Genomic DNA, 55,333 nt, shown 5'->3' with positions numbered 1-55,333 from the left:
CCCAGCCACTTCTGCGAAATCGCCGACAGGGAACCGTCGCGCTTGGCGGCAGCCAGGATGTCGTTGACCTTGGCGCGCAGCTTGGGCTCGTCCTTGTTCAGGCCGATGTAGCACGGCGAATTCTTGATCAGGAATTTGGTCTCGGGTTTCTTGGCCGGATTGCGCGCCAGGATGGCGGCGGCGACCACATTGCCCGTGGCGATCATCGGCACCTGGCCAGACAGGAAGGCGGTTATGGTGCCGTTGTTGTCTTCATAGCGCTTGAGCGTGGCGGATTCGGGGGCGATCTTCGACAGCTCGATGTCTTCCACCGCACCGCGCGTCACGCCAATCGTCTTGCCCGCCAGGTCCGCCGCCGACGCCACCTTCAGGTCGGCCGGGCCGAACACGCCGTTGAAGAACGGCGCGTAGGCGTCCGAGAAATCGATGGCCTTTTCGCGTTCCGCGTTCTTGCCCAGGCTGGAGATCACCAGGTCCACCTTGCGCGTCTGCAGATACGGCACGCGGTTGGCGCTGGTGACCGGCACCAGTTCCAGCTTCACGCCCAACTGCTTGGCGATGAGCTGCGCGGTGTCGATGTCATAGCCCAGGGGCTTCATGTCGGCGCCCACCGAACCGAAGGGCGGGAAATCCTGCGGCACGGCGATCTTGATGGTGCCTGCGCGGACGATATCGTCCAGCGTGTCGGCGTGCGTCAGCGGCGCGGCCAGCAGGCTGGCGGCGGTGCAAAGGGACAACAACAGGGTTCTACGGTTCATGAGGAACTCTCCAGGGCGCGCACCACCCGGAGCGGGTCGGATGCGTTGCACACCAATTCGGTATACAAACCAGGAAAAGCAAGTTCCGTGCCATTTCGCGGCCGCTACACGGCGCTCGACGGGGACGCATCGACCGCCCTGCTTTGGTGCGGAGGATGCCCCGAGTACGGGCATGCCGGGCACCGGATTGGACCGCGTGCCGGGTTGCCCTTCGCTTGCCCTTCAGCCGTCCAGATGGGGTTGCATCAAGGCCGCGAACCAGTCGTGGAAAACGCCCAGGCGGCGCGAGCGCTGGCGCCGGTGCGGATACAGCAGCGATACCGGCATGGCGGCCGCGCGGAAGGCCGGCATGACCTCGACCAGCTTGCCGGCATCCAGCAGGTGCTGGACGTCGAAGCGCGGAATCTGGATGAGCCCCAGCCCCGCCAGGCAGCAGGCGATGTAGCTTTCGGCATTGTTCACGATCACCCGGGCCGGCACCTGGGCGACTTGTGCGGCCCCGTCTTCCGCAAGGTATTCCCAGGGCAGTTCCCGGCCCGTCTTGGGCGACGCATAGCCCACGGTCCAGTGTCCGGACGCCAGGTCGTCGGGCCGGTGCGGCTCGCCTTGTTCGCGCAGGTAATCGGGGCTGGCGCAGTTGATCAGGGCGATATGGCCCAGCGGCCGCACGACCAGGCTGCTGTCTTCCAGCATGCCGATGCGCACCGCGCAGTCCACCCCTTCCTGCACCAGGTCGATCGCGCGGTCGGTGGAACTGAGCAGGAGTTCCAGCCGGGGATGGCGGCGCAGCAGGCTGGGCAGCGCCGGCGCGATCAGCCGCCGCGCAATGCGGCTGGGCGCATCGATGCTGAGCCGGCCCGACACCTGGCGCTGGCCGGCGTGGAACAACTGGTCGATGTCTTCCACTTCCGCCAGCAGCGGCCGCACGCGCTGCAGCAACTGTTCGCCGTCGGCCGTCAGGCGCACCTGCCGGGTCGTGCGATGCAGCAGGCGCACGCCCAGCTGGGTCTCCAATTGCTGGATGGCTGCCGACACCGAGGCGCGCGGCACCTGCAGCGCGTTGGCCGCCTTGATGAAGCTGCCCATGTCGGCGACCTGGGCGAACACGCGGTACTGGTCGAATCGGTCCATGCGTCTGGCGTCCCCTGCCGTCCACGGGCGGATCGCCCTGTGGATAACGGCAGGTGACAGATTACTTCGTCGTATAGCCGCCGTTGATCAGGATCGTCTGGCCCGTGATCCACCAGCCGTCGCTGACCAGGTGGCGGATGAACGGCACGACGTCTTCGATATCGGTCAGGCCCGTCTTGCTGAAGGGCGACAGCGCGGCCGCGGTCTTGTGGTACGCCACCGCGTCGGCGCCTTCGGCCGGGTAGAAGAAAGGTGTGTCCATCGGGCCCGGGCCGACGGCGGTCACCGAAATGCCGCGCGCGCCGAATTCCTTGGACGCGGCGCGCGTGTAGTGCTCGACCGGCGCCTTGGTGCCGGCGTAGGCGGCGTAGAACGGCGTGAACGCGCCCAGCAAGGACGTCACCAGCGTGCAGACCTTGCCGTTGTCGTTCACATGGCGGCCCGCTTCGCGCAGGAAGAAGAAGGCGGTCTTGGAGTTCACCGCCGTCATCTCGTCGTACTCGGCTTCGCTGATCTCGGTGAAGGGCTTCTTCAATACTTTGCCGACGGTGTTGATGGCGATGTCGGGCCGGCCCACGGCAGCGACGGCGTCAGTGAACAGCTTCTCGACGGCGGCGGCGGTGGTCAGGTCTGCCTGCAGCGCGACGGCGCGGGCGCCTGCCGCTTCGATCGCGGCAACGGTCGCGTCCGCTTCCGCTTTGGACGCGGCGCTGTTGTAGTGGATCGCCACCGCGCGGGCGCCCTGTTGCGCCAGATCACGCGCGATCAGGCCGCCCAGGTTCTTGGCGCCGCCGGCGATCAGTACGACTTTGCCCTTGATGGAATGGTCTGCCATGGAAAACCCCTTCATGAATCGATGGAGCTTCGAGCTTAGGCAAGCGCGTCCCCGCGATAAACCACCCGGGGCTGGATGGATCATCCAGAAAAAACGCCCAATCGCCATGAAAAAAGCCGTCCCCTTTTGCGGGGGACGGCTTTGTGCGGATCGCGCGAGGCGGGGGGCGGGCTTAATCCACCTGGGCGCCGGACTGCTTGACGGCGCGGCCCCACTTGTCGACTTCGCTGGCGATGAACGTGCCCGTCGCCTCGGGCGTCAACGGCATGGGTTCCGCACCGCGGTCACGCAGGAATTTCTGCATTTCCGGCGTGGTCAGCGCATGGCCGATCTGCTTGCTGAGGTAGTCGGTGATGGCCGGCGGCGTGTCGCGCGGGGCCAGCACGGCGGCCCAGCCGATGGCCTCGAAGCCGGGGTAACCGGATTCGGCCACGGTGGGCACGTCCGGCAATTGCGGCAGGCGCTTGGCGGTCGTCACAGCCAGCGCCACGGCCTTCTTGCTTTGCACGTGCGGCAGGCCGGCGGTGACGGAGTCCACCATCAAGGGCACCTGGTGCCCCAGGAAATCGGCCTGGGCCGGGCCGCTGCCCTTGTACGGGATGTGGCGGATGTCGATATCGGCCGCGGCCTTGAACATTTCCGCGGACAGATGCTGCGTGCCGCCGATGCCGGCGCTGGCGTAGGCCAGTTCACCCGGATTGGCGCGCGCTTGCGTCACCAATTGCTTAAGCGAGGTGATGCCCGAGGCCGGCGTGGCCAGGAACATCAACGGCACCGAGAAGACGCCCGACACCGGCGCGAAATCCTTGGTCAGGCTGTAGTTGATGGTCTTGTACAGCGTCTGGTTGACCGCGGCGGCACTGCCCGCGATGACCAGCGTGTAGCCGTCGGGCGTGGCGCGCGCGGCCTGCTCCATGCCGATGTTGCTGCCGGCGCCCGCGCGGTTCTCCACCACTATGGGCTGCTTGACGGCGGCGCCCAGCTTTTCCGCCAGGGCGCGGGCGAAGATGTCGGTGGCCTGCCCGGGCGGGAACGGCACGATCAGGCGGATGGGGCGCTCGGGGTATTCGGCATGCGCCGGGGCGCCGGCCGCCGCCAGCGCCAGGCCGGCGGCAAGACTGGAAAGGATACGTTTCATGATTGGTCAGTAAAAAGCGACGACGGGCGGCGCGCGGGGGCGCGCCACTTGCATAAAATAGAGCGCCCGAGCGGTCGGCCCTTTTGAGGCGGCCCGGGGCGGATCGGCGGGGGTGCGTCACGATAGCATCCCTCTGTCGGTGCTACATTTGCCTTTTCGCGCTTCCCACCCCGAAGTTTCTCCTTCACCCCTGTCCTTTCACCCCGCAGGAACCGCCATGGAATTCAGCCAGTTCAACGTCAACACCCTCATGGAGATCACCTCCCGCCCGGACCTCGTGTTCGTGAGCGGCAAGGGATCCTGGCTGGAGGATCACGCGGGCAAGCGATATCTGGACTTCGTGCAAGGCTGGGCGGTGAACACGCTGGGCCACTCCGCGCCGGAAATGCAGCGCGCGCTGGTGGAACAGTCGCAAAAGCTGATGAACCCGTCGCCGGCGTTCTACAACATCCCCTCGATCGAGCTGGCCCAGCGCCTGACCGGCGCGTCCTGCTTTGACCGCGTCTTCTTCGCCAATAGCGGCGGCGAAGCCAACGAAGGCGCCATCAAGCTGGCGCGCAAGTGGGGCCAGGTCAAGAAGAACGGCGCCTACAAGATCATCACGATGAACCACGGCTTCCACGGCCGCACGCTGGCTACCATGTCCGCGTCCGGCAAGCCGGGCTGGGACAAGATGTTCGCCCCGCAAGTGGAAGGCTTTCCCAAGGCCGAACTGAACGACCTGGAATCGGTGAAGAAGCTGATCGACGACCAGACCGTCGCCATCATGCTGGAACCGGTGCAAGGCGAAGGCGGCGTGATCCCGGCCACCAAGGAATTCATGCAAGGCCTGCGCAAGTTGGCCGACGAGAACCAGCTGCTGCTGATTGTCGACGAAGTGCAGACCGGCATGGGCCGCACCGGCAAGATGTTCGCCTACCAGCATTCCGACGTCATCCCCGACATCATGACGCTGGCCAAGGGCATCGGCGGCGGCGTGCCGCTGGCCGCCCTGCTGGCGCGCCAGGACGTCTGCGTGTTCTCGCACGGCGACCAGGGCGGCACGTACAACGGCAACCCGCTGACCACCGCCGTCGGCGTGGCGGTGTTCGACGCGCTGGCCGCCCCGGGCTTCATGGACGCCGTCAACGCGCGTTCCAAGCAGCTGTCGGAAGGCCTCTTGGCGCTGTCGGCCAAGTACGGCATGAAGGGCGAGCGCGGTTTGGGCCTGCTGCGTGCGCTGGTGATGGATCGCGACGATGGTCCGGCGATTGTGGAAGCCGCCCGCAAGCTGGAACCGCAAGGCCTGCTGCTGAACGCGCCGCGTCCGAATTTGCTGCGCTTCATGCCGGCGCTGAACGTGACGGCTGAAGAAATCGACCTGATGCTGAGCGAACTGGACAAGCTGATCGCGCAGGCGCGCAAGGCGTGATCTGAGTCTTCAGGCAGTAGTTGGCAACAAAGGCCGCATGGATATGCGGCCTTTGTGCTTTCTGGGCGACGGGCCGCAATCCCGAGCCCCTGGACAAGGCCTAAAACGTGTACTTCGCCGTCAACAGAAACGCCCGCGGCGCGCCGAAGTGATTGTTGTCCTGGGTGCTGCCGATCGCCTGGTAGTAATACTTGTCGAACAGGTTATAGACGTTCAGGCGCAGATCCAGATTTTGTGAGGCCCGATACGCCACCACGGCATCCCACACGCTATAGCCGGGCTGGCGCACGCTATACGCTGGCAAACTGATGGCGCTTTGCACGCGGACCGCCCCGCCCACCCGCCAGGCATTCAGCGAGCCAGGCAAGGTGTACATAGTCGAGAGCTTGAACAGATGGCGCGGCGTCTGCGTGTCGTAAGGGGCGCCTGCGGAGATTGCGCCCGAATCCTCCAGATACTTGGACCGGTTGAAGGTATAGCCGGCCGACACTTGCCACGCTGGCGTGAGCGCGCCCGCCACTTCCAATTCAAAGCCCCGGCTTTCCACCTTGCCGGACGGCGCATAGCATTCGATCACGCCCGGGCTGCACGCGGACGTGGCCAGGGCTACCGGACGATTGCGCTGGCGGATCTGGAATACCGCCGCGCTGGCGTTGAGCCGGCCGTCGAAATACTCGCCCTTGACCCCCGCCTCAAGATTGGTGCCGATGACCGGATCCAGTGGCGTGCCGCTGGCGGACTGGCTGCCCTGCGGCTGGAACACGCTGGTCCAGCTGGTGTAGACGGAATGCTGGCGGTCCAGGTCGTAGATCAGGCCCGCGTAGGGGGTCAGTTCGTGATTGACCTTGTATCCGGCGGGCGGGCTGACGTAGTCGCCGGACTTCAGGTTCATGTCGTATTCGTACCAATCCAGCCGCGCGCCCAGCATCAGCGTCAGTGGGTCGGCGAGGCTCAGGCGGGTGGTGGCGTAGCCGCTCATCTGGCGCTGGTATCCCTTGCGCGACCACGGGTAGACGAACGCGGGCTTCTCCACGGCGCTGGAGTCCCAGTGTTCCGGGTCGACCGTCATGTTGTAGTCCAAGGGCCAGCCGCCAGGGCCGTCGTCGTCTTTGTTCTTCAGGAAGCTGCCGCCCAGCACCAGTTCGTGCGTACGCCCCAGCAGCGTGAACGGGCCGCTCAGGTAGCCGTCGACGCTGTATTGGGTCTTGTCGTAGTCATACTGGCCCAGGCCCTGCCCGAAGAACGTAGAGTCTTCCAGGGGGTAGAGGTAGCTGCCCAGCATATTCATTTTGGCGCGCAGCGTTCGGGCGGTCAGTTTGCCGGACCAGCCGTTCTCGAATCGGTGATCGAGTTCGGCGAAAAAGCTGGTGTTTTCCTTGTTCCAATAGGCCCAGTCCGGCGACAAACGGATCGAGCGATTGAAGTCGTAGAAGCTGCCGTCCCGGTGCGTCGGCAGGCCATTCCAATCCGCACCCGGGTTGTCTTCGCGGTTGTAATAACCGCCGATGCTCAGCGTCGTGTTTGCGGTGATGTCGGCTTCGATGGTGCCGTAGAAGAGCTGGCGCTGATGCTCGTAGGCCTTCTTGAAGGTGTTCGAATCTTGATAGGCCACGACCCCACGGGCGCGCAGGGTGCCGGCCTCGTTCAACGGGCCCGAGCCGTCGACTTCGCCCCGGTAGTTGTCCCAGCTGCCGGCGCTGGTGGTCACCGAGAATTGCGGCACTGCCGTGGCGCGCTTGCGCACCAGGTTGATGGTGCCCGAGGGATTGCCGGCGCCGGTCATCATGCCGGCCGCGCCGCGCAGCACTTCGATGTGATCGTACATGGCCAGTGTGGCCACGCCCTGGGTGTCGTAGTCGTAGGCCAGCGGCACGCCGTCGGCCAGGAACGCGTTGATCTCAAAGCCGCGCGAGAAGAACTGCGTGCGTTCGCCGCCGCCGATCTGGCGCGTGGTCAGGCCGGTCGTGTCGCGCGCCACATCGTCCAGCGACTGAAACCCCCGGTCCTCGATCTGCTGGCGCGTCACCACGCTGACCGACTGCGGCGTCTCGCGCGGAGACAGCGCGAATTTGGTGGCCGTGGACATGATCGGCGTGGTGTAGGAATGAGTGCCTTCGGTCACGCCCGGCGTCGTCGCCTCGACCGTCACCGGCGCCAGCGTGGTCGTGCTGGACGGCGCCACGGTCAGGCTGCCGTCCGCCGTGCGCCGAAGTTCCAGCCCGCTTCCGGTCAGCGCGCGCGCGGTGGCTTCCTCGAGGGTCAATTGGCCCGAAACGGCCGGCGCGGATTTACCCGCCACCAGCTCGGCCCGAAACGAGATGACTGCGCCCGCAATGCGCGCGATCCGGGTCAGCGAGACATCCAGCTGGCCCGCGGGCAAATCATACTGACGCAGCGCCTGGGCATGGGCGGTGCTGGCGGCGGCTGCGATGACGCAGGCAGCCGGAAACCTGAGGGAAAGCATGGAACACTCCGTGGATGCGTGAGCACGCGTTCCATGTATGTGCATCGGCGCCGCTGAAAAAACACCCGGCGCGTAAAAAAATCAGGCCAGATCGATCATCACGTACCAACGGCCCAACCGCTGCAACCGGATCGGCAGCGTATTCCTGAGCGCCTCCAGCGCCCGGTCGCCATCGTCCAGCGGAAACAGCCCCGTCACGCGCAACCGCGCCGCCTGAGGCGACATCCGCAGCCAGCCCGGCCGGTACCGGCCCAGCGCCTCCACCACGGTTTGCAGCGGCTCATCGTGGACTTCCAGCTCGCCGTTCTGCCAAGCGGCGGCGTGCTCCTGGCCGTTCTGCACCGCATTCACCTGCCGCGCATCGAACCAAACGCCTTGCCCCGGCGCCAGGGTCTGGCGCGCGCCCGCCAGCGTCATCACCTCGGCGGCCCCGCTCAAGGCCAGGCAGAAGCTGCGCTCGGCCTCGCAGCGCACCATGGCCCGCCCCTGGCCGAGCCTGACCTCGCCTTGTGGCAGGCGCACTTGCAACCCCTGGCTGCCCCCCACCTCAAAAATCGCCGCGCCCGCCGACACCCACAGCGTGTGCGGCCCCTCCCACGACGCCGCGCTGCGCGCATCCAGCTCCATGGTGTTGCCGTCCGGCAAGGCCACCCGCCGGCGCTCGCCGGTGCGGGTCACATAGTCCGCCGCCAGAGATTGCAAGGGCACATAGCGGTCCGCCACGCCCGCGCCCAGCAGCAACGCCCCGCCCGCCAGCGCCAGCTTCCCCAGCCGCCGGCGCTGCGCCAACTGCGGCCCCACCAGCGAACGCCGCAGCGCATCGCCATCGGCCAGCAGCCCCGGCCGCAACGCGTGCAGCGTGCCATTGAGCGCCGCGTTCAACCGTTGCCACGCCGCGCCATGGCTCGGGCTCTCCGCCAGCCACCGGTCAAACGCCGCGCGGTCCGCATCGCTGGCCTGCCCGCTGGACAAACAGACCTGCCACTCGATCGCCGCCTCGCGGGTGCGCGCATCCATGGCCGTCATACCCCAAACACCTCGCAGCAACGGCGCAAGGCCTGCACGATGTACTTGCGCACCATGGTCGGCGACACCTTTAGCCGCGCCGCAATCTCCACATGCGTCATCCCATCGAGCTGGCTATACAGAAACGCCATCCGGGCCTTGGCAGACAGCCCGTCCAGCGCCGTATCGAGTCTCTGCAAGGATTGCAGCGCCTGCACCCGCTCCTCGGCCGACGGCTCCAGCGCCTCGGGCTGCAAGCGCAGCACCTCCAGCCACGCCTGCTCCAGCTCGCGCCGCCGCCACAGCCGCCACGTAATGCGCCGGGCGATAGTGATCAGCATTGCCCGCGGCTCGTTCAATTGGTCCAGCGCGGGGAGGCACAGCAACTGCGTAAACGTCTCGCCCGCCACATCCTCCGCGTCCTCGCGGTTGCGCAACCCATTGCGCAGCCGCCGTTCCAACCACGGATGGTCGTTCTTATAAATGGTGGAAAACCGGCTATCGCGTGTCGAGTCCACGGCCTACGCTATCAATGAATGGGAATCGTTATCAATTATTGCATAGTGCGCGCCGCCGGTTCTAGCCCACTCCCTGTTTCTGCGAAAGCTTCCCGCCGTGCTCCGACTCGACAATCTCAGCAAACGCTACGACGACTACCTCGTCCTCCAGGGCCTGACCCACTGTTTCACGCCCGGGTGCGTGGCGCTATGCGAAGAAGGCTGCACCGGTAAATCCACCCTGCTGAACCTCATCGCCGGAGTCATCACGCCGGATAGCGGCGATGTGTGGATAGACGGCCATTCCCTGACCCACGCGCCCAACAAGCTAAGGCCCGTCTGGCCTACGTGCCCAACAACTGCCTCGCGTTTCCCACGCAGACGGGGCGCGGGCTGCTGGAACAGGTCGCGGCGGAAAAGAACGTGACGCTCGATGAGGCCACGCTGGAGGCGGCCTATGACCTGGGGCTGGAGCCGCATCTGGACAAACGTTTTGAACAGATGTCGACCGGCACGCGGCGCAAGGTGTTCGTGACGGCTGTGGCTTTGGGCGATCCGGTTGCTCCAAAAGGTGTTTGGCTAGACCCAAAAGCGGTTTACCCAAACATGCGCCTCGTTGTACTGTATGAACATACAGATGTTAAGAATGTTTCATTTGTGTAACATCAGATGCTCTACTGAATAAACGGGCAATGCGATGGATCCGCAGCGGCAGAAGGAGGAATTCAACTATGCGTATATCTGCGCCCTTGCCGCGCGCGCAGGGGTGAACCGAGGCGAATTCCGAGTGGATAACGACAGCATCGACGTGACCTTTCAGGCCCGAGGAAATTTCGGCCCAGGACGGCGGCGCAGCCCGATTATTCAGTTGCAATTGAAATGCACGAGTCGGGATCTGATCGTTGACGACAGTATTAGATTTCCGCTGCCAGTGAAGAACTACAACGACCTACGTGGCGACGATTTCGTGGCACCGCGCTACCTTGCAGTCATGGTGGTGCCCGACAACGTCGAAGAATGGATTGCTCACAATCCGACTCATATAGCGCTTCACCACGTATGCTATTGGGCATCGCTGCGATACGCAGAGGCAAGAGAGAACGAAAAGACCGTTACCGTGCCTGTACCACTAGCGCAGCGTCTGACCCATGAAACCCTGCTGCAAATGATGGAGCGCGCGAGCGCAGGAGAATCATTGTGATCTCGGACAACAGCGTGGATAACCGCGTCGTCCGCGTCACGGCCGAACAACTGCGGTCGTACCTAGAGCTGAAGGACTGGTTCGAGGACGGCAAGATAAAAAGTGTGGCTACTATTTGGCATCGGCACGACGATATGGATGCCGAAGTCGTACTTCCGTTTCCCACCGCGAAGGATCACGAGCAACGGCTCAAAGAAGCGATTGCCGCCATCGCGACCGCTGAAAACAGATTCACCCAACAGGTGGAAGATGACGTAGGACGCCTCTTCGCAAATGTAGTGAGCGTGCGCGTGATTCATCCAGACACTCGTGACGGCACTATTCCGATCAAAGACGGCGTTCTCCTAATTGAAAACGCAAAGGAACTGCTTCTTTCCGCCGCGCAGTCCCTTCATGCAAAGCGAAAGCAGTTCACCGGTAAGGTAGCCGCAGACGCTAAATCGTACATTGATACTCTGCTTCTTGGGCAGACAGAGATTGGCAGCTATATAGTCAACGTGATTGCGCCGATCAATGAAAATCCAGAGCCCGATAACCAGACTGCGGAGTCCGTACCACATGCACAAGCTGTCACGCAGAGTTTGGTCGCGGGGCTCGATGCGCTTGAAAAAGCTAGTTCGGAGTTTGAAGGAAATCAGAATCTCCGCGCGTTCGACAATGCAATTCTCAGCGGAGCAAGCGCCAACATGTGTGATGCGCTTTTGGGGCTGAGTGGAATACATAGGAACCGCAGCTTCGAGATTAGGATTGAGTTCCAAGTAGGACGTCTCTTCGAGACCGAGCCTCGGATCTTCGCATTTGACGCAAATCAGCTAGAGACTTTGAGCAAGGCCTCGGCCTATTACAAGGAAGACTACGTTCTTGAGAGCCGAAAAATTACGGGTTTCGTCAAGAATCTCAGCAGGCCTCAGGGCGAAAATCTCGGCACAGCAACCATCCAATGCAAGGTCGACGATATCGATAGATTGGTTAAAGTCGACCTTGAGGGCGACGACTACCACAATGCCGTTCGAGCTCATGACCAACAGTTATACGTGCGCGTAAATGGCGATGTTCATATCATGAGCCGCAGTGCTCGACTATTGCGTCCCCACGATTTCACGGTATTGGATCAACCCAACCTCCTCTAAGCCCCATAAGTAACATTAAGATCGGCTCGTTTTCTGTTTTGTGGTGGAAGTTAATCAAATAGTCACGGATGTGAACTCCAGACCCCTTTCAAGCGAAAAAATTGGTCTGCGGTTGAGAAGGAATTGATTGCGACCGGGAACCTGATCCAAGCGTCGCGACGCAGGTTCGGGCGCGTTAATGGGAATGACCCCTCCCGGCCTGGCGTCACAGACACCTTTACCTTGAATGCGTCCATCCCAAGATTCTTCAGCTGAAAGCTCTGGTCCAGTGCCCTCGTAATCCGCTTCCAACCCTAAGCAGTCAGTCCAGTGGAAGGGTTCGGGGTGCTCACCGCTTGCTTGCAATTAATTCGGCGATTTCCTTCGCAATTTCTTCAACCGTGTGCGTCGCGGTGCTCCGTGCCACCTTATCTGCTAGGGACGGGCTATACGAAACGACTTCCTGCTTTGAGATGTTGTGCCAGATGGGCAGTAGGACTTGCTCGCCCGACACCGAGCGAGTAACGATTCCATCAAGTTCGTAGTTGGTCCAGCCCTTTGCGATAAAGGAGTGGGAAAGAACTACCAAGCCAACTCGGCTATTGGCCAGACCTTGATCAATCTTCCTTCGCAAACTATCGCCGATGCGAAGTTCAAATTCGTCATACCAAACATTGAGGCCTTCCGCGACCAGCGCCGCCGCCAAGGGCCTAACGACGGCGTCCTTGTCGTCAGAAGCATGAGATATGAAAACGTCATGTTCACGCCTCACGGAATCAACCCCGGGTGGGTCATCTCGCTGCACCAAACTTGGCACATTCGCCAACGGAATCGATCTCGCCGTAGGTAACGAGCCTGGCAACACCCGAGCGGCAGAGCGAACCGTTCCTCGAAGGCCATTCATATCAACAGTAACGTGCCACCGCCCGGAACTTGGAATTCGCACACGGTACGGAGACTGCTTGACTAAGCCTCCGACGTAGCGGTGTTGCCTCCCTGCCTTGAAGTTGCTGAAGTTGGACGAGTCCATCAATTTCACATTTGCGGCGCTTCCCGACAGTGTGACTTCGACGATCTGTCCCGAACTTAGTTGACCGAGATCGTAGTGAGTAAAGTTCATTCATAGGCTCCAAGGCTTCTTGTGACTTTTAACGTATTACTGATCGATTGTCGCTTATAGCACCAACGTTTGCATACGCAAATGCTCACCGGTTGCGCCTGGATGTCCTACGTCAAGACTAACCCCTTGAAGCCGGCAGGTGGCCGGGCCGGGGTTGTGCGCTTTTTTTGCATACGTAACGTGGGCATTCGGTGTCTTCTTGAAAGTCGCGCTGATAAATGGTGCGTTCATCATTTGTGCACAAAATCCACCGTCGCCCCAATCCGGACCTCAAGCCTTGTCTCACCTCTAGGTCCTTCTTGAGATGTTGGCCGAACATCCAAAGATGTGGGCCAGCTGGTATTCGGGGCCCCAGTGCGGCCCAGCGATTGGTGTGCGTCCTCCGGTGAGCATCCGGATGCTGCCCACCGTCAGTACTCCGGGACTCATCGATATACCTTCCCCGAAAGTCAGTGTTTGAACCCGGTGCTGCAGGCTCCTATTGACCGTGAAGGTCAATCGCCCAGACAATATGCTACTAGAAGATTTTACAACTAGTATTCCCCGGCAATATTGATAGCTTCTCGTTACCTGGGAAGAAACCATGGGTACGCGATTATGGGTTACCGGAATAAAACATACGTCATTTTTGACGGTGACAAGGACATGTGGGCGTACGGTTTCATGCTCGGCTGGAACAAGAACGAGCACATGGAATTCAGCTTCTATAATGCGCACGACCTGAGGCCGATGGAAGGTACAGCTAGCGAAGGGTACGTCAAAAGCGTCCTCAGGCAACGCCTTCAAAACACCAAGCAGGCCATCGTCATAGTTGGAAACAGCACCAGATATCTGTACAGGTTCGTGCGATGGGAGATTGAGACGTGCATCGCGATGGGCATCCCAATTGTGGTCGTGAACCTGAATGGCTCGAAGACAATGGACACAAATTTGTGCCCTCCAATCCTACGCGGCACATGCACAATTCATGTGCCGTTCAGGGCAAAGGCCATCCAGTTTGCGCTGGACGACTTCTGCGATGGATTTGCCAACTACAAGACGCAGGGCCTTATCGACTTGTATCTGAAGCCCCACGTCTACACCTCGCTTGGTCTATGAAAGAGAACGATTTTCCCCCGCTGTATCAAGCGGCTGACGACGCCTCGAAGAAGGCGCAGAAGAAGTTTCTCTTGGCGTTGGGTGGAAATCTGACGCTACTTGTGATCGCCGCCGCAATGTCTGTGGCAAACGTCCAAACAAGTTATTTCGCGCTTCTCCAAATGGGTCCGCTTGTCGGAACGCTATTGCTGATCTTGTACCTTGCCGTCATGCGACCGCAGCGCATTTGGTATGGCACGCGTGCCTTAGCGGAATCGGTGAAGACAGTCTCTTGGAGGTACATGATGCGCGCTGAGCCATTCAACCGGGATGAGGCTTCTGACCGCGACCACTTCAAGGACTCGCTCACCGACATCTTCACTACGAACACCAACATCTCGGCTCACGCAGTAACAATGGCATCCGGCTCGCAAATTACGCAAGAGATGATTCGCGTTCGAAATCTGCCGCTTCTGCAGCGCATCGACTTGTACGAGGCGGAAAGGGTTGAAGATCAGCAAGGCTGGTACAGCCGTAAAGCGAGACTCAATCAACGCTCATCTACGCTATGGTTTGGCGGTTTGATCCTGATGAACCTGCTGGCACTGGGGTTCGCTGCAGCAAAGATCGCTCACCCAACCGTCAACTATTGGCCGACTGACATTCTCGTGGCGTTCTCGGCTTCCGGCATGGCCTGGATACAGACGAAACGCTATCAGGAACTGGCTGCCTCATACACGCTTACGGCACACGAAATCGGGCTACTGCGGATAGCCTTGCCGAATCCACCGACGGCTGACAAGTTCTCGAAATATGTAGGCGATGCTGAGAATGCCTTTTCACGAGAGCATACCCAGTGGCAGGCGCGACGGGATGTTGACTAGCGGTGCGCCTTGCGGCCCGTCAGCAGCTCCGACCTATTGCGAGGAAGTAATTTCCGGCGTCTCTGACTTGTGACATCTGAGAAAATCATCGGCTAAAAAATCGACAGAGGCAAGGAGATCGGTTTGTTTAATCTATTGGTACAGTTCAGCCCTTGGGGCGCAGGGAGAGACACAGTTCCGATTAGCCGGTTGTTTGAATACACCAACGACGACGTCGCTGCATCGTTTCGCAACGGAGATCGGATCGCCCTCGACCGCCTTATCCGCCTGCCGTGCATTTTCATGCAAGAAGGAACGAACGATCAGCTGGCCCGGGTCGGGACAATTACGCATGCTCGGCTTTCCGGACGCGAAATTGCCATCGAATACACCTTCGATATGGATATCCCTCCCCTCCTGAATAGCGCAATTTTCGCGAACAGGATAGATTTCGACATGCCTCATGACTTCGAGTTCTCTCGGAGTCATTGGGCGGTAAAGGAGGTTGACCTTTACAGGGTTCTTATCCGAAATACACAGTCACGCCGGCAGCGTCCCACCGTATTCAATATCACGGAGCATGAACGGATTGAACCGACGCTGCTTTCGGCTATGATGCCGTTTGACGCGTCCTTCACCCCCGTATATGAAGCCCTTCGACAGACTGCAGAAAGCATCGGGCTTCGTTGCCGTCGCGCTGACGATATCTGGGAAAATCCCGCGATCATTCAAGATATCGTTTCGCTAATCGACCGCTCGCGCGTTGTAATCTGCGATTGCACAAACCGCAACCCGAACGTCTTCTATGAAATCGGCATAGCCCATACTTTGGGCCGCGAGGTAATTCTCATCACCCAGAACACAAACGACATACCGTTTGATCTTCGCCACCTTCGCTATGTCTCATACCTAAACAATGCAGAGGGTCGCCAGGTCTTGGGTCAAACGCTCCAGCGACGCCTTGAAGCCATCATTGGGGGCTAGTTAGTGCCCTGCGTCGTCGAACAGTTGCCCTTGCTCTGTTGGTCGTGATCTTCCAGAAAAAAGGTGAAATTGCTGCGCGCGAGGTTACAGTAAAGACGCGCCGCGTGTGGCTGGATCTGCCGAATCCGCATGAGGCCCAGCAACGCCCGGCTGCTACCTTTGGTCAATGACCACCTGCGAGGAACAACGCTCGACTGAATGTCCAAATTTCATTGCATCCGGATGACCGTTGATGGCCGGAAGCAGACATCTAGTCAGGGTATGAGCAGCATTGTCCGATGGCAAACTTGTCATTCACCCCGGGGATAGCCCCAGACCTCCTTCCGTATACTCCCCCAATACCACCACAACGGTAGCCCGGTTTGGAAGCCGGTAAATCGTCGGATTTCCCACATTGTCGGAGGAAGTCCATGCCATCCCACCCCCTCACCCAAAACCCCTGGTCCGTCGACGCCGATCCCGAGCACGGCCTGGTCCCCCTTTCCCCTCTCTACCAAATCGACCGAGCCCGCTACGCCATCGCGGCCATGGCCCGCATGGTGGGTAACAGCGCGTCCGAGCCCGACGCAACCGGCGGGCAGCCGTTGGATGCGTGGACAGTGGCGGCGTTGATGGGCGGGGTGGAGGGCTTGTGCGATCACTTGGGGACCTTGGCGGACGCCATGCTGGAGCAGGCGCGGGCTTACGGCGCGGACGCGGACCCTTGCGGCGTGTTCCACGACGCGCCGGCTTCGTTGCAGTAGGCGCCGCCCAACGACAAAGCCCCGCCCGTGCCGACGGGCATGGGGACGAACACCGGGCTTGCGCCGGTATTCGTCTGGATATAATGGGAACAATTCCCATTCCCAACATATCTCCATGCCCGCTACCCCTAGCGCCAGTCCCGACGCCGGCATCGCGACGCTGTACCGCGACCATCATTCCTGGCTGCACGGCTGGCTGCGGCTGAAGCTGGGCGATGCGCATCGCGCGGCGGATCTGGCGCAGGACACGTTTGTGCGCCTGCTGTCGGCAAACTCCACCTCTCCCTCTGACACCGCGCTGCGCGAGCCGCGTGCCTACCTGCGCACCATCGCGAACCGCTTGCTGGTGGACCATTGGCGGCGGTTGGAGATCGAGCGCAGTTATCTGGCGGTGTTGCAGACTTATCCGCAGAGCCATTGGCCGTCAGAAGAATCGCGGCTGTTGATTCTGGAGTCGCTGGAGCAGGTGGCGCAGATGCTGGGCCGGTTGAAGCCGGAGGTGCGCGAGGTGTTTCTGTTGGCGCAGATGGAGGGGCATACGTGCCCGCAGATTGCGCGGCAGGTGGGAAAGTCGGTGGCGACGGTGGAGCGTTATCTGGCGCAGGCGTTGCAGCACTGCTATCGGCTGGTCTATGGGGTTTGATCGGCCGGGCGTGTCGCCAGGGGAGCCAGGCGCCCGTACGGAGAACGGCGCGGAGGACGGCGCGGAGGGCGCGGCGGATCGGGCGGTGTTGGACGAGGCCATCCGCTGGCGCATCAAGCTGCAATACAACACGGCGGACGCGTCGGCGTGGCAGGCGTTCGATGCCTGGCTGCGGGCGCAGCCCGCGCATGCGTTGGTGTGGGAGCGTTTGCAGGCGCTGGGCGCGCGTTTGCAGCGGCCAGCGGCGGAGATGCCGGCCGAGGCTGCGGCGCGGATTCTGCGGCAGACGGAGGCGGCGCAGGTGCGGCGGTCGCGCCGCAAGGCCTTGATGTCACTGGGTGCGTTGGCGGGGGGCGGTTGGGTGGCGTGGCGGGCGGGGGATGTGCCGGTGGTTCGGCAGGCGCTGGCCGATGTGTCTACGTCGCGGGGCGAGCGGCGCCGCGTCACGCTGCCGGATGGCGGCACGCTGGTGCTGAATACGGAGACGGCGGTCGATATTGATTACGGCGGGCCGGTACGGCGCATTCGTTTGTTGGCGGGCGAGGTGTATGTGATCTCCGGGCATGACCCGTTGTCGCGGCCGCTGTTCGTGGAGACGCGCGACGGGCGGGCGCAGGCGCTGGGCACGCGGTATCGGGTGCGGCAGTGGGACGACGGCAGCGAGGTGGCGGTGGATGAAGGCGCGGTGGCGTTGCTGCCGCGCGATGGCGCGGGTGAGGCGGCGGGCGCGACGCTGCGCGCCGGTGAGTCTGCGCGGATGACGCCGCAAGGCGTGCGGGCGCTGGCGCCGGTGGGGGGGCACGTGATGGATGGCGGGGCCTGGGTTGAGGGGGCCTTGTCGGTGCGCGATATGCCGCTGGAGGCCTTCTTGCAGGAGCTGTCGCGTTATCACGGGGCGATCGAGTGCGATCCGGCGGTGGCGCGGTTACCGGTGTCGGGGGTGTTCCAGTTGGACGATACGCGCAAGGTGCTGGCGCTGCTGCGTCAGATTCTGCCGGTGGAGCCGCAGGCGGGACGCTTGTGGTGGGGCGGGCGGGTGACGCGGGTTCGGGCACGCGCACGGGCGCCGGAACGGGCACGGGGCTGAACAAACAAAAAATGCCCCCACGCTGCGCCTGCGGCTTGCTGCCCCCCGAGGGGGCGCTTTTTGTTTTGGGGCGGCCCGGCAACAAAAAAATCTGAGGGGATGGGCGAATTCGTTCGTCATACCGGTTGTAGCAGTGCGCACTGCCCAGCACCGACCGACCCTCATTGGAGTATCCCTTTCGTGAAGACCCATCGTCTCCGGGCCGCGACGCCGTCGTCCGGCGCGCGGGCTTGCTTGCGCGCTTGCCCCCATCCCTTCTTTACCGTGCTGCTGCCGTTGGCGGCGGCCTTGGCCGCCTTGTCGGCGCCGTCGCCCTCCTACGCCCAGGCCGCGCCGGCCACGGCGGCGCAGTCCGAATCTGCCCGCGTGTACGCGATTGCGCCGGGGCCGTTGAATGACGCGCTGGCCGCGTTTGCGCGGCAGGCGGGGATTTCGGTGGGGTATTCCTCGTTGCAGTTGAGCGGGGCGCGCAGCGCGGGCCTGAATGGCCAGTATGGCGTGGCGGATGGCTTGCGCGCGCTGTTGGCGGGCACGGGCTATCGCGCGGTGAATGTGGACGGCGGTATCCGTGTGGAAGCCGAGCCGCCGTCCGCCACCAGCACGCTGGCGCCGGTGCTGGTGACGGGCGCCTATCATGCGCAGACCGAGGGCACGCAGTCTTACGGGTCCAGCATGGCGACCATCGGCAAGACCGAGCAGGCGCTGAAGGACATTCCGCAGTCGGTCACGGTGGTGACGCGCAAGCGGTTGGATGACCAGAACCTGTCGACCATCAGCGAGGTCTTGGAGAACACCACGGGCGTGACGATCAGCGAGGTGGCCGACGGCGGGCGCAATTTCTATTCGCGCGGGTTCAAGATCACGAATATCCAGTACGACGGCGTGCCGCTGTCGCGCAGTTTCTATGCGGTGGGCAATAGCTTCACCGGTAGCACGGCGTATCTGGACCGGGTGGAGGTGTTCCGCGGCGCGCAGGGCCTGTTCGAAGGCGCGGGGCAGCCGGGCGGCTCGGTGAACCTGGTGCGCAAGCGCCCTACCGCCGAGACGCAGGTGTTGATGGAGGCGCGCGCGGGCTCGTGGGACCACGTGGGCGGCATGCTGGATGCGGGCGGGGCCTTGAACGCGGACGGCAGCCTGCGGGCGCGGGCGGTGCTGGATCTGGATTCCAAGGGCTCGTTCATCGACGTGGTGAAGGAGCGCAACACCAATCTGTACTTCGCGCTGGATTACGACCTGTCGCCCAGCACGACGGTGGGCGCGGGCGTGCTGGTGTCGCGCCTGCGGTCCACGCCGTTCTTCGGCGGGCTGCCGCGTTATAGCGATGGCAGTTCGCTGGGGCTGAAGCGGTCGACCTTTCTGGGCGCGGACTGGAATCAATGGGACCGGGACGAGACGCAGGTGTTTGCAGACCTGACGCATCGTTTCAACAGCGATTGGCGCGTGAACGTGGCGGCCACCTACGTGAAGGAGACGAGCCTGACTTCGGCGCTGGACGCGACGGGCGCGGTGGACCCGGTGACCTTGATGGGGCCGATGCGCAATGCCTGGAATTACGACAAGTCGGCGGAGCACATCGGTTTTGATGCGAATTTGAACGGGCGCTTCACGGTGCTGGGCATGGCGCAGGACCTGACGGTGGGCGTGAGTATGTCCCGGCTGACGTCGACGGATCGCATCGAGTACGCGTCCAACTATCTGCCGCTGGATGTGTTCCATCCCAATCCGCATGTGCCCAAGCCGGACAGCTTTCCGGATTCTCAGCGCACGTCGCGCTACGAACCCCATGTGCAGAAAGGCATTTATGCGCAGTTGCGCAGCAGCCTGACGGAAGACCTGACGCTGGTGTCGGGCGGGCGTTTCAGTTGGTTTGAAAGCCGCTACACCACGCAGGCCGCGACGTGGGACGATGTCAGTACCGCCAAGGCCAGCGCGGAGTTCACGCCCATGGTGGGGCTGGTTTACGCGCTGACGCCGCGGTGGTCGGCCTACGCCAGCTACGCGGATATCTTCGAGCCGCAAACGGCCACCACGCTGGACGGCAGCATCTTGAAGCCCATCGTCGGCGCGAACTACGAAGTGGGCGTGAAGGGCGAGCTGATGGACGGCAAACTGAACACGTCGTTCGCCCTGTACCGCATCGACCAGAAGAACCGCGCGGTGCAGGACTACGAGGCGGGGCCGGTGTGCAACGGCGGCTACTGCTCGCGTGCCGCGGGCAAGGTTCGAAGCCAGGGCTTCGAAACGGAGATGAGTGGCGAGCTGATGCGGGGCCTGCAAGTGGCGGCGGGCTATACCTTCAACAGCAACAAGTACCTGAGCGACCCGGACCGCGAAGGCCAGACCTTCAGCGAGGAAACGCCGCGGCACCTGTTGCGTCTGTGGAGCGAATACCGCTTGCCCGGCCAGTTGAACCGCCTGAGCGTGGGGGCGGGCGTAAATTGGCAGAGCGCGCTGACCAACAGTATCTCGAAGGTGCGCCGGCCGTCGTACAGCGTGTGGAACGCGCGGGTCGCGTATGACGTGACGTCGAACTGGACGGCGGCGTTGAACGTGAACAATCTGTTCGACAAGGTGTATTACGAGTATCCGGGCTATGTCGAGAACCGCAACAACTACGGCGCGCCGCGCAACATGATGCTGACGTTGCGCGGACGGTTCTGATGCTTGCGCGGGGGGTGGGGCCGACGCGATATCATGCCCTAGCCTTTCCCTGCCGGGGTATTGTTCAACTTGCCCAAACTGGATGCGCGCGCTGCGCGACCTTAGGTATCGGGCGCCCACGCTGTACTACAAGCCGGCGTCCGAGGCCGAGCCGAACGTGATCCGGGCGGTAGACAGGAACTAAGACCTGACGGGAAGAAAAAAGAGCCAGACTACAATTTCTCAGCCTATCCCCGCCGAAATTGTAGTCTGACACCTTTCATGCGGGGCAGGTCTCCACGAGGTCTTCCCTACCGGGCTTTCATCTCCTCCTTCTCCTTCTTCTCCTTTTTTTCTCCATCGTAGTGAGACTTGATGGCGAGAAACATGCCCGTGCCCAACACGAGAAGCTTGAACGTACCGAAGACGACAGGGACCCAAAAATTCATTATTTCCTCAAAAGGCTGCGTCAGCAGCTTCATTCACGATTCGTGGTCCAGGCAAAGACAAACGAACGATAGCGGTATGGGCATGACTGCCGACATTGCAGTTTGATGCCTTTCGTTGGGGCGGTAGCGTGAGCGTCATCGCCTGCGCCGGGCAATACGCTCCCAATCCTACCTGCGTTATTCAGCGTTCGACCGGATCAGTTTGGCTGAATTTCTAGAGATCAGTGTGTTCGCAGGTACGTTCCTGGTGACGATGGAACCCGCCGCGAAAAAATGTCAGACCACCATGTCTCAGCACATAAGTGCCGAAACTGTGGTCTGACTCCAAGACCCCCAGATCCCTACCGCGGGCGTCCCGCCTCGATCCACTCCTGCACCTGTTCCATCGGCAACCGGTATCGTGCGCAGTTGTACAGATCCAGCAAGAGCAGTTCCTCCGCCAACATCGGACGCAACACGTGCGCATCGTCCTTCGATAGGGCCAGCGCCGCTACCGCCGCATCGGCCGTCTGCCGTGCGCGCACCACCCGACTGATCGCTTCGTTCAGTTTTTCCCGGAAGCGCAGGCGAATGGGATCCGGCACACCCGCCGCGTCGAGCTGAATGGCGTACTTTCGGATCGAGCGCCGATAGGACCACGTGAACAGATCCACCGCCAGCGTCACATCGCCGCGTTCGTAGACGCCCATCATGGCGTAGGCATAGTCTTGAGCCTCCACGTCCAGGAATGATAGCGGCGCGCAGTTGTAGAGCATCAGCGGAATGTTGGCCGACAGGCGGCTGGTGCGCTTGTTGCCATCCTCGAATGGCTGCAGATAGGCAAGGTTCACCCAGAGAAAGAATGCCGCTTCGACGGGGTTCTTGATCAGCCGCGCTTTCTCCACGATGTGATCGAAAATTTCCTGCAGCAGCGCGGGCGCCTGGATGGGCAGATAGGTCGTGCCGCCGATGTTGACCACGGTCCGGCGGATACGACCTAGGCTTCTGGTATTGGGCAACAGGTGCTGCATCAGGATCGCGTGGAGATTGCCGATGACGGCGGACGTGAGGCCGTGCATGGGCACCGCGTCGATCATGAACTCGATGGCGGCCTTGTGGTTGAGCAGCATGACCGCGTCCAGATCAGTGCCCGCCGCGCCGCGCTTGAAGAGTTCTTGCGTGGCCAGCAACGAATACCGATTGCCTTCCAACCGCGAAGACGACCAAGACAGATCCAGCAACAGCGGTTCCAGCACGCGGCGCGCGTAAGTGCCGGCAGGCTGCTGGCCCTGCATGCGGCCTTCGTCGGCCAAGGTCTGGGCCAAAGCAGGAGGCAACAGGGAGCTCTGGTTCGGGACGTAGTTGTCCACGAAGCTGCGCTGATAGCCCACCGGTGCGCGCGATGCTAGCGGTTGCCGAAGATGGGCCAGCAGTTCCACCCCATGTTCGGACCAGATCATTCCGATCGTTTCGGATGCCGGATCCGCCACCCGTGTGGCGACGCTGTCCGGGGCCGGCGTCCAGGCGGGCGCGTCGCCCGCGAGTCCGTAGCGCGTTGCCCGGCCTTGCCCTTCGCGCAGCACCAGGCCGGCTTTGCGCAGTGCGTCAAGCTGGCGCTTTACCGTGGACCAACTGGCGCGGGTTCGATAGGCCAATTCGCTGGAACTCAGCCAGGGGAGATTATCCTGTTGCTGGGCACGGAGTAGCTGGAGGATGTGTTCGCGGGTGGTCATGGCGCGTGTGTAGAGGCTGAATCAGCTCAATTTATCAGGAATCAGCTCAAAAATGAGCTGATTTTGAAGCCAAATGAGCTGAAACGGTCTGATTCTGAGCTGATTTCAGACGCAAGCCGCAGGAAGCATCGCCTGTTGCACCATCAGTCGCCTTCAAGCCGCGACGGTCGCACTGCTTCGGCAGCCACGGCGTCCCGCTATGCCAAAACACTTATGGAAACCTCAGGTTTATTCATTGGGCATGCATGCCTGACCTCCCCATAATCATCCCGCAGGCTTCAAAGGCCGCCGTCCATTCGCGACGTATCTGATGATTCATGGGGAATGACATGTTGAGGACTTTACTGGGACGCACAAGCTGCGTCGCAGGGATCGCGTGCCTGCTGTTCGCAGGCGTCAGCACACGCGCTGCCGCCGACTATCCGGATAAGCCCATCAAGCTGGTCGTGCCGCAGGCCGCCGGCGGCGGCACGGATGTGATCGGCCGCTTGTGGGCGGACTACGTGGTACGGCAGCTCAAGACGCCGGTGGTGGTCGAGAACCGGCCGGGCGCCAATGGCATCCTGGCATCCAGTTACGTGGCCAAGCAGCCGGCCGACGGGTATACGGTGCTGGTCAGCGGGGTGTCGTACCTGGCCTTCAACCCGCATATGTACAAGAACATGCCCTATCAGCCGGCGCGGGATTTCGACGGCGTCAGCCTGTTGGTGAATACGCCCTTCCTGCTCGTCGCCGGTACGCAGACGGGGATCCGTTCGTTGGACGAACTGGTTGCCCGCGCCAAGGCCGAGCCCGATTCGCTGAACTTCGCGTCGGCGGGCAAGGGCAATTCCACGCATCTGGTCGTGGAGATGCTGGCGCAGAAGACGGGCATGAAGCTCACGCACGTACCGTACAACGGCGCGGCCGCGGGGCTGACCAGCGTGATGGCCAATCAGACCCAGGTGATGGCCGATGTGCTGAACACGGGCGCCGTACAGGCCAATGCGGGCAAGGTGGTTCCCTTGGCCGTGGTGGGCAACAAGCGTGCGGCAAGCGTGCCGGACGTGCCGACGCTGGCCGAATTGGGCTTCAAGGATTTTCCGATGCCGGGGTGGTATGCGCTGGTCGCGCCCAAGGGCACGCCGCCGCAGGCCATCGCGCGGCTCAACGCCGAGACCCGGCGCTTCTTTGACGACCCCGCGGTCAAGGCGCGCTTGCAGGAACTCCAGTTGGAGCCGCTGCCCTCGTCACCCGAGACCGTGGCGGAATGGACGGCACGCGATAGCGCCACCTGGGGCCCGCTGATTCGCCAGCTGGGCTTGAACAACGACTGAACACCACGACAAAGGACACACCATGCCCAAACTCAGCCAGGCGGTCTGGCAATACCGATTCGACAAGATGACGTCCATGATGGACGAGTTGGCCGTCGACGCCGTCATCTTCACCTCGGCAGACTTCTTCCAGTTCGCCACCAATTTCCACACCGACGTCTTGCCGTGGGAACGGCCGATCTTTGCCGTCGTGCCGCGCAACGGCACGCCCTTCCTGGTGATGAACGAGCTGTCCACGCATCACATGCAGTTCTCGCAGGAACAGGGCAAGGTCTGGATCACCGACATCAGCTACTACGCCGAGCATCCGCGCGTGCAGAACCGGCTGCCTTTGATTACGCAGCTGCCCGAGGTGCTGGCGGCAAGGTTGAAGGCCGCTGGGCTTGCGCGCTCGCGCATTGCGGTCGAGGGTGGCAGCCCCGTGCTGGCGCAGCTCGCGCGCTTCCTGCCGGACGTCGTCTTGCGCAACGCGACGCCCGAGTGCCGCGCGCTGCGTTGGCAGAAGCACGATGAAGAGCTTGCCGTGATGGAGGCCGCCGCGTCCATCTCCGATTGGATTCAGGACCGCTACCGCGAGAACATCCGGCCGGGTCGGCTGGTACAGGAACTGGACTTCGCAATGGCGTCTCTGTTCGTGCAAGAGGCGGCCGAGCGCTTTCCGGGCGAGCATTTCGAAGTCATCCGCTGCTGGACCTTGAGCGGCCCCGCGTCGGCCTCGCCGCATGGCGATGGTGCGTCATGCGGCGCGCGGATCCAGGAAGGCGATGTACTGGTGAACATCGTCATTCCACGCCTGAACGGCCTGACCATCGAGAACGAGCGCACCTGGTTCTGCGGCACGCCTTCGGCCGAGCAGGTGCGGCTGTGGTCCGCGGCCAAGGCGGCGAACGAGGCGGCCATTGCCGCTGCGCGAACCGGCAATCCCGTCTGCGCGATCGACGCGGCCGCGCAGGCCGAGATCGAGAAGGCCGGGTACGCGGATTTCATCCGCCATCGCACCGGGCATGCCGTGGGCATCATCCACCACGAGTACCCGGAAGACATGGCCTTCAACCAGCGTCCCTTGCTGGACAACGAGGTGTATTCGGCCGAACCGGGCATCTACGCCTATGGCATCGGCGGCTTCCGGCTGGACGACACGGTGGTGGTGGGGAGCACGCCGCGCGTGCTGACCCACACGCCCAAGACGCTCGAGTACGCGACGGTCAAGTAGCCGCGTCGTGGGCGGTGCTGCGCTGGGAGGTGCTCTGCGCCTCCTGGCGCAGCGTTTCACGCAAGGCCGGCAGCACGATGCTGGGCGAGTCGGCCGCCCACAACATGCCGATGGGGCCGAACTCCAGGCGGGACGGCGCGCGTACGATGCTGATGAGCTGAAGCCGTTCATACATGTGCGCGACTGAGCTCGCCAAGGTGGCGATGTAATCGCGGTCTTGCAGCATCGACAACAGCGCGACCAGCGAACTGGTCTCGACGGACGGCTTCGGGGGCGGCATGCCCGCATCCACCACGGCCTGATCCAGCCGTGCGCGCGACAGCGTGCCCAGCGGCGGCAGAATCCACGGATAACGCTGGGTGTCCTCCCAGCAGGGCGCATCCAGTTCCGCCAGCGGATGCCCGCGCCGTGCCACCACGCTGAAAGTGTCGGTCATCAGCCATTCGGTACACAGCCCGGAGCGGCTGGCGCGCACGTCCAACGGCCCGATGATGAGGTCGATCTCGCGCCGTTCCACACGTTCAATCAGGGGCTCGAGCAAGCCCTCGACCAGTTCGATCTGCACGTTGGGCGAACGCTGGTGCAGCGCGGCAATGGCGCGCGGCAACAAGACCGGCGCGGCAGAAAGAATGGTGCCGATATGCAGATGGCCGGCCACGCCACCCTTGACCGCTTCGATTTCCTCGCCAGTGCGTGCGGTGTCGCCCAGGACGCGGCACGCATAGCGCCAGAGCGCACCCCCGGCCTCTGTCAGTTCAAGCGACCGGCCACGCAGGAACAGCGGCGTGCCGACCAGGTCTTCCATGTCGCTCAGCCAGTGCGAGAGCGCAGGCTGCGTCATGTGCATGGCTTTGGCGGCGCCGGTGACGCTGCGCGCGCTTTCCAGCGCGGCCAGCACTTGCAGGTGGCGAAGCTTGAGCCGGCGGGTCCAGGGCGGGTCGATCGAGGTGGCGTCCATGCGGAAATGGTAATGGATCTCTCAGCTTTATTCATTAGCGCCTTATGGCCGTTGGCAGCCAAAATGCCTTTCCCGATCGACGAGGGCAAGCGGTGACGAACGCAACAGAAAGCATGGCCCAGGCACAGCCGTTAAGCGACATGGCGCAGGCTTTGGCCGCGACACCCCAACCCGAATGCGGGCTGCAGGGGCTGGCCCAAGCGCTGGCCACCCGCATCGGTTATCGGCTGTTCACAGTGTTGGTGCTGGATCGAGAGGCGGAGCAGAGCCTGCGGTATTTCTCGAGCCTGCCCGACGCCTATCCCCCGGGGGGCGCCAAGCCCATCCGCGAAAACAGCGAGTTCTACGCCACTGTCGTGATGGAGGGACGCGCCCGGATCTGTGTGGACCGCGCCGAGTGCATGCGCGCCTTTCCAGACCACGAGCTGATTCATTCACTCGGCTGCGAAAGCGCTGTGAACGTGCCGGTCCGCTGGGACGGCCAGACCATCGCATCGCTGAACCTGCTGCACGAGGCCGGCTGGTACCGCCAGGACATGCTGCCCGAACTGAGCTGGTACGCCGCGATGGCCATTCCCGTCATTCAGAAGATCATTCAAACCACCCGCCCGTAGGGAGAGAAAACCATGACACGCCTTAGCACCGCCATCACCGCATTGCTGCTGTCGGTGGGATTGACGCCGGCTCACGCGGCGGACGCCTACCCCGCCAAACCGATCACGATCATCTATCCCTACGCGCCGGGATCAGCGTCCGACACGATGACCCGCCTGCTGGCAGAAGCCATGTCCAAGCGCCTGGGGCAGCCGGTGATCGTCGACGGCAAACCCGGCGCCGGCGGCTCGATCGCCACCGAGCACGTCGTGCGCGCGGCCCCCGACGGCTATACGCTGCTGCTCAGCGCAAGCGGCACCATCGCGGTCAATCCACACATCTACAAGCTGCGCTACAACCCCGTCGAAGACCTGGCGCAGATTTCCATCGCCGTGGAAGTCCCGTTCGTCTTCGTCGTGGGCAAGAATTTTCCGGCGCAGGATTACGTGGCGTTCAAGGCGTTAAGCAGCACGAAACCCGGCGGCCTGAGCTCGGCGAACGCCGGGCTTGGCACCCAGGCGCACCTGACGCAGGCGGCCTTCGCCAAGTTGGCGGGGGTGAACCTGAGTATCCTGGGCTACAAGGGGGCAGCTCCCGCCGTCAACGACATCCTGGGCGGACACGTGGATTCGATGATGGACAACGCCGCCTCGCAAATCCCGTATGTCACGTCGGGCAAGACGACTGCGTTGTTCGTCACCAGCGATTATCGGTTTGAAGGGTATCCCCAAGTGCCTACCGCGAAGGAGTTGGGTATTACGGGGTTGGTTCCGACCGGGTGGTTTGGTTTGGCGGCGCCCAAGGACACACCGCCCGCGGTTGTGGAAAAAATCCAGGGTGCGGTGGTCGCTAGCCTTAAGGATGCCGAGATGCAGCGCAAGCTGAAGGAGTTGGGCTGGGTGATCGTGGGGAATACGTCGCAGCAGGCTGCTGAACGGGCTCGCACGGACTATGAGCTTCTGGGGAAGGTGGCTCGGGATATTGAATTGAAGCCGAATTGAGGGGTTGGGGGCAGCGCCCCGCCTCAGCTACTGATCCGGCCATGCGAAGGCTAACCGGATCGCGGTAGGCGATCGTCTAAATCTGACTGGCGATGACCAAAGCTCAATCCGGCGCCAGCGACAGAGCATGCGCCAGCCCTTTCACCTCTTTCAGGACGAAGGACGTGTACACCTCCTTGACGCCTGGAAGCGCGCCCAGCACATAGCGAGTGAGGTCGCCAAAAGCATCCAGGTCGCGGGCGATCACCGTCAGCTGATGGTCGTACCGACCGGATACGCAATGGCATGACAGCACTTCGGGTATGTCCCTGATGGCGTCCTCGAATGCTTTGACATGGGCAGCGCCCTTCTTGTCCAGTGATATGGACACAAAGGCAGTCACGCCAAACCCGAGCTTCTTCACATCCACTTCAGCGCGGTAGCCCTTGATGACGCCGTCATCCTCCAGCCGTTTGACGCGGCGCCAGCAAGGCGATGGCGTCAGCGAAACGCGCTCCGCCAATTCAGCGCTGGAAAGGCGGCCGTCCACCTGAAGAGCGGCCAAAATCTGCATGTCGGTCGGGTCGAAGTTCTTGTTCTGCACGATTTTTCCAAGAATTCTGAATCTAATCGGATTTCATTCCAAATTTTTACACAAGTCAGCCAAATTATCGGAAATTTTTTCCATTCAGCCCATGTATCTTTGTCGGGCTGAATCAGAGGCCGTCAGCACATAGAAAGGCCTTCGTCCGATTGTTATGGAGCAGTCTTGGAAACATCGAATCCGATTCGCAAAGCATTGCTGGCCGGCGCGCCTTCGGGGGGATGCTGGTTGACGCTGGGCAGCGCGGCTGTCGCCGAAACCATTGCGCATTGTGGTTTCGACTGGTTGGTCGTGGATATGGAGCACGCACCCAACGACATGGACAGCCTGGTCGCTCAATTGCGGGCCATCGACGCGGCTCGCGCCCGTGGCGCCAAGTCAAGCGTCGCGGTGCGAGTGACTGCCAACGATGTGGCGCTTGTTAAGCGGGCCATGGATTGCGGCGCGCAGACGATTGTCTTTCCCAACATCGATACGGCGGACGATGCACGCACCGCAATTGCTTCGATGCACTTTCCGTGCAATGGCAATGGCGGGACGCGTGGCGTGGCCGGCTTGGTGCGCGCCGGCACATACGGACAGGATCCCAGCTACATCGGGGCCGCAAATGCGCAGTCTTGCGCAATTCTGCAAATTGAATCGGCGGCCGCGGTGCGCAGTGTCGAAGCGATTGCCGCAGTGCCGGGGGCGGACTGTCTCTTTATCGGCACCGCGGATCTGGCGGCCAGCCTCGGGTACCTGGGCGAGATGTCCCATGCGGCCGTCCTGGAAGCCGTGGCGAAGGTAATTCGAGCCGGCAAGGCCGCGGGCAAAGCGATCGGCATTTTCGCCAACAGCGTCGAAGAAGCGGCTTCGTACCGTCGGCAAGGCGTGCAGTTCATTGCCCTGCATTCTGATGTCGCGTGGCTGGCTCGCGGCGCTCGCCAGGCGCTGGCGCAATTCGAAGCCGCTACGCGATAGACGGCCCGCTCGCCCCCACCCATTTCTCTTTCATTAGAAAAAAGTATGCATTCTGATTCGTTCATTGAAGGCGCTGGCCCGATTGCCCGCGCAGGCGTGCGCACCCTGCGGTCTTCGCAGATACGAGAAGTCGCCAATGCGGGCCTGGGCCGCGCGGACGTCTTGCCGTTCTGGTTTGGCGAGCCGGACGAAGAGACGCCGCAAGCGTTTCGCGACGCTGCGGTCGCGCACATTGCGTCGGGACAAACGTTCTACGTGCAGACGCTCGGCGTGCCGTCATTGCGGGAAGGCCTGGCCTCTTATGTCAGCAGGCTGCATAGCCGGCGCGACGTTGATCACATCGCCGTTACCAGTTCGGGAACGTCGGCGCTGATGACGGCGGTACAGACCATAGTCGGCAACGGCGATCATGTGGTCGTGGTGACTCCGCTCTGGCCCAATCTGGTGGAAATGCCCAAAGTGCTGGGCGCGGAGGTCACTACGGTTCCTCTTTCCTTTTCCGCAACGGGCTGGCGTCTTGATATCGACGCGTTGCTGGACGCCCTGACGCCGGATGTGCGCGCCCTGCTGGTGAACTCGCCGAACAACCCAACGGGCTGGGTGATGTCGGCGGAAGATCAACGCGTCGTGCTCGAGCATTGTCGCAAGCACGGTATCTGGATCATCTGCGACGATGTGTACGAGCGTTATTACTACGAGGCGCCGGTCGCGCCGACATTCCTGGATATTGCCGACGAGAACGATCGGGTGATCAGCTGCAATTCCTTCTCAAAGGCTTGGCTGATGACGGGTTGGCGCATAGGCTGGCTGGTGGTGCCACGCGCGGTGCTCCCCGAAATCGGCAAGCTGATCGAATACAGCAATACATGTACGCCGGGGTTTGTGCAGTCCGCCGCGCTATGCGCGCTCGAGCAAGGCGAGCCTGTGATCGAGCGCACCGTGGCGCGGCTACGCCTTGCCCGCGACCATCTCGCACAGCGGCTGCAGGAAGTTCCCGGAGTTGAACTGGCGGGCCCCGCGCCTGGGGCGATGTACACGTTCTTTCGAATCCAGGGTGTGGCTGACAGCCTGTCGTTCTGTAAGGATCTGGTTGCCGGTGGCGGCTTGGGCCTGGCGCCTGGCACGGCATTCGGGCCGGAAGGCGAAGGATATCTGCGCTGGTGCTATGCGAGCGCGCATGATCGCCTGGACGAAGGCGTGCGCCGCCTGGCCCGATTTCTAGCCTGAGGTATGACCGATGAGTACGACTGAGCATCCACGCTCCCTGGAATGGATCGAACGGCTGGTGCGGTTCGACACGACCAGCCGGCTCTCCAATCTGGGGTTGATCGAGACGGTACGGGAATATTTGACGGCTGCCGGGCACGCGCCCAGGCTCATACACAACGCTGGCAAGGACAAAGCGAATCTCTTCGTGACGATTCCCGCCCACGACGGGAGCACGCAGGGCGGCGTCGTGCTGTCCGGCCACACCGACGTGGTACCGGTAGATGGGCAAGTTTGGAGCAGCGATCCCTTTGTGCCCGTGGTGCGCGACGGGCGGCTGTATGGCCGCGGCACCTGCGACATGAAAGGATTCATCGGAGTGGCGCTCACCATGTTGCCGGAGTTTGCGTCGAGGCGTCTGCGCGTGCCTCTGCACCTGGCCCTGAGCTATGACGAAGAGGTAGGTTGCCTTGGGGCCGACGCGATGCTGCGGGAACTGGCCCGGCTCGGCATACGTCCGGATAGCTGCGTGGTGGGCGAACCTACCGAGATGCGCGTTATTTCCGCGCACAAGAGCAGCAACCTATACCGTTGCACAGTGCACGGCCAGGCCGCCCATTCTTCGCTGACGCCTCACGGCGTCAATGCAATCGAGTACGCGGCGCGTGCCATCTGCCATATACGCGACATGGCCGACAGGCACCGGGAACACGGTCCGTTCGACAGGGACTTCGAGGTGCCATTTACCACGGCGAATACCGGCGTGATTTCTGGCGGCCTGTCGGTCAACACGATCCCGGATCGCTGCCAGTTCGAATTTGAGTTCCGCACCATCCCGGGCGTCCTGGCGCCGGACGTGATTGGCGGCTTGCGCCGCTTTATCACCGGCGAGCTGCGCGACCAGATCAAGGCTGAGAGCCCATTGGCCGATATTGAGCTTGAGGTGTTGGCGGAGGTGCCGGGCTTCGATACGGCCGCTCACGCCGAGATTGCGCAGTTGGCGCAGAAGTTAACGGGCACGCGCGGAACGGAGAAGGTCGCTTACTGCACCGAGGCAGGATTGTTCCAGCGGTCGGGAATGACCGCTGTTATCTGCGGCCCCGGGAACCTGCAGCAAGCGCACCGGGCAGATGAGTTCGTAGCACTGTCGCAAGTTCATCTATGCGAGCAGTTTATTGAAAAGCTCGCGGACCACCTGACGGTCGTCGAGTAAAGCATCTATCAAATAGTCCATATAAAAAAGCAGAGGGAAAAATGAGTTACTCGGAAAAAGCATCCTGGGATGCGGCGAGGGCGGTACCGCCCTCGGCAACGGAGATAGACAAGCGGCGCGCGCAGGCGCGCCGTGCCGTGATCGCGGCGTCGATAGGCAATGCGCTGGAATGGTTCGACATGATCGCGTACGGGACGTTCGCGTTGATCATCGCCAAGCTCTACTTTCCTGCCGCCAGTGAGAGCTCGTCCCTTCTGCTTGCGCTCGCCTCGTTTGGGGTGTCGTTCTTGATGCGCCCGTTGGGTGCGATCATGCTGGGGTCCTATGCCGACCGCGCAGGCCGCAAGGCGGCGCTGACCATGTCTATCTTCCTGATGATGATCGGCACCTTGATCATCGTTCTGGTGCCAACATACGCCCAGATTGGCGTGGCCGCGTCGGTAATCATTCTGATCGCTCGCCTGATCCAGGGTTTTTCGGCAGGCGGTGAGTTCGGCAGTGCGACGGCCTTCCTGATCGAGTATGCGCCAGATCGACGCGCCTACTATGCAAGTTGGCAGGTTGCCAGTCAGGGCGCGGCAATTCTGCTTGCCGCATTGTTCGGTGCCGTGCTGAATGCCTCGTTGACGCAAGAGCAACTGGAGAGTTGGGGCTGGCGCGTGCCGTTCATTTTCGGCCTGCTGATCGCGCCGGTGGGCTACTACATCCGCCGTCACATGGATGAAACGCCGGAATTCAGCGCCGCCAAGGCGTCGGATTCGCCGTTGACCGATATGTTTGCAAGCCAGAAAATGCGCCTGCTGGTGACCGTGGGCTTCGTCGCTCTGGGCTCGGTAGGAAACTATCTGGCGCTGTACATGCCGACGTATTCGATCCGTCAGTTGGGCTTGCCGCCTACGATCGGATTTTTGGCGACGCTGGTCACGGGCGTCATCATGACCGTCGGTTCGCCCATTATCGGTTCGCTCGCTGATCGGATCGGGCCTGCGCGCATCATGACGGCTGCCGCAGTGCTGACGGCCGTGCTTTGCTACCCCTTGTTCTATCTGTTGGTCGCGAATCCGACGGTGCCGATGCTGATGTTTGTTCAGGTCGTGCTCGGCTTGCTTGCGACCTTCTACTTCGCACCGATGCCGGCGCTGATGTCAGCGATCTTTCCCGTGCAGGTTCGTACCACCGGCCTATCGTTGGGCTACAACATCGCCGTGACAATATTTGGCGGTTTCGCTCCGTTCATCTTGACCTGGCTGATTGCAACCACGGACTCCAAATTGTCGCCGAGCTACTACCTGCTTGCGATTGCGATCATGGCCTGCGTGTCGTTGACAACCGCGCGCCGGGTGTTTCAGCAGCGGTAGCACGGGTGTACGCAGGCTGGTGTCGAGCCGCCCGCAATCTCGCGAGCGGCTCGATCAGGGCAACACCATCCCGGCATGGGCGGCGGAGCATAGCTACCTCCGCTCCTGTGAAATTGGAGTCAGACACCTTCCATTACCAGTATCCGGGCTATGCCGAAAACCGCAACAACTAGGGCGCGCCGCGCAGCGTGACGTTGACATTGCGTGGGCGGTTTAAACGCCTGGACAACAAGGTCAGGCGGCATGATGACGGCCATTTGTGCGGCCGAAAAGCCGCCTGACGCCTTGCCACCTGGTCCTCTAGCGTTGCCCTCAGGAGGACTGGTGTAATGCGCATCTTTTAAGATGCCTCCATCCACATCGCCAGAATCCCGACATGCCCTCCTCTCCCGCTGACGACGTGATCGCCCTGTACCAAGCGCATGCCGCGGCGTTTGCGGCGCTGCGGAGTACAGAATTGATCGAGCGCGCCTGGTTGACCGCCTTCCTGGAACGCCTTGCCGTCCCGCATCCGCAGGTGCTGGACATCGGTTGCGGCACGGGCGTTCCCATCGCCCGCCACCTGATCGAAAACGGCTGCCGTATCACCGGCATCGATACCTCGTTGCCGCTGCTGTCCCGGGCCAAGGCATCGTTTCCCGACCATCATTGGGCCGCCGCCGATATGCGGCAGTTGGCTGGCATCGGACCGTTTCACGGTTTGATCGCCTGGCACAGCTTTTTCCACCTTCGGCCTGAAGATCAGCGGCTGATGTTCCCCATCTTTCGGCGCCTGGCCGCGCCCGGTGCGGTGTTGATGTTCACCAGCGGCACGGCGTTGGGCGAAGCCATTGGGACGTTCGAAGGCAAGCCGCTTTATCACGGCAGTCTGGATGCCAGCGAATATCGTCAACTGCTGGCGGAAAACGGATTCTCGGTGGTTCGGCATCAGCAGGAGGACCCGGCGTGTGGCGGCGCGACGGTGTGGCTGGCCATGCAGACCGGCTGTTAGGCAAGGTGCGGCGCCGACGCGATATCATGACTCCGCCCTTCCCCGCCGGGGTATTGCCTGGCCCTGCCGCTTGCAATGCCCCGTTTCTTCCCGCTTCGGAAACAGGACCCCAGAACGATGCCGTTTTCCCTCACGCTTGCCCGCGTTTGCCTGATCGCCCTTTTCGCCCCGACGCTGGCGCTTGCCCAGCCCGCTGAGCCGGATTTCGCCGCGCGCACGGCCGCGTTGGTGGAGCGCCATCGCGTGAATGTGGACGGATTGCTGGGTAATGCGCGGCAGGAGGGAATGGCGTTGCTGGTGATTCCGACCCTGAACCTGGACGCCGAGCCCCAGCGCGATTTCAACGACGACGCGACGCGCGACCGCTTTGTGCGCCAGCGCAGCACGTTCATGCATTGGAACCACAAGACGGAAGAGGGCTACGCGATCAGCGCCGGCGCGGGAGACCACAAGCTGAAACCGACGGACCCCGGGCCGCAGTTCCAGACGGTGCGCGGCAAGCTGCTGTATCAGGTGATTCCGGTGTGGCCGGGTGAATACCGGCTCAACCGCATTACGTATCATCAGCCCCGTACCGAATTGCCCGAAACGGTGCCGCCGCAAAGCGCCATGGATCGTCTGAAGAAGATTGGCCTTGCGACGCTGGATTACACGGTGGACCGCGAGTTCAAGATGAGCTCGCCCCAAGCGAAAACCGGGCTAGAGGACGACGACAGCTTGGGCAAGGGCTGCGAGGTGGTGTTGCGGGCGGGCGGCGGCTGCGACGAGGCCGCGCGGGAGGTGCGCTGGCGGATCAACGGCGAAATCGCGTTCAGTGCGGGACAGGCCGATGCCGTGCCTGCACCCGGCATCGAAGCCGAACTGACTTTCTCGCCGATCGCGGCGATCAAGCTTGAAGCGGGCGATGTGGTGCTGACGGACGGCTTTGTGTTGCCCGTCGATCAGCCGGTCATGACGCCCGATTCGTGCGAAGACACCTCCCTCGGCCCCATCTGCACGATGGATTCGCTGACGTTGACGCGCCTGCCCGCCAGCCTGGACGATTTCCGGCAGGCGCCGGGCGCGGCCAGTTTCAATTTGCCGAAGTTGGATGCGGCGCTGCGTGACCTGACGTACCGGGCGCCCACCCTGTACTACAAACCGGCGTCCGCAGCCGAGCCGAACGTGATTCGGGCCGTGGGCCGGAACTAGGATTCGACAGGAAACAGAATGGACGCAAAAGAGTTCGTCGCCAACTGGGATGCGCTCAGGGCCGAGTTGCTGGCCGCCTTCACGGCGCCGGACGCGGCTAGTGAGGTCGCCGCCAAGGTCCGGGCAATGGGGTTGTCACCTGAGCAATCCGTTCAGATGCAGGGCATCCTCGACACCGTGATTAAAGACACGATGGTTGCGCTGCTGCTGGGTCTGGACGGGGAGGCCAGCATCGGGGACAGCCAGCAGGCGTTCACGATCACGGATGAAGACGGCACCGTGATTCAGGGCATCGAGGAGGCTGCGTGGGAGCGCTTCCATGGCGCTGCCGGGCAATGATGCAAGGCGCCGGTTGCGGACCTTGCACACTGCGTAGAAAAAATCAGGAAGCCTGATCGGGCCACCGCGGGCCCGAAGCCGTCACGCGCTTTCGCCTGCCCTGCCCGGCGCATCGCGATACGCGACCGCATACATAGCCGTCACGACGAACGTGGCCAGGACACTAAGCACGACACCCAACGCGGCATAGGCCACATCAGCGCCCGTCACGAACGTGTACGTCAGCGGGGATAGCACACTTGCGGTGAAACCAGCCACGACGACCAGGGCCAGCAGCATGAGCATCAGCGGCCAACGCGGGTAGGGCATTGCCGCGCGAATGTGGCCAAAGCCATATTCACCCGTCGTCGCGACGCGCGGCAGGCTCAGCCCATACGTCGCAAGCGCGTACAAGACAGGCAGCCAGATAATCGCCGCGGACGCGATCAACGCGCCCCAGAACCGGATGTCTTCCGCGCCGTTCAGCAGCACATAGACCACAAACGGTAAATCGCCTGTTGCGCGACCCAAGGCCGCGACGGCGATGGCGATCGCGCCGAGCAACACCAGATGCTTGGCCTCTGCAGTGCCGCCGCGCGCGGTCACGTCGCGCGGGATGTTCCCCAGGACGACGGCCCGATGCCAGGCGAACGTCATGCGCGCGAACGCGATCAGGTTGATCAGCGTCAGCGCGACAAACACCAGATCCGTCAGCTGATACAGCGGGGTGTCCGCCAAGGCGAACGGCAGAGACAGCGTGAACACCGCAAGCGACCACGGCGCGGCGGCCAACATGGACCGGCCCTGCTGTCGGATGACGCCAGCTGTCGCGGCGAAAAAACGACCTGCCCCGAGTTTGCTCGACACGAGATTCCTTTGCTCTGAACTACGGGTTTCGTTATACCCCAGCCACCGCATCACCCTTGCTTGGCGTGCCGGCGCGCTGGAGGCTGCCTCAAACAGGCAGTTCGCGCGGCATCGACGTATCGGCGTCTTCATCGCCATAGATGAGTCCGGGCAACGGCGATTTGCCCCGCCCGACGTTTGCCCACAGCACTTCGATCCAGTCCGCCGCCGTGTCGACGATGGCGTCCTGCACGACAAAGTCGGGCTCGTTCAAGCCGAACGTCGGCACGGCCGGGGTTACCCCGCTGGCGGTGTGGCGGACGTCGAACAAGATGCGATGCGCATCCACCGCCTTGTTCAGAACATAAAGATCGGGGCCTTCGAGGCTGACGACGACAGAGAACGTGCCCTCGCCGTCCTGGTCCGGGAAGATGCCGACGCGGATTTCGCGGGCCTTTTCAGGCAGGGCCGCGATCAGCGCAGCCAAGCGCGCTTGCGCCTTCTCGGAATGCCGGTCCAGCACGCGCCGCAGCGCGGCTTGATAGTCTTGCCGATTCATTTGCATCCCCTTATTGCCCCGCGGCCTCATAGCTCACCACAGGCTGGCCACGCGGGTCCTGACGGAAAAACACGATGTTCTCGAACGGGATCGGATCGGCATCCCAGCGCCAATACGGCTTGGTGGCGCCGGAAAAGCCGCTGTAGCGATGCTCGTACTGGTTGTAGCAACCGACATGCACGGGGTCGCGGCCGGCGCCATGCGTTCGCAGTGCAATGACCAGATCGCCCCATTTCGGATCCTGCCCGGACTCCACCACCGACGCGGGGGCAAACCGGTCGTCATCAAAACGCTGTCGGGCCGATTGTGAAAAATGGGCTCGCAGGGCCTGCTGGATTTTCTCGCGCAGCGGTTCGTCGTCGGGCGAGGCGTCGCCGCCCATGTCCGCGATCAGTTGTTCGGCTTGCCGGCAGACGCCTCCCAGCTCCGGGCCGATGCGCTGTTCCAGTCCGGCCGCCAAGCCGTCGCGCTGCATGCTGCTGAAGGACAAACCGGCGATCGCCACCGCCAGCATTGCGGCGCCCGCGCCAAACGGCCAGCCGGGCATGCTTCGGCCGGCATAGCGCAACGCCGCCAAGACCAGCAGCAAATGCACCGCCACGAACAGCAGCGCGTAGCCGGCCACCATCCAGTAGTGATAGAACGTGAATCCTGTAAGCATCACGGCGTCCCCCTGCTCGCCCGGCGAGACAGTTTTACGCTGCCGATGCTGGCCGCGACCAGCATCAGGCTCGTCAGCGTCGCGATGCAGAAAAGCGGGAAGAGGTCATCGGTGATGATCCAGCTCAGTTGCTCGCCCAGGCCATACGGTCCAAACGCCCGCGCACGTTCGCGGTCTGCGCCGGCGAAGATGCGGGTCCAGAAGCACGTGGCCAGGGCGCCGTGCAGCCAGAGCGCCAGCGCGTAGCGCTTGATGTAGACCAGGCAAAGTATGGCAAGCGCGCCCGTCCAGACGCTGATCACCGATAGCCGGCTGGCGTCGAAGAGCTGCATGCCAGGCTTGGAAAGCAGCCAGATCAGGGCGAATATCGCTATCGCACTGGCCGCGCCGACGGGCCAGGGAATCGGAGTCAAATTGATTTTTCGGGTCATGGGTGCGACGAATATACCTGATCGGACACGACCAAAATCCGGATGCAGGATCTGGTCGCAGACCGCGTTCGTGCGTACACTTCCGGCATGCTACGCATCGACAATCTCACCAAGCGCTACGGCGACTATCTCGTCTTCCAGGGGCTGACTCACACGTTCGGCCCGGGATGCGTGGCGCTATGCGAAGAAGACAGCACCGGCAAATCCAGCTTGCTGGGCATTATCGCGGGCGCGGTCGCGCCGGATGCCGGAGACGTCTGGATAGACGGGCATTCGCTGACGCATGCCCCGCAAGAGGCCCGGGCCCGCCTGGCCTACGTGCCGGACAATTGCATGGCCTTTCCGGCGATGACGGGGCGTGCGTTGCTGGAACAAGTCGCCTTGGACAAGCAGGTTGCCGTGGACGACGCGGTGCTTGATCTGGCCTACCGGCTGGGGCTGGAACCGCACCTGGACAAGCGCTTCGAACAGATGTCGACGGGTACGCGCCGCAAGGTCTTCGTGACCGCGGCCGCCTTGGGCGACCCGGCGGTGGTGATCGCAGACGGGCCCAGCAACGGGTTCGACGCGCAGGGCCGCGCGGTGTTGGCCGAGGTGTTCAAGACCTGGGCGAAAGATCGCGTCGTGCTGTTCGCCAGCCACGATCCCGAACTGGTGCAGGCGTGCGAGGCCAGGACAATCAATGTGGCCGATCTGCGCTGATTGAGCGCTGCCGCAGCCAAGCTCTGGCAGCAGCGCTAAGACCTGTCAGTGCGGCTTCCAGGTCAGTCCGTCTTTCGAACGGTACTCAGATTGGCCCGAGCAACACCCACCTGCGCCGAACGCCTGACGCCCGATGAAGGCCGTGATAAAGCCTTTGCCTTCGGTCAGCGATTGGTTGACGCATATTGTGGGCAGCGGATAGAACTCACCCTCCAATACCAGCTTCCAGGTCACATTCTCGCCTTCGGCCGCGTCCACCTTGTAGACCTTGCAGTTGTTGACGAGCAAGTGAATGGGCTTGCCAGCCAGCACGCCTTTGAACTGGTGGTGCGGCGGCGTTTCGCGCGTGGCAATGGTTTCGGCGGTGAGTGTCGACCCTGGCGGTGGCGGCGGAAGAGAAGGTTCGCAACCCGCCAGCACGCTTGCCGCGCACAGCGTCAGTGCCAATCGGCGGGCAAGGCGCATCATCTTGGAAAACTCCGGTCAGGCGACGTTGGCGAAGCGCTGTTCAAGGTAGGCGATGATGTCGCTGGACTCGTACATCCAGCGCGTGCCGCCCGCCTCCTCGATACGCAGGCAAGGCACCTTCACCTTGCCGCCGCCGGCCAGCAATTGTTCGCGCGCTTGCGGATCGCGCTTGGCGTCGTGCAGAGCCACTGGCACGTTCAGGCGATGCATGGCGCGTCGCGTCTTGACGCAGAACGGGCAGGCGTGGAATTGGTACAGCGAGAGTGCGGCCGCGTCTTTGTTGACGGCCGCCTGGCCTTGCGGCGAACGCTTCTGCGGGCGCGGCCGCGTCAGGGCGTCGCCCGCGACGATCAATTGACCCAGGCCGACACGCAAGGCTTTAACAATCATGGATTTGGACTCGAAATGCGAAGGGAGGCGGTCAGTCTACTCCCTGCGGGAGCTGCGCGAACGCCTACCGGTCCGTCTGGTCCGCCACCACCCGTGCTACCGCGCACAACGCCCGCCGGAGTTCATCCATGCCTACCGACCCCAATGCCAGCCGGATCGCATGCGGCACATGCGGCGTGACGGCAAAGGGATGCGCGGTCGATACCGAAATTCGTTCGCGCATCAATGCCATGGCGATGGCGTCCGAGCGCACTTCCGGCGCCAGGGGAAGCCAGACGAAATACGACGTGGGATGGCTGACGGGATTCAGCGCTCCCAGGACCTCGGCCGCCACGCGTTGTCGCTGTGCGGCGTCGCGACGCTTTTCGGCCTCCAGCTTGGCCACCGTGCCGTCCTCGATCCAGCCGCAGACGATGGCGGTCATGGTGGCGGGCGTGTTCCAGGTGGTCGCGCGGATGGCACGTTCAAGCTTTGGAATCCAAGCCGCTGGCGCGCTGATCGACCCCACACGCAAGCCCGTTGCCACGCTTTTGGACAGGCTCGATACATAGACGGTGGCTTCGGGCGCAATCGCTGCAAGCGGCGGCGGGGCATCCTCGACCAGAAAGGCATACGCGCCGTCTTCGATCAGCATCAGTCCATGCCGGCGCACGATGTCCGCCAACGCTTCGCGCCATGCCGCGTTGGCCACCCATCCCAGCGGATTGTGCAGGGTCGGCATTGTGTACACCGCGCGCACGGGCCGTCGCCGGCACAGGTCGGCCAACGCATCCAGGTCCATGCCGTCGCCGGCCGCCGGAACCGCTGCAAGCTCCAGCCGCGAGAACTCCGCAGCGAGTTTGAATCCGGGATAGGTCAGCGCGTCTACGGCCACGACGTCGCCGGGTTCGAAGAGGGCCATGGCGGCGATGGTCAGGCCATGTTGCGCACCGCTGACAAGCAAGCTTGATGGCGCCGTTGCCGCGAATCCCCGTTTCGTCAGATGCGTGGCCGCGATCGCCCGCTCTTCATCGGTGCCGCCATGCGGCCGGTAGCGCAGCAATGCCTCGGGGTCGCCCTTGGCCGCAAGCCGCCGCAGCGCCGTGCGGTACCGCTCTGCCTGGCCGGGCAAGGTGGGCGAATTGAAGGTGAGTTCGGTGGTGTCGTCGTTCCATGCGCGCAGGTCGATGCCGTGGCCGCGCGGAAGCGCTTCTTTGACGAAGGTGCCGCGGCCGGATTCGCCGCTGACCAAGCCCATGACTTGCAATTCGGCGTAGACGCGCGTCGCGGTCGCCAGTGCAAGCCCCTCGCGTGACGCCAGTTCGCGATGCGTGGGCAACCGCGTTCCGGGACGCAGTCGTCCGGCACGGATATCTGCCGCAAGCTGGTCCACCAGCTGCTTGTAGTGGGAGGAAGCCAAGGAAAGCGTATCCAGGACGATTTTTTGGATGCACTGATTATCAGGCATAGGATGGCGTCGCACAACGCGCTGCAAGCCAGCGAATCCGACTCACCGCTTACGTCTTTCCCATCATGGATTTCAATTTTTCTGTCGTCGCGATGGCTGTCCTCGCCGTCGGGGTCATCGGCTTCATGAAGGGGGCTTTCGGTGGCGGCTTCGCGATCATCGGCATCCCATTGCTGGCCTTGGTCATGGACCCGATCAAGGCCGGGAGTTTGCTGGCGCCGATTTTCGTGGCGACCGACCTGTACGCGTTCCGGTACTGGCGCCCGCGCACGTGGTCGCGGCCGGATCTGGCGTATCTGGTGCCGGGGCTATTGGCCGGCGTGCTGGCCGGCTATTTCGTCCTGCGAGACATCAATCGTCATGTCGTGGAAATCCTGATGGCGGTGACCACCCTGCTCTTCGCGTGGCTGTGGTGGCGCGGCAGGTCGACGGTGCAGCCCCGCCCGCGGTCGAAGAACAAGGCGTTGCTGGCGGGTGGCGCGTCGGGCATCACGACGATGGTCGCGCATTCGGGCGGCCCTCCGCTTGCCATGTATCTGCTGCCGTTGGGGTTGTCCAAAGAGGTCTATGCCGGCACCACCAGCATGTTCTTCACCATCGGGAACCTGCTGAAGGCGGGGCCCTGGTTGGCGGTCGGGGAATTGTCGTGGGGGTTCTGGAGCCTGGTGGCGATCTGTCTGCCGGCGGCATTCTTTGGCGTGTGGGCGGGCTGGCGCTTGCACCACAGGCTCAACCAGGCGCAGATGGTCCGGCTTTGTTATGGACTGCTTGTCGTGACCGCGACGAAGCTGCTGTGGGATGGGGTGGCGGGGGTTTGGGCGCAGGGGTGACCCGGAATTGGGATTATTGCGAAGGTATTCTGCTTGTGGCTTCGTCCGACAGCCGTGCAACCACCAGCTCCACGAACCGGCTCAGCCGAGGCTGTCTGCGCATGTCGCGGTGGTACCCCAGCCAGGTGTCGCGCGCAGGCGGCGTCTCGCCGATGTTGATCGGCGCAATGCCTGGCGTGGCGTCACCCAGAGGCCGCGGCAGCACCGCCAGTCCGACGCCAAGCGCGCATAGCCTGGCCTGCGTTTCTCGGCTGTTGCTGCGCGCACCGATGGTTGCATCGGGCAGCAGGCCGGTGACCCAGCCCACGTCGGGCAGCTTGCCGAAGGCGGTATCCATCAGTATGAGCCGGCAGCCGCGGCCATCGCCGGCAACTGCGTTCCGTTGCCCGGGCCGGCCGTACAACGCGTACTCGGTCCGCCGCAGCTTTCTACTGACGACATCCGGATCATCGAAAGGCAGGATGCGCATTACGCAGTCCGCTTCCCGGTGCGGCAGGCTGTACAAGCGCGGGTCGGTCAGCAGTTCGAGCGTCACGCCGGGGTATCGTCCGGAAAATTCCGCGATGACGGGAGCCAACAGCAGCGAGCCGAACCAGTCCGAACAAGACACCCTGAGCATGCCCGATAGCTGTGTGTCCGCGCTCGACAATTCGCGCGTGGCGGCAAGCGCCTCGATCTCCATGCGTTCCGCATGCAGGAACAGGGCCTGTCCTTCGTCTGTCGGAATGAAGCCGTGCTGCGTGCGTTGGAACAGGACGTGCCCGATCTGCCGTTCAAGCGCCTTCAGGCGCCGGCCCATTGTCGGCTGTGTCTGCCCTAGCCGGCGGGCCGCTGCACCCAAGCTGCCTTCCCGCGCGATGGCCAGGAAAATCCGCACGTCGTTCCAATCCAGGGAGTCATTCATTTTTGCATGAACTGAATTCGGTTATAGCTAGTTCTCATACGGTTTTATAACCCCTAAAGTGGCTTCCAGACCCTCTTTATCTGGAGACCTTTCATGAATCGACACACCATGCGCGCCCTTACCGTTGAGGCGCCCGACGGCCCTTTTCGCTGGAGTGAACCGCCGTTGCCTGAAGCGGGTGCAGGCCAAGTGCTCGTGCGCATCCACGCCAGCGGCGTCAATCCGCTTGATACGAAAATCCGCGCCGGTGCCGCTGGCCATGCGCGCCACCCCTTGCCCGCCGTACTGGGTACCGATTTGGCCGGCACGGTGGTGCGCGTCGGCGCTGGCGTCGCGGGCTTTGCGCCGGGCGATGCGGTCTGGGCCCTGGCGGGCGGTGTGGGCGGCGTGCAAGGGTCGATGGCGGAGTTCGCATCGGTCGACGCCCGGCTACTGGCAAAAAAGCCGGCCAATCTTTCTATGCGCGAAGCCGCCGCGCTGCCGCTTGCCGTGATCACCGCCTGGGAGGGCATGGTGGACAACGTGAACGTGCAGGCTGGGGAAAAGGTGCTGGTGATCGGCGGGGCGGGCGGCGTCGGTCACGTGGCGCTGCAGCTTGCGCGCGCCCGGGGCGCCCAGACGTTCGCCGTGGACAGCGACGCCGCGGCGGACTATCTGCGGTCGATCGGCGCCACCCCGATCAGCCGAGAGACGACGGTGGATGCCTATGTGGAAACGTTCACCGACGCCAAGGGATTTGACGTCGTCTATGACTGTGTCGGGGCCCTGGACATCGCCTTCCAGGCCGTCCGCCAGTTCGGTCGGGTCACCAGCTCTCTTGGCTGGGGAACCCATTCGCTGGCGCCCCTGTCGTTCCGCTCGGCGCGCTATGCGGGCATCTTCACGCTGCGGCCGTTGCTGACGGGCGAAGGCCGGGCCGCGCATGGCCAGATCCTTCGCGATGCTGCCGCGCTCGTCGAAGCCGGAAGGCTGGTGCCGCGCCTGGACAGCTTGCGGTTCACGTTCGACCAAGCCGAAGCGGCTCACGAACGCGTCCGTTCGGGCGCCGCGCAAGGCAAGGTGGTGATGGAATGGGCCGAGTACGCATAGCGCCGCAAGCACCGGGGCCAACGTGATGGGCCTCGGCGCCCACGAGCGGTCGCCCGTCCTCTACACTCGAACACTCTGCCCTTCGCCAACGCCGGACATCATGAGATCCCGCGCCGCCTCGCATGCCCCGCCGCCTGCATCCCCACCGGATCCCGCCGCTACGGAGCCATTGCAGGATGCTGCCCTGCTGCGCCGTTTGCTGCGCGCCAAAGACCGCATGGATGCCGCCTCGCACGAGGCCTGGCCGGTCAGCCGGCTGGCCGAGGTCAGTGGGGTCTCGGAGGCCTATTTCGCGCGCTCCTTCAAGCGGGCTTTTGGCCTTCCGCCGCACCGCTATCTGCTGACGCGCCGGATCGAACAGGCGGTCTCGTTGCTGCGCGATACCGAGCTCAGCATCACCGACATCGCCTTCTCGACCGGCTGGCAAAGCCTGGGCACGTTCGGCCGCATTTTCCATGACGTCACGGGCTTGTCCCCCAGCGCCATGCGCAGCGAGGCGCGGGCGACGATGCCCGACATCGGCCGGGTGCCCGCGTGTGTCGTGAAGGCCGCGCAGCGTCCTGATCTGGGCACCGCAGTTTTGGAGAAGCGCCGCCGCTTGGCCGGCAATACAGTGGGGGCCTCAACCAAGGAGGAGCCATGAACGAAGGTATCAATGTGGTGGGCGTATACGTCGACGATCAGGACGAGGCGCTGGCGTTCTACGTAGACAAATTAGGATTTCGCATCCACACGGATGTGCGCAATGGCCCGTATCGCTGGCTCACGGTCCAGCATCCGGATCAGCCCGCGTTCCAGCTTGGCCTGTTCGCACCGGGCCCGCCTGTCCATGACGAGGCCACCGCAAAAACCCTGCGTGCCATGGTCGCCAAAGGGGCCATGCCGCCCCTGGTGCTATCGGTGTCGGACTGCCGCGCCAGCTACGCCAGACTGAAAGCGCTGGGTGTGGAGTTCACGCAGGAACCCACTGACCGCTATGGCAGCGTGGACGCCGGCTTCCGCGACCCGGCCGGCAATGGCTGGAAGATGATTCAGGCGCCCACCGGCAAGGCGTAGGCAGCAGCTACCCAGTGACGGTCGGTCGCCGTCCAGGCTAGCTAAAATCCAACGCTTCACTCCATTGGAATTCAGCCTGCCATGACCGACCGACAGATCATCCTCCCCGATTCGATGAAGACGCTTGCTGACCGGACCGGCTACGCGCCTGCGGTGAAGGTCGGGCACACGGTCTATTGCGCCGGGCAGGTGGGCAGGACGCCTGATCTGCAGGTCATCGCGGATCCGGAGGCGCAGTTCGCCGCGGCCTGGGAAAACCTGCGCGTGGTGCTCGCCGAGGCCGGCTGCACGTTCGAGGACGTGGTGGACATGACGACCTACCACGTCGACATGTCCACCCACATGGACGTGTTCCGCGCCGTCAAGGACAGGACGTTTCCCCGCGGCCGGTGTGCGTGGACGTGCATCGGCGTGAGCGAGCTTGCGCGGCCCGGGCTGCTGGTCGAGATCAAGTGCACGGCGATTGCGAGGCCTGCTACCGCAGCCTGAGGCGTTGATCCCGCCCCGTCACCGGGCCAGTCAGAAGAAGGCAGCGCCGATACCATCCGTGCCGGTGCACGCGGTTTTTTTGGATTAGTCCTGGCACCGGTACGGCCATCTTGGTATCAAATGTGGCGGCAAGCTTCACTCCTGCTCAGGTCTCTGACATGGCGAGGTGTATTCATGCCGCAATGCCGATTTCCCCTGCGAATCCTGGCTGCCGTCGGCGCAATGCTGATGCTATCGAGCGGCGTGGCCCTTGCCCAAGGGGCCGGCCAGATGGGCGTGGCCGCGGTGCCGCAGGCGCCGGGAAAATTCTGCGAATGCAGGTTCTCATCAGGGCAGTACGAGGCCTATAGTACCGACGGCACATGTACCGTCCAGCGGTACGGCGGCGGGCGCAAGTGCGAATTCGGCTTCGCGGGCGTCGGCGCCAATCCTGGCGTGCTCAGTTCCCTGCTGGGTCAGGATGCCTATAGCGCGCAATTTCGTCTGGCACCCGAGATCCTTGCCCGCTATCTGGCGTTCGCCCAAACGGGCGACACGACGTCGTTGTCCGACAGCAAGTTCATTGAAGCCGCCCTGCCCGTGCTGGCGCGGGCCAGCCTGTTCCGCGAAGCCGTTGTCCGCGCAGAACTGCCCATCAAGCAGATGGATGCCGAGATCGTCGAGTTCTCAAGAAAATACAGCGAGGTCATTTCCGCGGTGTTCCGCGGCAAGCAGGCGCCTCAAACGATCAAGTGGAGCCCCAACAGCCAGTTCGAGATCGGACAGGGCTTCGTGCAGCTGGATTTTCAACAGCAGTCGCAATTGCTGGTGCTGTTCTTTGCCAACGCGAAACGGTGAGAGACCATGGATCTGACTTGCGTACGGGAATTGCCTGGATTGGACATCACCATGCTGGTCCTGCTTGTCGTGGCGGGATTCGGCTTCTTGTTGCTGGGGATGTACTTACTGCTGCGTCCTCGGCCTGATCCGGCGGGCCGGGACATGGAGGGGGGAAATGAAAAATATCGCTTGAAAGGTCCCGTCGGATTTTTCCTCATCCTGCTGGGGCTCGCCCTGTGGGGACTGACGTATTGGCAGCTGAACAGTCGATTCGCCCCGGACGCGGAAGCCTTCACCGGCGCGCCCCGCACACTAGGCTCTATCGCTGACGGGCTGCGCCGCAACTCGAACGCGGATATTCAGTTGAAGGGCGACGCGGACACCGTCCTTATTTCACAACCGGTGAGCGGCGCCTGCGCAACTGCGTTGCTGGACAACCTGTGCGACAAATACGCGGGCACGCTCACGTGCAGCAAACAGGGCAATCGAAGGGTGATCGAGCGCACCCGTTGAGCGAACGAATGCGCAAATCACCCGCCTCAGGTGGGCGCTGTCTCGCTTCCATGCAGCGTTCTGAGCTTCCTCAATTCCGGGAACCACCGCATCCACAATCCCGCCACGGCGATCGTGCCCAGGCCGCCGATCACCACCGCGGGCACGGCCCCGAACAGTTCGGCCGTCACGCCGGATTCGAACTCGCCCAACTGATTGGACGCGCCGATGAACAAGGTGTTCACGGCGCTGACCCGGCCCAGCATGTGGTCAGGCGTATTCAACTGCACCAGCGATGAACGCACCACGACGCTGATCGAGTCCGCGGCGCCCAGCACGACCAGCGCGGCGACCGACAGCGGAATCGAGGTCGACAGGCCGAACACGGTGGTCGCCAGCCCGAAGAGGATCAGCGAACCGAACAGCAGGCGCCCCACGTTTTCACCCAGGCTCAGCCGTGCCAGCGTCAGCGACATCAACGCCGCGCCGCAAGCAGGCGCCGCGCGCAAGGCGCCCAGCGCCCACGGACCTGCATTCAGGATGTCTTTGGCGAAGATGGGCAGCAAGGCCGTCGCTCCGCCCAGCAGCACGGCAAACAGATCCAGCGACAAGGTGCCCAGCAGCAGCCGGCGCTGGAAGATGAAGGTGATGCCGGCAAACAGCGTGCGCCAGGTGGTCGGCTCTTTGCGCGGCGGGGCGCGTTCGATAACTAGCGTGGCGATGGACGCGAAGGCGGTCAGGTACAGCGCTGCCGCCACGCAATAGATCCACCCTGCTCCCAATCCGTAGCCGATGCCGCCCAGCGCGGGGCCGGCGATCTGCGCGATCTGGCCGCCGGAAGACGCCAAGGCGGTGGCGCGTGGCAGCCACTCGCGGGGCACCACCGCGGGTATCAGCGTGGACAAGGTGGGCGCTTCAAAGGCGCGCGCCGAACTCATGATGATGATGGTGGCGTAGATCAGCGTCTTACCGCCCACGCCATGCAGCGCTGCGATCGCCAGCACCAGCGTGGCCAGGGTTTCCAGCGCCATGCAGATGGCGACGATCTTGCGGCGGTCGTAGCGGTCGGCCACGTGGCCCACGACCAGCGTCAGCGCGGCCATGGGCAGGAACTGCGCCAGGCCGATCAGCCCCAGGTCTATCGCGCTGCCCGACAGCGCATAGATCTGCCAGCCGACGGCGACCGAGACGATCTGGAAGGCCAGCGACGCGCTGACGCGCGCGAACAGGAAGTGCAGGAATGGGGGACGGGAAAGCGGACTGGGGGAGTCGGGGGCGGGCATGAGGGCGTGCGGGGATGCGGGGCTGGCGCGGGTCGCACCGGAAGTTGCATTCTAGGGACAATTGGCTGACGGGAAGCTAAGAATCTTTCCGCCTGCCGGCCGACCCCTTCATCCGGTTATGAACTTATGCCTGTCGCAGCACTGCGCTACTTATAATTCCGTTTGACGCATCAGTCACCCACGACAAAGGCATCCATCGATGGTCACGCTTCCCGACTTGAGCTCGCGCGAACTCCAGGCCATCTGCATGGTTGCCGAGTGCGGCAGCTTCGTCGCTGCCGCGCTGACGTTGAACATCTCTCAGCCTGCGCTTACCCGCACGGTGCAGCGGGTGGAGAAGGCCGTCGGCGTCGAACTGTTCCATCGCTCCACGCGCCGGGTCGAGACGACGGCGGCGGGCCAGGAGTTCGTGTCGCTGGCCAACCGCGTTCTGGCCGACCTGCGCATCGCGTTCGAGAACATGCGAGAGATCTCCGACGAGCAGCGCGGCCGCAGCATCGTGTCCGCGGTGATGTCGGTGGCGTACACGCAACTGCCGGGCATCGTGGCCCGATACCGCGAATCGCGGCCCCGTATCGAACTGCAGATCCGCGAGGGCGTGCACGGCACGGTGCTGGATGACGTGCGTAGCGGCGTGGCCGACATGGGCATCACGTACATCGACGAGGTGCCCGACGAATTCTCGGTGGTGTCGTTGGGCCGCGAAGCTTTTCATGTAGTGATGCCGCGCCACCATCCGTTGTCTGCCGAAGCCGGCGTGACGCTGGAGCAGCTGGCGCCGTACGCGCTGGTCTCGCTGCCCAGGGAGGCGCAGACGCGCCGCCTGATCGACAGCTACGCGTCGATCGCGGCCGTGCCGCTGCGGCACGCGGTCACCGTGAGCCAGTTCGCCACCGTCATGCAATGCGTCTGGGCCGGCGTAGGCATCGCCATCGTGCCGGGCGGGGCCGTGCCTGCGGCGTTGAGCGCGGACCTGGTGGCGCGGCCGCTGGTCAAGCCTGCGCTAAGCCAGGCCATCGGTGTGGTGTTCCTCAAGGAACGGGGCCTAACCCCCAGCGCCAGCGGCTTCCTGGCGCAGTTGCGCAGCGACTGGGTGCAAGTCGTCCCGCCGGCGCGCGCCCGCCGCGTGCGCCGTGGCGGGGCCTAGCGGCCACCGCGCTTATTGCAGCCGGATCCCGGCAAGCTGCACGATGTCGGCATAGCGCTTCGCTTCCGTGCGGCAATAGGCGTCGAAGTGTTCCGGCGTATCGCCGACGGGCATGGCTTGCGCGTCGGTCAGGCGCGCGCGCACCTCGGGTTGCTGCAGAACATCGTTGACGGCCTGGTACAGGCTGGCGACCAGGGCCGACGGCGTTTGCGCCGGCGCCCACATCCCGTACCAGGTGGTGAGGTTGACGGTGGGATAGTTCAGTTCGGCGAACGTGGGCACTTCCGGCAGCGCCGCCACGCGCGTGTCCGAGGTGACCGCCAGCGCGCGCAGCTTGCCGCCCTTGACCAGGCTGATCGAGGACGGCATCGAATCCAGCATGTAGGTGACCTGGCCGCCGATCACATCGGTCAGCGCCGGCGCACTGCCCTTGTACGGGATATGCGTGGCGTCCAGCTTCGCGGCCGCCTTGAACACTTCGCCGGCCAGGTGGCCGGGCGTGCCGTTGCTGGACGATGCGAAGTTGTGCCGGCCCGGCTGGGACCGCACCAGCGCCACCAGTTCGGCTACCGACTGTACGGGTGAATTGGCGCTGACCACCAATTGGATCGGCGTCGAAGCCAGGTTGGTGATGCCGCGGAAGTCCTTGAGCGGGTCATGCGCCATGTTGGCGTACAACGCGGGATTCACCAGTTGGCCCGACACGTTGACCAGCAGCACATAGCCGTCCGGCGCCGCCTTGGCCACCATGTCGGCGCCGATCATGCCGCTGGCGCCGGGCCGGTTGTCGATGACCACCGATTGCCCCAGCTTGTCGGCCAAGGCCGCTGCGACGATGCGGCCGACGATATCGGTGGGGCCACCCGGCGGATAAGGGATGACGACGCGCAACGGCTTGGACGGGTAACCGGACGCCGCCAGCGCCTGCGCGCCGGTCGTCAGGGACCCCAGGGCGGCGCCGGCTGCACCGATCAACAACCGCCTTCTCACGACGCTGCGCGGCGCGCCGGCTCGGGTGAATGGTTCCATGGTTTGTCTCCCTTGTGTCTTTCTTGTGTTTGCACATCTCAGGATCCGACCGCGATCGCGCCATTGCGCCGCAGTTCGTCAAGCCTCTGCGGTTCCAGCCCCAGCATGTCCCGCAAGACGGTTTCCGTGTGGGCGCCCAGCACAGGCGGCGCGCTGCGGTACGCCACGGGCGTCGCAGAAAGATGCAGCGGGTTGCCGACCAGGTCGGTGCAACCGGCCTGCGCATCGGGCATCGGCACGCGCATGCCGCGCTGCAGGACTTGCGGGTCGGCGAACACGTCGGCCATCCCGTTGATCGGCCCGCAAGGCACGGCCAACGCTTCCAGCGTGCGCAGCCAGTGCGCGCTGGAATGCTGCGCCATCTGCGCCTGGATTTGCGGGATCAGGGTTTCACGCGAGGCCAGGCGCGCGGTGTTGGTGGCATAGCGCGCGTCGTCAGCCAGCTCGGGGCGACCGAGGGCGCCGCAGAACCGCCGGAATTGCCCGTCGTTGCCCACGGTGACGATGACGTGGCCGTCGCGGGTGGCGAAGTCCTGGTAGGGGACGATGTTGGGATGCGCGTTGCCCAGGCGATCGGGTGCGTTGCCGCTGGCCAGGTAGTTCATGGCCTGATTGGCCAGCGCGGCTACCTGCACGTCCAGCAACGCTACGTCGATGTGCTGGCCTGCTCCGGTGCGGTCGCGATGCGCCAGCGCCGCCTGGATGCCGGCGGTGGCGTACAGGCCCGTCAGGATGTCGGTGAGCGCCACACCCACCTTCAGCGGGCCGGCCCCGGGTTCGCCGTCGCCACGGCCGGTGATGCTCATCAGGCCGCCCATGCCCTGGATCAGGAAGTCGTAGCCGGGCCGCGCGGCGTAGGGGCCGGTCTGGCCGAAGCCGGTGATGGAGCAGTACACCAGGCCCGGGTGGCGCGCTTTAAGCGTGGCGTAGTCCAGGCCGTAGGCTTGCAGCCCGCCGACCTTGAAGTTCTCGATCAGCACATCGCACTGCGCCGCCAGCGCCGCGACGAGCCGCTGGCCGTCGTCCGTGGCGATATCGACGGCAACCGACTTCTTGTTGCGGTTGGCGCCGGCGAAATAGGCGGATTGCGCCACCTCGCCCCACTGCGGGTCGCGGATCCACGGCGGCCCCCAGCCGCGGGTGTCGTCGCCCACTCCGGGCCGTTCGATCTTGATGACCTCCGCGCCCAGATCCGCCAGCAACTGGCTGGCCCAGGGGCCGGCCAGCACGCGTGAAAGGTCCAGCACCCGCAAGTGCGACAGTGCGCCCATCTTCCCCTCCCCCGTTGTCGCCGCGGCGCGGCGGCGCTGTTACTGCAGTTCCACGCGCACCTGCAGCGGCGCCTTGGTGCCCAGCCATACCTGCTGCGCCTGTTCCTTGATCTGGGCGACGCGCTGCGCCACTTCCTCGGCCGTGATGGAGCTGACCGGATGGGCGATCACGACGGGTTCCAACGCTTTCATGCCCACAGCCTGGCGGGTCAGTTCGGTTTCGCGCGCGAACTCGGTGGTGATGATCACCGCGCTGGGCACGCCCAGCCGCTCCAGCGCAATGGAGTCGCGTACGCAGGCCGAGCAGCATGAGCCGCAGTCGCCGATGGCGGTCAGCACGACGTCGTTCTCGGCCGCGATGCGCTCGATCAGCTCGGGCGCGGCATCCTTGGAGAAGCTGTGTTTGACGTAGTAGTTCACCTGGGCGAAATCGATGTCTTCGCCCAAGGCCGCGGCCGCGCCGCGCAACAGCTTGTTGGCGTTCCACTTGGAGTTGTCTAGGATGCCCAGCCGCAGTCCGGCCAGGGCTTTCTTGCGCGCCGAAACCGGCGCATCGGTAAAGCGCAGCGCGCCGCGCGGGTCGAACACCGCGACTTGTTCCCCATCATTCATCAGCATGTCCTGGCTCCTGGTTGTGGTGCGGGCGCGCCGCGTCAAATGGCGCACGCGCCGCTTGTGCAATCGCCGCTGTCCGCGCTTGCGCCGTCAATCGCGCGCAGCACCGGCGTGCTCATGTGCCCCCAGCCGGGGATCAGCACGGAAAAGCGGCCGGCTTCGCCGCCCATCACGAACAGATGGATGTGGTCGGGGCTGTGCACGATGGGAATGCGCGTGTCGTCTTCGCGCTTGTAGTACTTGGGCAGGTTGCGGTTGTAGACCTTGCCGTAGCGGTGGCCGTAGGCCAGGTCGATGAAGCGGTTGCCGTGGTTGACGTACAGGTAGTTGCGTACATCCGCGCGCGACCAGCCGTGCTTGCCGATGGTCTGCGCGTGCTCAAGGCCCAGCACCACGGCGATGTGGCCGCCCAGCACGGCGCTGTTGGACGCGATGGTGCTCATGGCCGAGCACATCGTGTCCAGGATGCCTTCGGGGTCGTTCGAGATGTGGTTGGTCACGCTGTGCGGCGCTTCTGCCGCCATCGCGAAGACGGTCGAGTCCTCGGCCTTGTAGCCGTGCTCGACGTGATACGGCGCCAGGGGGCTTTGCAGCTCGTTCTCGCACACGCAGTAGGTGTATTTGCCGGGGTGGCCCAGCGTGCTCTTGTCCAGGTCGCCGGGCCATCCGCCGCCCACGTTGAGCATGATGAGGCGCAGCGCGCGGCCGATGGTGGCGTTGGCGCGGTTGCCGGAACCGAATGCGTTGACGCCGCCGTTCATGCCGATCTCGCGGGCGATCGGCCCGTTGACGATCAGCAAGGGCGCGGCCACGTGCGTGGTGGCCTGCACGCCGTTCAGGTTGAACGCCTGGTCGGTCACCGCCTTGACGGCGGCCAGCACCACCGGCGCGTACTCCGCTTTGCAGCCAGCCATCACCATGTTGATGGCGAGCACTTCACGCGTCAGTTCGCCCCAGCGCGGCGCCACACGGGCTTCGACGAAATCGCCGTCGCCGCCCAGCCGCGCGATGACCTCGTCGATCTTTTCCCGGGTCGGCGGCACGACCGGCAATCCGTCGGTGAACCCGCGTTCGTAGTAATACTCGACCAGGTCCACCCCGGCGGGCACCATGGCGGCAGGCGACGCCGTCGTTTGCAGAACCGCGCTCATCAGAATCTCCTCGTGGCTGTCGGATGACGTTGCAACGAGGATAGAAGTCCCCTGTCATTGATAACAAGAACAATCTATTTCGATAAGTGATTGCGTAAAACGCATAAATGGCCTTGGCCGCAAGGCCTGCGAGGGGCGCACCGAGGTGTCGAGGGCCCGGTGGCGGGCCTAGCGTTCGTCCAGCAGGGACACCCGTCCCGTGGCCACGGCAAGCACGGCAGCGGCCGACCGCGCGTTGGCGATGCTGTCCGCGTAGGCGTTCTGCGCAATCAGCATCTGGCTTTGCGCCAGCGTGGCATCGGTCAGCGAGCCCACGCCGTTCTTGTAGGCGGCCAGGGCGGCGTCGTAGGTCGTGCGCGACGCTTTGAGCAGCGCGGCGGCGGCTTCGTTGGCGGCCATGCCGGAACGCAGCGCGTTGCGCGCGGCGACGATCTGGCGCGTGGCCTCCTGTTTGGCGCGGCTTAGCCGTTCGCCGGCGCTGGCCGCGTCGTTCTGCGCCTGCATCCGCAGGGCCGTGCGCATGCCGCCGTCATACAAAGGCAGCGTGACGCCCAGGAAGATATTGGACCCGGAGCGGCTGCCGTTCAGGTTGACGGTGGCGGCCTGCTGACCGATGGCGGGCACCGCCGTGATGGACGAGCGCCCGGAGGTGTGCGAGGTTGCCGCCGATACGAAGACCTTGGGCAGGAAATCGGCGTCGGCCGCGCGCGCCTTGGCTTGCTCGGCCTGTTCTGCGGCATAGGCGGCCAGCACGTCCGGGCGGCGTGCCAGCGCGTCGGTGATGATCTGTTCGACCGGTTGCGCCAGGTCAGGCGCAAGCGGCGTGCCGGGCATTGCGGCGATGCGCGGCCTGGCCAGCGGCGAGATGCCCATGGCGGTGATGAGCCCAAGATAGGCGTCTTCCTCGGCGCCTTCGGCGGTGACGGCGGCCAGTCTGGCCTGTTCCCGGTTTTGCGTCGCCTGGGCAACTTCCACCACGGTACCCTGGCCCTGCTTGTAGCGGGCGCGGGCGGCGTCTAGCAGCGTCCCGGCGTTGGCCAAGCCCTGGCGCGCATTGACGGTGCGGGTGCGTGACGCGATGTAGGCGTGATAGGCGACGCTGACTTCCTGCACAACCAGCTGGTGGGTCGCGGTCAGCGCGACGCCGCTGGCGATGGTGGCCTGTTCCGCCGCTTGCACGCGGGCCTCCCGGCCGCCGAAATCGAACAGCAGCCATTGCAGCGCCAGCACGGACACGGTGCCGTGGGCGTTGCTGTCGCTGGACGATGTGCCCAGTCCGATGTCGCTCTGGCCATGGCCGCGCTGCCAGCCCGTCATGGCCGTGGCGGCAAGGTGCGGCAGGTACACGCTCTTGGTGATGCCGGTGGCCAGTGCCGCGTTGCGCGCGGCATTCCAGGCGATGCGGGTGCGCGGGTTGGCCGATTGCGCCAGGTCAATGAGTTCAGCCAGCGCGTAATCGTGATCGGGGTCGATGCCGGGGTCTTGCGGCAGGGCCCCGGCCACCGTGTTGGCGGGCAGGGTGTAGCGGGCGTCCGGACGGTCCGGCTGCGCCGGGCCCGACACGATGGCGCCGTTGGCGTCGACCGGCGGGATCCAGGGGCGGTCGGCCCTGGGCGGCGCCAGGTCCAGCGATGAGGCGGCGCAGCCGGCAAGGCCCAGCACCAGGGCCGGGAGGCACAGGCGGGCGGGCAGGCGCGGCGTCTTAGGCAGAGGCATGGGCCGGGGATTCCTTGGTGTCTCGGGCGCGCTGGCGGGCGGCGGCCTGCCGCGAGGTCCGCGCGTCAATCATGTGGAGCAGCGCTTGCAGGGCGGGGTCGCCTTGCTGGGCCGAGGGTGCGGCCGGAGGCGGGGGCACGTCGGCGTCGGCCCCGGTCGCTGGATCAGA

57 protein-coding genes and 1 pseudogene (1 of these 58 cut by a window edge) are annotated in these 55,333 nt (G+C 63.6%); 31 read left to right on the top strand and 27 right to left on the bottom strand.

From position 1 onward, the window contains the following. The 4 genes from AC27VE_RS02045 to AC27VE_RS02030 all read right to left on the bottom strand — a co-directional run. Positions 1-758: the 5' portion of a transporter substrate-binding domain-containing protein gene (locus AC27VE_RS02045; RefSeq protein ID WP_006227786.1), read on the bottom strand. It extends 25 nt beyond the left edge of the window; the window shows 758 of its 783 coding nt (coding positions 1-758); the start codon lies at positions 756-758; its stop codon lies off the left edge, out of view. Between the two features lie 222 nt (positions 759-980). Next, positions 981-1,889, bottom strand: a complete 909-nt coding sequence (locus tag AC27VE_RS02040) for a LysR family transcriptional regulator (RefSeq protein WP_488702934.1) — start codon at positions 1,887-1,889, stop codon at positions 981-983. A gap of 61 nt (positions 1,890-1,950) precedes the next feature. Next, positions 1,951-2,724, bottom strand: a complete 774-nt coding sequence (locus AC27VE_RS02035) for an SDR family oxidoreductase (protein WP_280027139.1) — start codon at positions 2,722-2,724, stop codon at positions 1,951-1,953. 172 nt (positions 2,725-2,896) lie between these two features. Next, positions 2,897-3,862 (bottom strand): Bug family tripartite tricarboxylate transporter substrate binding protein, encoded by a 966-nt coding sequence (locus AC27VE_RS02030; RefSeq protein WP_006227789.1) that lies wholly within the window; start codon positions 3,860-3,862, stop codon positions 2,897-2,899. A gap of 217 nt (positions 3,863-4,079) precedes the next feature. Here AC27VE_RS02030 and AC27VE_RS02025 point away from each other — a divergent pair, with 217 nt between their 5' ends. Continuing rightward, on the top strand, positions 4,080-5,273 hold the full coding sequence (locus AC27VE_RS02025) for an acetylornithine transaminase (protein ID WP_006227790.1): 1,194 nt from the start codon (positions 4,080-4,082) through the stop codon (positions 5,271-5,273). Between the two features lie 100 nt (positions 5,274-5,373). Here AC27VE_RS02025 and AC27VE_RS02020 read toward each other — a convergent pair whose 3' ends face one another. The 3 genes from AC27VE_RS02020 to AC27VE_RS02010 all read right to left on the bottom strand — a co-directional run bounded on the left by AC27VE_RS02020 (position 5,374) and on the right by AC27VE_RS02010 (position 9,260). Continuing rightward, positions 5,374-7,737 carry a TonB-dependent siderophore receptor gene (locus AC27VE_RS02020; RefSeq protein WP_488702933.1) on the bottom strand — a complete coding sequence of 788 codons (2,364 nt, stop codon included), beginning with the start codon at positions 7,735-7,737 and terminating at the stop codon, positions 5,374-5,376. Between the two features lie 81 nt (positions 7,738-7,818). Next, the gene (locus tag AC27VE_RS02015; protein WP_488702932.1) at positions 7,819-8,763 is read right to left on the bottom strand and encodes a FecR family protein; all 945 of its coding nucleotides are present in this window, start codon (positions 8,761-8,763) and stop codon (positions 7,819-7,821) included. Then, positions 8,760-9,260 (bottom strand): sigma-70 family RNA polymerase sigma factor, encoded by a 501-nt coding sequence (locus AC27VE_RS02010; RefSeq protein WP_035214215.1) that lies wholly within the window; start codon positions 9,258-9,260, stop codon positions 8,760-8,762. The genes AC27VE_RS02015 and AC27VE_RS02010 overlap by 4 nt, the downstream gene beginning before the upstream one ends. A gap of 97 nt (positions 9,261-9,357) precedes the next feature. Here AC27VE_RS02010 and AC27VE_RS02005 point away from each other — a divergent pair. The 3 genes and pseudogenes from AC27VE_RS02005 to AC27VE_RS01995 form a co-directional block, all read left to right on the top strand. Continuing rightward, positions 9,358-9,797: pseudogene (locus tag AC27VE_RS02005) on the top strand (ABC transporter ATP-binding protein); the annotation flags it as partial. 139 nt (positions 9,798-9,936) lie between these two features. After that, on the top strand, positions 9,937-10,440 hold the full coding sequence (locus AC27VE_RS02000) for a DUF4365 domain-containing protein (RefSeq protein ID WP_276242458.1): 504 nt from the start codon (positions 9,937-9,939) through the stop codon (positions 10,438-10,440). Continuing rightward, entirely contained in the window at positions 10,437-11,570 is a 1,134-nt protein-coding gene (locus AC27VE_RS01995) for a hypothetical protein (protein WP_488702931.1), read from the top strand. Before AC27VE_RS02000 ends, AC27VE_RS01995 begins: the two co-directional genes overlap by 4 nt. Positions 11,571-11,898: 328 nt before the next feature. Here AC27VE_RS01995 and AC27VE_RS01990 read toward each other — a convergent pair whose 3' ends face one another. Beyond that, positions 11,899-12,669 carry a DUF1883 domain-containing protein gene (locus AC27VE_RS01990; protein WP_488702930.1) on the bottom strand — a complete coding sequence of 257 codons (771 nt, stop codon included), beginning with the start codon at positions 12,667-12,669 and terminating at the stop codon, positions 11,899-11,901. A 597-nt stretch (positions 12,670-13,266) separates the two neighbouring features. On the opposite strand from AC27VE_RS01990, the gene AC27VE_RS01985 reads away from it, so the two are divergent. The 7 genes from AC27VE_RS01985 to AC27VE_RS01955 all read left to right on the top strand — a co-directional run bounded on the left by AC27VE_RS01985 (position 13,267) and on the right by AC27VE_RS01955 (position 20,727). Next, positions 13,267-13,767 carry a TIR domain-containing protein gene (locus AC27VE_RS01985; protein WP_488702929.1) on the top strand — a complete coding sequence of 167 codons (501 nt, stop codon included), beginning with the start codon at positions 13,267-13,269 and terminating at the stop codon, positions 13,765-13,767. Beyond that, the gene (locus AC27VE_RS01980) at positions 13,764-14,630 is read left to right on the top strand and encodes a DUF4231 domain-containing protein (protein WP_488702928.1); all 867 of its coding nucleotides are present in this window, start codon (positions 13,764-13,766) and stop codon (positions 14,628-14,630) included. Before AC27VE_RS01985 ends, AC27VE_RS01980 begins: the two co-directional genes overlap by 4 nt. Before the next feature lie 123 nt (positions 14,631-14,753). Further along, positions 14,754-15,593, top strand: coding sequence for a hypothetical protein (locus AC27VE_RS01975; protein WP_421435374.1), 840 nt, complete (start codon positions 14,754-14,756; stop codon positions 15,591-15,593). A 410-nt stretch (positions 15,594-16,003) separates the two neighbouring features. After that, positions 16,004-16,336: a hypothetical protein gene (locus AC27VE_RS01970; protein ID WP_488702927.1), complete on the top strand. Its 333-nt coding sequence runs from the start codon at positions 16,004-16,006 to the stop codon at positions 16,334-16,336. 115 nt (positions 16,337-16,451) lie between these two features. Continuing rightward, positions 16,452-16,979 (top strand): sigma-70 family RNA polymerase sigma factor, encoded by a 528-nt coding sequence (locus AC27VE_RS01965; protein ID WP_125282855.1) that lies wholly within the window; start codon positions 16,452-16,454, stop codon positions 16,977-16,979. 85 nt (positions 16,980-17,064) lie between these two features. Continuing rightward, a complete protein-coding gene (locus AC27VE_RS01960) occupies positions 17,065-18,066 on the top strand; it encodes a FecR domain-containing protein (RefSeq protein WP_488702926.1) in 1,002 nt (333 codons plus the stop codon). A gap of 180 nt (positions 18,067-18,246) precedes the next feature. Then, on the top strand, positions 18,247-20,727 hold the full coding sequence (locus tag AC27VE_RS01955) for a TonB-dependent siderophore receptor (RefSeq protein WP_488702925.1): 2,481 nt from the start codon (positions 18,247-18,249) through the stop codon (positions 20,725-20,727). A 290-nt stretch (positions 20,728-21,017) separates the two neighbouring features. On the opposite strand, the gene AC27VE_RS01950 is transcribed toward AC27VE_RS01955, so the two are convergent. Both AC27VE_RS01950 and AC27VE_RS01945 read right to left on the bottom strand, forming a co-directional pair. After that, the gene (locus AC27VE_RS01950; protein WP_488702924.1) at positions 21,018-21,188 is read right to left on the bottom strand and encodes a hypothetical protein; all 171 of its coding nucleotides are present in this window, start codon (positions 21,186-21,188) and stop codon (positions 21,018-21,020) included. 308 nt (positions 21,189-21,496) lie between these two features. Further along, complete coding sequence (locus tag AC27VE_RS01945) at positions 21,497-22,867, bottom strand: Fic family protein (RefSeq protein WP_488702923.1); 1,371 nt, start codon at positions 22,865-22,867, stop codon at positions 21,497-21,499. 329 nt (positions 22,868-23,196) lie between these two features. Here AC27VE_RS01945 and AC27VE_RS01940 point away from each other — a divergent pair, with 329 nt between their 5' ends. Together AC27VE_RS01940 and AC27VE_RS01935 are read left to right on the top strand one after the other, a co-directional pair. After that, complete coding sequence (locus AC27VE_RS01940; RefSeq protein WP_488702922.1) at positions 23,197-24,183, top strand: Bug family tripartite tricarboxylate transporter substrate binding protein; 987 nt, start codon at positions 23,197-23,199, stop codon at positions 24,181-24,183. Positions 24,184-24,205: 22 nt separating this feature from the next. Continuing rightward, the gene (locus AC27VE_RS01935; protein ID WP_488702921.1) at positions 24,206-25,396 is read left to right on the top strand and encodes a M24 family metallopeptidase; all 1,191 of its coding nucleotides are present in this window, start codon (positions 24,206-24,208) and stop codon (positions 25,394-25,396) included. Here the strand turns inward: AC27VE_RS01935 and AC27VE_RS01930 are convergent. Next, entirely contained in the window at positions 25,389-26,354 is a 966-nt protein-coding gene (locus AC27VE_RS01930; protein ID WP_488702920.1) for a LysR substrate-binding domain-containing protein, read from the bottom strand. The genes AC27VE_RS01935 and AC27VE_RS01930 overlap by 8 nt on opposite strands. 92 nt (positions 26,355-26,446) lie before the next feature. Here AC27VE_RS01930 and AC27VE_RS01925 point away from each other — a divergent pair, with 92 nt between their 5' ends. Both AC27VE_RS01925 and AC27VE_RS01920 read left to right on the top strand, forming a co-directional pair. Continuing rightward, on the top strand, positions 26,447-26,968 hold the full coding sequence (locus AC27VE_RS01925; RefSeq protein ID WP_488702919.1) for a GAF domain-containing protein: 522 nt from the start codon (positions 26,447-26,449) through the stop codon (positions 26,966-26,968). Between the two features lie 12 nt (positions 26,969-26,980). After that, positions 26,981-27,949 (top strand): Bug family tripartite tricarboxylate transporter substrate binding protein, encoded by a 969-nt coding sequence (locus AC27VE_RS01920; RefSeq protein WP_488702918.1) that lies wholly within the window; start codon positions 26,981-26,983, stop codon positions 27,947-27,949. A 103-nt stretch (positions 27,950-28,052) separates the two neighbouring features. Here AC27VE_RS01920 and AC27VE_RS01915 read toward each other — a convergent pair whose 3' ends face one another. Next, positions 28,053-28,532: an Lrp/AsnC family transcriptional regulator gene (locus tag AC27VE_RS01915; RefSeq protein ID WP_488702917.1), complete on the bottom strand. Its 480-nt coding sequence runs from the start codon at positions 28,530-28,532 to the stop codon at positions 28,053-28,055. Between the two features lie 165 nt (positions 28,533-28,697). On the opposite strand from AC27VE_RS01915, the gene AC27VE_RS01910 reads away from it, so the two are divergent. The 7 genes from AC27VE_RS01910 (at position 28,698) to AC27VE_RS01880 (ending at position 35,790) form a co-directional block, all read left to right on the top strand. Further along, the gene (locus tag AC27VE_RS01910) at positions 28,698-29,492 is read left to right on the top strand and encodes an HpcH/HpaI aldolase family protein (protein ID WP_488702916.1); all 795 of its coding nucleotides are present in this window, start codon (positions 28,698-28,700) and stop codon (positions 29,490-29,492) included. Positions 29,493-29,537: 45 nt separating this feature from the next. Next, positions 29,538-30,719 carry a pyridoxal phosphate-dependent aminotransferase gene (locus AC27VE_RS01905; RefSeq protein WP_488702915.1) on the top strand — a complete coding sequence of 394 codons (1,182 nt, stop codon included), beginning with the start codon at positions 29,538-29,540 and terminating at the stop codon, positions 30,717-30,719. A 10-nt stretch (positions 30,720-30,729) separates the two neighbouring features. Further along, positions 30,730-31,911: an acetylornithine deacetylase gene (gene argE / locus AC27VE_RS01900; protein ID WP_488702914.1), complete on the top strand. Its 1,182-nt coding sequence runs from the start codon at positions 30,730-30,732 to the stop codon at positions 31,909-31,911. Positions 31,912-31,952: 41 nt separating this feature from the next. Next, positions 31,953-33,269, top strand: a complete 1,317-nt coding sequence (locus tag AC27VE_RS01895) for an MFS transporter (RefSeq protein WP_488702913.1) — start codon at positions 31,953-31,955, stop codon at positions 33,267-33,269. A gap of 376 nt (positions 33,270-33,645) precedes the next feature. After that, the gene (locus AC27VE_RS01890; protein WP_488702912.1) at positions 33,646-34,260 is read left to right on the top strand and encodes a class I SAM-dependent DNA methyltransferase; all 615 of its coding nucleotides are present in this window, start codon (positions 33,646-33,648) and stop codon (positions 34,258-34,260) included. Positions 34,261-34,377: 117 nt separating this feature from the next. Beyond that, positions 34,378-35,451, top strand: coding sequence for a hypothetical protein (locus tag AC27VE_RS01885; protein WP_488702911.1), 1,074 nt, complete (start codon positions 34,378-34,380; stop codon positions 35,449-35,451). Between the two features lie 18 nt (positions 35,452-35,469). Further along, positions 35,470-35,790, top strand: a complete 321-nt coding sequence (locus AC27VE_RS01880) for a hypothetical protein (protein WP_488702910.1) — start codon at positions 35,470-35,472, stop codon at positions 35,788-35,790. Between the two features lie 81 nt (positions 35,791-35,871). Here the strand turns inward: AC27VE_RS01880 and AC27VE_RS01875 are convergent, their stop codons facing one another. The 4 genes from AC27VE_RS01875 to AC27VE_RS01860 are packed head-to-tail and all read right to left on the bottom strand — an operon-like array spanning position 35,872 to position 38,248. After that, entirely contained in the window at positions 35,872-36,774 is a 903-nt protein-coding gene (locus AC27VE_RS01875) for a hypothetical protein (protein ID WP_488702909.1), read from the bottom strand. Next, positions 36,725-37,174, bottom strand: a complete 450-nt coding sequence (locus AC27VE_RS01870) for a DUF6389 family protein (RefSeq protein WP_488702908.1) — start codon at positions 37,172-37,174, stop codon at positions 36,725-36,727. The genes AC27VE_RS01875 and AC27VE_RS01870 overlap by 50 nt, the downstream gene beginning before the upstream one ends. Positions 37,175-37,184: 10 nt before the next feature. Further along, complete coding sequence (locus tag AC27VE_RS01865; RefSeq protein ID WP_488702907.1) at positions 37,185-37,835, bottom strand: hypothetical protein; 651 nt, start codon at positions 37,833-37,835, stop codon at positions 37,185-37,187. After that, entirely contained in the window at positions 37,835-38,248 is a 414-nt protein-coding gene (locus AC27VE_RS01860; protein WP_488702906.1) for a hypothetical protein, read from the bottom strand. Before AC27VE_RS01860 ends, AC27VE_RS01865 begins: the two co-directional genes overlap by 1 nt. A gap of 105 nt (positions 38,249-38,353) precedes the next feature. Between AC27VE_RS01860 and AC27VE_RS01855 the strand changes: the two genes are divergently transcribed. After that, positions 38,354-38,968, top strand: coding sequence for an ABC transporter ATP-binding protein (locus AC27VE_RS01855; RefSeq protein ID WP_427958343.1), 615 nt, complete (start codon positions 38,354-38,356; stop codon positions 38,966-38,968). A 45-nt stretch (positions 38,969-39,013) separates the two neighbouring features. Here AC27VE_RS01855 and AC27VE_RS01850 read toward each other — a convergent pair whose 3' ends face one another. From AC27VE_RS01850 to AC27VE_RS01840, 3 genes are all read right to left on the bottom strand, one after another. Then, complete coding sequence (locus AC27VE_RS01850; protein WP_488702905.1) at positions 39,014-39,436, bottom strand: hypothetical protein; 423 nt, start codon at positions 39,434-39,436, stop codon at positions 39,014-39,016. A 15-nt stretch (positions 39,437-39,451) separates the two neighbouring features. After that, a complete protein-coding gene (locus AC27VE_RS01845; protein WP_006226096.1) occupies positions 39,452-39,826 on the bottom strand; it encodes a glutaredoxin family protein in 375 nt (124 codons plus the stop codon). Between the two features lie 64 nt (positions 39,827-39,890). After that, positions 39,891-41,225, bottom strand: a complete 1,335-nt coding sequence (locus tag AC27VE_RS01840) for an aminotransferase-like domain-containing protein (RefSeq protein ID WP_488702904.1) — start codon at positions 41,223-41,225, stop codon at positions 39,891-39,893. Positions 41,226-41,365: 140 nt separating this feature from the next. Here AC27VE_RS01840 and AC27VE_RS01835 point away from each other — a divergent pair, with 140 nt between their 5' ends. Continuing rightward, on the top strand, positions 41,366-42,103 hold the full coding sequence (locus AC27VE_RS01835) for a sulfite exporter TauE/SafE family protein (protein ID WP_488702903.1): 738 nt from the start codon (positions 41,366-41,368) through the stop codon (positions 42,101-42,103). 13 nt (positions 42,104-42,116) lie between these two features. Here AC27VE_RS01835 and AC27VE_RS01830 read toward each other — a convergent pair whose 3' ends face one another. Next, a complete protein-coding gene (locus AC27VE_RS01830) occupies positions 42,117-43,007 on the bottom strand; it encodes a LysR family transcriptional regulator (protein ID WP_488702902.1) in 891 nt (296 codons plus the stop codon). Between the two features lie 93 nt (positions 43,008-43,100). On the opposite strand from AC27VE_RS01830, the gene AC27VE_RS01825 reads away from it, so the two are divergent. The 6 genes from AC27VE_RS01825 to AC27VE_RS01800 all read left to right on the top strand — a co-directional run bounded on the left by AC27VE_RS01825 (position 43,101) and on the right by AC27VE_RS01800 (position 46,973). Beyond that, the gene (locus tag AC27VE_RS01825; RefSeq protein ID WP_488702901.1) at positions 43,101-44,096 is read left to right on the top strand and encodes a zinc-dependent alcohol dehydrogenase family protein; all 996 of its coding nucleotides are present in this window, start codon (positions 43,101-43,103) and stop codon (positions 44,094-44,096) included. Positions 44,097-44,196: 100 nt separating this feature from the next. Then, entirely contained in the window at positions 44,197-44,739 is a 543-nt protein-coding gene (locus tag AC27VE_RS01820) for a helix-turn-helix transcriptional regulator (RefSeq protein ID WP_377785591.1), read from the top strand. Further along, positions 44,736-45,152 carry a VOC family protein gene (locus AC27VE_RS01815; RefSeq protein ID WP_006226098.1) on the top strand — a complete coding sequence of 139 codons (417 nt, stop codon included), beginning with the start codon at positions 44,736-44,738 and terminating at the stop codon, positions 45,150-45,152. The genes AC27VE_RS01820 and AC27VE_RS01815 overlap by 4 nt, the downstream gene beginning before the upstream one ends. 81 nt (positions 45,153-45,233) lie before the next feature. Next, positions 45,234-45,641, top strand: coding sequence for a RidA family protein (locus AC27VE_RS01810; protein ID WP_488702900.1), 408 nt, complete (start codon positions 45,234-45,236; stop codon positions 45,639-45,641). A 222-nt stretch (positions 45,642-45,863) separates the two neighbouring features. After that, entirely contained in the window at positions 45,864-46,478 is a 615-nt protein-coding gene (locus AC27VE_RS01805; RefSeq protein ID WP_488702899.1) for a hypothetical protein, read from the top strand. 51 nt (positions 46,479-46,529) lie between these two features. Further along, positions 46,530-46,973: a hypothetical protein gene (locus tag AC27VE_RS01800; protein ID WP_488702898.1), complete on the top strand. Its 444-nt coding sequence runs from the start codon at positions 46,530-46,532 to the stop codon at positions 46,971-46,973. 26 nt (positions 46,974-46,999) lie between these two features. On the opposite strand, the gene AC27VE_RS01795 is transcribed toward AC27VE_RS01800, so the two are convergent. Further along, complete coding sequence (locus AC27VE_RS01795; RefSeq protein WP_424626139.1) at positions 47,000-48,235, bottom strand: MFS transporter; 1,236 nt, start codon at positions 48,233-48,235, stop codon at positions 47,000-47,002. A gap of 199 nt (positions 48,236-48,434) precedes the next feature. Between AC27VE_RS01795 and AC27VE_RS01790 the strand changes: the two genes are divergently transcribed. Next, positions 48,435-49,382: a LysR family transcriptional regulator gene (locus AC27VE_RS01790; protein WP_427958353.1), complete on the top strand. Its 948-nt coding sequence runs from the start codon at positions 48,435-48,437 to the stop codon at positions 49,380-49,382. A gap of 12 nt (positions 49,383-49,394) precedes the next feature. On the opposite strand, the gene AC27VE_RS01785 is transcribed toward AC27VE_RS01790, so the two are convergent. The 6 genes from AC27VE_RS01785 to AC27VE_RS01760 all read right to left on the bottom strand — a co-directional run. Beyond that, positions 49,395-50,411, bottom strand: a complete 1,017-nt coding sequence (locus AC27VE_RS01785) for a Bug family tripartite tricarboxylate transporter substrate binding protein (RefSeq protein ID WP_488702897.1) — start codon at positions 50,409-50,411, stop codon at positions 49,395-49,397. Positions 50,412-50,449: 38 nt separating this feature from the next. Then, a complete protein-coding gene (locus AC27VE_RS01780) occupies positions 50,450-51,682 on the bottom strand; it encodes a CaiB/BaiF CoA transferase family protein (protein ID WP_427958354.1) in 1,233 nt (410 codons plus the stop codon). 39 nt (positions 51,683-51,721) lie between these two features. Beyond that, positions 51,722-52,300, bottom strand: coding sequence for a UGSC family (seleno)protein (locus AC27VE_RS01775; RefSeq protein ID WP_488702896.1), 579 nt, complete (start codon positions 52,298-52,300; stop codon positions 51,722-51,724). A gap of 35 nt (positions 52,301-52,335) precedes the next feature. Next, on the bottom strand, positions 52,336-53,448 hold the full coding sequence (locus tag AC27VE_RS01770) for a hypothetical protein (RefSeq protein WP_424626143.1): 1,113 nt from the start codon (positions 53,446-53,448) through the stop codon (positions 52,336-52,338). A 168-nt stretch (positions 53,449-53,616) separates the two neighbouring features. Then, positions 53,617-55,164: a TolC family protein gene (locus AC27VE_RS01765; RefSeq protein WP_488702895.1), complete on the bottom strand. Its 1,548-nt coding sequence runs from the start codon at positions 55,162-55,164 to the stop codon at positions 53,617-53,619. Next, positions 55,151-55,333, bottom strand: a 183-nt coding sequence (locus AC27VE_RS01760) for a hypothetical protein (protein WP_488702894.1), incomplete at its 5' end; no start/stop codon positions are given. The genes AC27VE_RS01760 and AC27VE_RS01765, both read right to left, overlap by 14 nt.

The organism is Achromobacter sp. 18P8.1.1, assembly GCF_057799415.1.
Note: the sequence above shows the minus strand (reverse complement) of the source record. Positions and strands in the feature narration are given on the sequence as shown.

Bases quoted from the DNA above. Each gene is read 5' to 3' on its own strand.
- AC27VE_RS02040 (WP_488702934.1), bottom strand. From the start codon at position 1,889: ATGGACCGATTCGACCAGTACCGCGTGTTCGCCCAGGTCGCCGACATG.
- AC27VE_RS02035 (WP_280027139.1), bottom strand. From the start codon at position 2,724: ATGGCAGACCATTCCATCAAGGGCAAAGTCGTACTGATCGCCGGCGGC.
- AC27VE_RS02030 (WP_006227789.1), bottom strand. From the start codon at position 3,862: ATGAAACGTATCCTTTCCAGTCTTGCCGCCGGCCTGGCGCTGGCGGCG.
- AC27VE_RS02025 (WP_006227790.1), top strand. From the start codon at position 4,080: ATGGAATTCAGCCAGTTCAACGTCAACACCCTCATGGAGATCACCTCC.
- AC27VE_RS02020 (WP_488702933.1), bottom strand. From the start codon at position 7,737: ATGCTTTCCCTCAGGTTTCCGGCTGCCTGCGTCATCGCAGCCGCCGCC.
- AC27VE_RS02015 (WP_488702932.1), bottom strand. From the start codon at position 8,763: ATGACGGCCATGGATGCGCGCACCCGCGAGGCGGCGATCGAGTGGCAG.
- AC27VE_RS02000 (WP_276242458.1), top strand. From the start codon at position 9,937: ATGGATCCGCAGCGGCAGAAGGAGGAATTCAACTATGCGTATATCTGC.
- AC27VE_RS01990 (WP_488702930.1), bottom strand. From the start codon at position 12,669: ATGAACTTTACTCACTACGATCTCGGTCAACTAAGTTCGGGACAGATC.
- AC27VE_RS01985 (WP_488702929.1), top strand. From the start codon at position 13,267: ATGGGTTACCGGAATAAAACATACGTCATTTTTGACGGTGACAAGGAC.
- AC27VE_RS01980 (WP_488702928.1), top strand. From the start codon at position 13,764: ATGAAAGAGAACGATTTTCCCCCGCTGTATCAAGCGGCTGACGACGCC.
- AC27VE_RS01970 (WP_488702927.1), top strand. From the start codon at position 16,004: ATGCCATCCCACCCCCTCACCCAAAACCCCTGGTCCGTCGACGCCGAT.
- AC27VE_RS01965 (WP_125282855.1), top strand. From the start codon at position 16,452: ATGCCCGCTACCCCTAGCGCCAGTCCCGACGCCGGCATCGCGACGCTG.
- AC27VE_RS01950 (WP_488702924.1), bottom strand. From the start codon at position 21,188: ATGAAGCTGCTGACGCAGCCTTTTGAGGAAATAATGAATTTTTGGGTC.
- AC27VE_RS01945 (WP_488702923.1), bottom strand. From the start codon at position 22,867: ATGACCACCCGCGAACACATCCTCCAGCTACTCCGTGCCCAGCAACAG.
- AC27VE_RS01940 (WP_488702922.1), top strand. From the start codon at position 23,197: ATGTTGAGGACTTTACTGGGACGCACAAGCTGCGTCGCAGGGATCGCG.
- AC27VE_RS01935 (WP_488702921.1), top strand. From the start codon at position 24,206: ATGCCCAAACTCAGCCAGGCGGTCTGGCAATACCGATTCGACAAGATG.
- AC27VE_RS01930 (WP_488702920.1), bottom strand. From the start codon at position 26,354: ATGGACGCCACCTCGATCGACCCGCCCTGGACCCGCCGGCTCAAGCTT.
- AC27VE_RS01920 (WP_488702918.1), top strand. From the start codon at position 26,981: ATGACACGCCTTAGCACCGCCATCACCGCATTGCTGCTGTCGGTGGGA.
- AC27VE_RS01905 (WP_488702915.1), top strand. From the start codon at position 29,538: ATGCATTCTGATTCGTTCATTGAAGGCGCTGGCCCGATTGCCCGCGCA.
- argE (WP_488702914.1), top strand. From the start codon at position 30,730: ATGAGTACGACTGAGCATCCACGCTCCCTGGAATGGATCGAACGGCTG.
- AC27VE_RS01895 (WP_488702913.1), top strand. From the start codon at position 31,953: ATGAGTTACTCGGAAAAAGCATCCTGGGATGCGGCGAGGGCGGTACCG.
- AC27VE_RS01890 (WP_488702912.1), top strand. From the start codon at position 33,646: ATGCCCTCCTCTCCCGCTGACGACGTGATCGCCCTGTACCAAGCGCAT.
- AC27VE_RS01885 (WP_488702911.1), top strand. From the start codon at position 34,378: ATGCCGTTTTCCCTCACGCTTGCCCGCGTTTGCCTGATCGCCCTTTTC.
- AC27VE_RS01880 (WP_488702910.1), top strand. From the start codon at position 35,470: ATGGACGCAAAAGAGTTCGTCGCCAACTGGGATGCGCTCAGGGCCGAG.
- AC27VE_RS01875 (WP_488702909.1), bottom strand. From the start codon at position 36,774: ATGGCGATGAAGACGCCGATACGTCGATGCCGCGCGAACTGCCTGTTT.
- AC27VE_RS01870 (WP_488702908.1), bottom strand. From the start codon at position 37,174: ATGAATCGGCAAGACTATCAAGCCGCGCTGCGGCGCGTGCTGGACCGG.
- AC27VE_RS01865 (WP_488702907.1), bottom strand. From the start codon at position 37,835: ATGCTTACAGGATTCACGTTCTATCACTACTGGATGGTGGCCGGCTAC.
- AC27VE_RS01855 (WP_427958343.1), top strand. From the start codon at position 38,354: ATGCTACGCATCGACAATCTCACCAAGCGCTACGGCGACTATCTCGTC.
- AC27VE_RS01850 (WP_488702905.1), bottom strand. From the start codon at position 39,436: ATGATGCGCCTTGCCCGCCGATTGGCACTGACGCTGTGCGCGGCAAGC.
- AC27VE_RS01845 (WP_006226096.1), bottom strand. From the start codon at position 39,826: ATGATTGTTAAAGCCTTGCGTGTCGGCCTGGGTCAATTGATCGTCGCG.
- AC27VE_RS01835 (WP_488702903.1), top strand. From the start codon at position 41,366: ATGGCTGTCCTCGCCGTCGGGGTCATCGGCTTCATGAAGGGGGCTTTC.
- AC27VE_RS01830 (WP_488702902.1), bottom strand. From the start codon at position 43,007: ATGAATGACTCCCTGGATTGGAACGACGTGCGGATTTTCCTGGCCATC.
- AC27VE_RS01825 (WP_488702901.1), top strand. From the start codon at position 43,101: ATGAATCGACACACCATGCGCGCCCTTACCGTTGAGGCGCCCGACGGC.
- AC27VE_RS01820 (WP_377785591.1), top strand. From the start codon at position 44,197: ATGAGATCCCGCGCCGCCTCGCATGCCCCGCCGCCTGCATCCCCACCG.
- AC27VE_RS01815 (WP_006226098.1), top strand. From the start codon at position 44,736: ATGAACGAAGGTATCAATGTGGTGGGCGTATACGTCGACGATCAGGAC.
- AC27VE_RS01810 (WP_488702900.1), top strand. From the start codon at position 45,234: ATGACCGACCGACAGATCATCCTCCCCGATTCGATGAAGACGCTTGCT.
- AC27VE_RS01805 (WP_488702899.1), top strand. From the start codon at position 45,864: ATGCTGATGCTATCGAGCGGCGTGGCCCTTGCCCAAGGGGCCGGCCAG.
- AC27VE_RS01800 (WP_488702898.1), top strand. From the start codon at position 46,530: ATGCTGGTCCTGCTTGTCGTGGCGGGATTCGGCTTCTTGTTGCTGGGG.
- AC27VE_RS01795 (WP_424626139.1), bottom strand. From the start codon at position 48,235: ATGCCCGCCCCCGACTCCCCCAGTCCGCTTTCCCGTCCCCCATTCCTG.
- AC27VE_RS01790 (WP_427958353.1), top strand. From the start codon at position 48,435: ATGGTCACGCTTCCCGACTTGAGCTCGCGCGAACTCCAGGCCATCTGC.
- AC27VE_RS01785 (WP_488702897.1), bottom strand. From the start codon at position 50,411: ATGGAACCATTCACCCGAGCCGGCGCGCCGCGCAGCGTCGTGAGAAGG.
- AC27VE_RS01780 (WP_427958354.1), bottom strand. From the start codon at position 51,682: ATGGGCGCACTGTCGCACTTGCGGGTGCTGGACCTTTCACGCGTGCTG.
- AC27VE_RS01775 (WP_488702896.1), bottom strand. From the start codon at position 52,300: ATGCTGATGAATGATGGGGAACAAGTCGCGGTGTTCGACCCGCGCGGC.
- AC27VE_RS01770 (WP_424626143.1), bottom strand. From the start codon at position 53,448: ATGAGCGCGGTTCTGCAAACGACGGCGTCGCCTGCCGCCATGGTGCCC.
- AC27VE_RS01765 (WP_488702895.1), bottom strand. From the start codon at position 55,164: ATGCCTCTGCCTAAGACGCCGCGCCTGCCCGCCCGCCTGTGCCTCCCG.